49 protein-coding genes and 1 pseudogene (2 of these 50 only partly in view) are annotated in these 56,451 nt (G+C 67.4%); 26 read left to right on the top strand and 24 right to left on the bottom strand.

Features of this window, described 5'->3' with window-relative positions:
• On the bottom strand, window positions 1-2,428 hold the 5' portion of the coding sequence (locus ACUXVE_RS01560) for a triple tyrosine motif-containing protein (RefSeq protein WP_445513674.1). Its footprint begins 596 nt before the window's first position; 2,428 of the gene's 3,024 nt are visible here — the first part of the coding sequence; its start codon is at window positions 2,426-2,428; its stop codon lies off the left edge, out of view.
• Window positions 2,429-2,532: 104 nt separating this feature from the next.
• Between ACUXVE_RS01560 and ACUXVE_RS01555 the strand changes: the two genes are divergently transcribed.
• The 7 genes from ACUXVE_RS01555 to ACUXVE_RS01525 all read left to right on the top strand — a co-directional run bounded on the left by ACUXVE_RS01555 (window position 2,533) and on the right by ACUXVE_RS01525 (window position 9,313).
• The gene (locus tag ACUXVE_RS01555) at window positions 2,533-2,865 is read left to right on the top strand and encodes a hypothetical protein (RefSeq protein ID WP_445513673.1); all 333 of its coding nucleotides are present in this window, start codon (window positions 2,533-2,535) and stop codon (window positions 2,863-2,865) included.
• 78 nt (window positions 2,866-2,943) lie between these two features.
• On the top strand, window positions 2,944-3,360 hold the full coding sequence (locus ACUXVE_RS01550; RefSeq protein WP_025878527.1) for a helix-turn-helix domain-containing protein: 417 nt from the start codon (window positions 2,944-2,946) through the stop codon (window positions 3,358-3,360).
• The gene (locus ACUXVE_RS01545) at window positions 3,357-4,013 is read left to right on the top strand and encodes a hydrolase (protein ID WP_445513672.1); all 657 of its coding nucleotides are present in this window, start codon (window positions 3,357-3,359) and stop codon (window positions 4,011-4,013) included. The genes ACUXVE_RS01550 and ACUXVE_RS01545 overlap by 4 nt, the downstream gene beginning before the upstream one ends.
• Before the next feature lie 2 nt (window positions 4,014-4,015).
• Window positions 4,016-4,441, top strand: coding sequence for a DoxX family protein (locus ACUXVE_RS01540; RefSeq protein ID WP_093818562.1), 426 nt, complete (start codon window positions 4,016-4,018; stop codon window positions 4,439-4,441).
• 119 nt (window positions 4,442-4,560) lie between these two features.
• On the top strand, window positions 4,561-6,411 hold the full coding sequence (locus tag ACUXVE_RS01535; protein ID WP_177177013.1) for an amidohydrolase: 1,851 nt from the start codon (window positions 4,561-4,563) through the stop codon (window positions 6,409-6,411).
• On the top strand, window positions 6,390-7,673 hold the full coding sequence (locus ACUXVE_RS01530) for an alginate export family protein (RefSeq protein ID WP_222389170.1): 1,284 nt from the start codon (window positions 6,390-6,392) through the stop codon (window positions 7,671-7,673). Before ACUXVE_RS01535 ends, ACUXVE_RS01530 begins: the two co-directional genes overlap by 22 nt.
• Complete coding sequence (locus ACUXVE_RS01525) at window positions 7,667-9,313, top strand: MFS transporter (protein ID WP_059064418.1); 1,647 nt, start codon at window positions 7,667-7,669, stop codon at window positions 9,311-9,313. Before ACUXVE_RS01530 ends, ACUXVE_RS01525 begins: the two co-directional genes overlap by 7 nt.
• A gap of 74 nt (window positions 9,314-9,387) precedes the next feature.
• On the opposite strand, the gene ACUXVE_RS01520 is transcribed toward ACUXVE_RS01525, so the two are convergent.
• Window positions 9,388-10,212: an alpha/beta fold hydrolase gene (locus ACUXVE_RS01520; protein ID WP_093818558.1), complete on the bottom strand. Its 825-nt coding sequence runs from the start codon at window positions 10,210-10,212 to the stop codon at window positions 9,388-9,390.
• 192 nt (window positions 10,213-10,404) lie between these two features.
• Between ACUXVE_RS01520 and ACUXVE_RS01515 the strand changes: the two genes are divergently transcribed.
• On the top strand, window positions 10,405-10,794 hold the full coding sequence (locus ACUXVE_RS01515) for a hypothetical protein (protein ID WP_425513217.1): 390 nt from the start codon (window positions 10,405-10,407) through the stop codon (window positions 10,792-10,794).
• A gap of 56 nt (window positions 10,795-10,850) precedes the next feature.
• Here ACUXVE_RS01515 and ACUXVE_RS01510 read toward each other — a convergent pair whose 3' ends face one another.
• The 13 genes from ACUXVE_RS01510 to ACUXVE_RS01450 form a co-directional block, all read right to left on the bottom strand.
• Window positions 10,851-11,555 (bottom strand): DUF2968 domain-containing protein, encoded by a 705-nt coding sequence (locus ACUXVE_RS01510; RefSeq protein WP_025878535.1) that lies wholly within the window; start codon window positions 11,553-11,555, stop codon window positions 10,851-10,853.
• A gap of 100 nt (window positions 11,556-11,655) precedes the next feature.
• The gene (locus ACUXVE_RS01505) at window positions 11,656-13,806 is read right to left on the bottom strand and encodes a TadG family pilus assembly protein (protein WP_222389172.1); all 2,151 of its coding nucleotides are present in this window, start codon (window positions 13,804-13,806) and stop codon (window positions 11,656-11,658) included.
• 8 nt (window positions 13,807-13,814) lie between these two features.
• The gene (locus ACUXVE_RS01500) at window positions 13,815-14,279 is read right to left on the bottom strand and encodes a DUF3613 domain-containing protein (RefSeq protein ID WP_445513671.1); all 465 of its coding nucleotides are present in this window, start codon (window positions 14,277-14,279) and stop codon (window positions 13,815-13,817) included.
• Window positions 14,276-15,160: a tetratricopeptide repeat protein gene (locus ACUXVE_RS01495; RefSeq protein ID WP_445513670.1), complete on the bottom strand. Its 885-nt coding sequence runs from the start codon at window positions 15,158-15,160 to the stop codon at window positions 14,276-14,278. Before ACUXVE_RS01495 ends, ACUXVE_RS01500 begins: the two co-directional genes overlap by 4 nt.
• Before the next feature lie 5 nt (window positions 15,161-15,165).
• Entirely contained in the window at window positions 15,166-16,095 is a 930-nt protein-coding gene (locus ACUXVE_RS01490; protein WP_445513669.1) for a type II secretion system F family protein, read from the bottom strand.
• Window positions 16,096-16,123: 28 nt separating this feature from the next.
• The gene (locus ACUXVE_RS01485; protein ID WP_059064414.1) at window positions 16,124-17,065 is read right to left on the bottom strand and encodes a type II secretion system F family protein; all 942 of its coding nucleotides are present in this window, start codon (window positions 17,063-17,065) and stop codon (window positions 16,124-16,126) included.
• A 2-nt stretch (window positions 17,066-17,067) separates the two neighbouring features.
• Complete coding sequence (locus tag ACUXVE_RS01480; RefSeq protein ID WP_093818554.1) at window positions 17,068-18,417, bottom strand: CpaF family protein; 1,350 nt, start codon at window positions 18,415-18,417, stop codon at window positions 17,068-17,070.
• The gene (locus ACUXVE_RS01475; RefSeq protein WP_093818553.1) at window positions 18,402-19,658 is read right to left on the bottom strand and encodes an AAA family ATPase; all 1,257 of its coding nucleotides are present in this window, start codon (window positions 19,656-19,658) and stop codon (window positions 18,402-18,404) included. The genes ACUXVE_RS01480 and ACUXVE_RS01475 overlap by 16 nt, the downstream gene beginning before the upstream one ends.
• 28 nt (window positions 19,659-19,686) lie before the next feature.
• Entirely contained in the window at window positions 19,687-21,045 is a 1,359-nt protein-coding gene (locus ACUXVE_RS01470; protein WP_025878543.1) for a type II and III secretion system protein family protein, read from the bottom strand.
• A gap of 18 nt (window positions 21,046-21,063) precedes the next feature.
• Window positions 21,064-22,113, bottom strand: a complete 1,050-nt coding sequence (gene cpaB / locus ACUXVE_RS01465; protein ID WP_222389180.1) for a Flp pilus assembly protein CpaB — start codon at window positions 22,111-22,113, stop codon at window positions 21,064-21,066.
• Between the two features lie 24 nt (window positions 22,114-22,137).
• Window positions 22,138-22,617: a TadE/TadG family type IV pilus assembly protein gene (locus tag ACUXVE_RS01460; RefSeq protein WP_093818550.1), complete on the bottom strand. Its 480-nt coding sequence runs from the start codon at window positions 22,615-22,617 to the stop codon at window positions 22,138-22,140.
• Window positions 22,614-23,159, bottom strand: coding sequence for an A24 family peptidase (locus tag ACUXVE_RS01455; RefSeq protein ID WP_093818549.1), 546 nt, complete (start codon window positions 23,157-23,159; stop codon window positions 22,614-22,616). The genes ACUXVE_RS01460 and ACUXVE_RS01455 overlap by 4 nt, the downstream gene beginning before the upstream one ends.
• 100 nt (window positions 23,160-23,259) lie before the next feature.
• Window positions 23,260-23,442, bottom strand: coding sequence for a Flp family type IVb pilin (locus tag ACUXVE_RS01450; protein ID WP_025878547.1), 183 nt, complete (start codon window positions 23,440-23,442; stop codon window positions 23,260-23,262).
• A gap of 689 nt (window positions 23,443-24,131) precedes the next feature.
• Here ACUXVE_RS01450 and ACUXVE_RS01445 point away from each other — a divergent pair.
• From ACUXVE_RS01445 to ACUXVE_RS01430, 4 genes are all read left to right on the top strand, one after another.
• A complete protein-coding gene (locus tag ACUXVE_RS01445) occupies window positions 24,132-25,112 on the top strand; it encodes an AraC family transcriptional regulator (RefSeq protein WP_025878548.1) in 981 nt (326 codons plus the stop codon).
• An 805-nt stretch (window positions 25,113-25,917) separates the two neighbouring features.
• A complete protein-coding gene (locus ACUXVE_RS01440; protein WP_445513668.1) occupies window positions 25,918-30,489 on the top strand; it encodes a YadA-like family protein in 4,572 nt (1,523 codons plus the stop codon).
• 62 nt (window positions 30,490-30,551) lie between these two features.
• A complete protein-coding gene (locus tag ACUXVE_RS01435) occupies window positions 30,552-31,388 on the top strand; it encodes an OmpA family protein (RefSeq protein WP_025878550.1) in 837 nt (278 codons plus the stop codon).
• A gap of 121 nt (window positions 31,389-31,509) precedes the next feature.
• Window positions 31,510-31,800 (top strand): DUF6959 family protein, encoded by a 291-nt coding sequence (locus ACUXVE_RS01430; RefSeq protein WP_177177008.1) that lies wholly within the window; start codon window positions 31,510-31,512, stop codon window positions 31,798-31,800.
• A gap of 85 nt (window positions 31,801-31,885) precedes the next feature.
• On the opposite strand, the gene ACUXVE_RS01425 is transcribed toward ACUXVE_RS01430, so the two are convergent.
• The gene (locus tag ACUXVE_RS01425) at window positions 31,886-32,713 is read right to left on the bottom strand and encodes a class I SAM-dependent methyltransferase (protein WP_445513667.1); all 828 of its coding nucleotides are present in this window, start codon (window positions 32,711-32,713) and stop codon (window positions 31,886-31,888) included.
• Window positions 32,714-32,777: 64 nt separating this feature from the next.
• Between ACUXVE_RS01425 and ACUXVE_RS01420 the strand changes: the two genes are divergently transcribed.
• The gene (locus ACUXVE_RS01420; protein WP_049469186.1) at window positions 32,778-33,182 is read left to right on the top strand and encodes a MerR family transcriptional regulator; all 405 of its coding nucleotides are present in this window, start codon (window positions 32,778-32,780) and stop codon (window positions 33,180-33,182) included.
• A gap of 15 nt (window positions 33,183-33,197) precedes the next feature.
• Here ACUXVE_RS01420 and ACUXVE_RS01415 read toward each other — a convergent pair whose 3' ends face one another.
• The 3 genes from ACUXVE_RS01415 to ACUXVE_RS01405 form a co-directional block, all read right to left on the bottom strand.
• Window positions 33,198-33,914, bottom strand: coding sequence for an MgtC/SapB family protein (locus tag ACUXVE_RS01415; protein WP_025878554.1), 717 nt, complete (start codon window positions 33,912-33,914; stop codon window positions 33,198-33,200).
• An 84-nt stretch (window positions 33,915-33,998) separates the two neighbouring features.
• Window positions 33,999-35,765, bottom strand: coding sequence for a chloride channel protein (locus ACUXVE_RS01410; RefSeq protein WP_261311895.1), 1,767 nt, complete (start codon window positions 35,763-35,765; stop codon window positions 33,999-34,001).
• A 63-nt stretch (window positions 35,766-35,828) separates the two neighbouring features.
• Window positions 35,829-37,910 (bottom strand): TonB-dependent receptor family protein, encoded by a 2,082-nt coding sequence (locus ACUXVE_RS01405; RefSeq protein ID WP_445513666.1) that lies wholly within the window; start codon window positions 37,908-37,910, stop codon window positions 35,829-35,831.
• A gap of 131 nt (window positions 37,911-38,041) precedes the next feature.
• On the opposite strand from ACUXVE_RS01405, the gene ACUXVE_RS01400 reads away from it, so the two are divergent.
• Window positions 38,042-38,962 (top strand): M14 family metallopeptidase, encoded by a 921-nt coding sequence (locus tag ACUXVE_RS01400; protein ID WP_025878557.1) that lies wholly within the window; start codon window positions 38,042-38,044, stop codon window positions 38,960-38,962.
• A 67-nt stretch (window positions 38,963-39,029) separates the two neighbouring features.
• Here the strand turns inward: ACUXVE_RS01400 and ACUXVE_RS01395 are convergent, their stop codons facing one another.
• Entirely contained in the window at window positions 39,030-39,881 is an 852-nt protein-coding gene (locus ACUXVE_RS01395; protein WP_445513665.1) for a LysR family transcriptional regulator, read from the bottom strand.
• 161 nt (window positions 39,882-40,042) lie between these two features.
• Here ACUXVE_RS01395 and ACUXVE_RS01390 point away from each other — a divergent pair, with 161 nt between their 5' ends.
• From ACUXVE_RS01390 to betT, 4 genes are all read left to right on the top strand, one after another.
• Window positions 40,043-40,396 carry an SMR family transporter gene (locus ACUXVE_RS01390; protein WP_088100152.1) on the top strand — a complete coding sequence of 118 codons (354 nt, stop codon included), beginning with the start codon at window positions 40,043-40,045 and terminating at the stop codon, window positions 40,394-40,396.
• A complete protein-coding gene (locus ACUXVE_RS01385) occupies window positions 40,396-40,716 on the top strand; it encodes a DMT family transporter (protein ID WP_222389192.1) in 321 nt (106 codons plus the stop codon). The genes ACUXVE_RS01390 and ACUXVE_RS01385 overlap by 1 nt, the downstream gene beginning before the upstream one ends.
• A 67-nt stretch (window positions 40,717-40,783) precedes the next feature.
• Window positions 40,784-41,164 (top strand): VOC family protein, encoded by a 381-nt coding sequence (locus ACUXVE_RS01380; RefSeq protein WP_093818540.1) that lies wholly within the window; start codon window positions 40,784-40,786, stop codon window positions 41,162-41,164.
• A 201-nt stretch (window positions 41,165-41,365) separates the two neighbouring features.
• Window positions 41,366-43,345, top strand: a complete 1,980-nt coding sequence (gene betT / locus ACUXVE_RS01375) for a choline BCCT transporter BetT (protein ID WP_445513664.1) — start codon at window positions 41,366-41,368, stop codon at window positions 43,343-43,345.
• 69 nt (window positions 43,346-43,414) lie between these two features.
• On the opposite strand, the gene ACUXVE_RS01370 is transcribed toward betT, so the two are convergent.
• Both ACUXVE_RS01370 and ACUXVE_RS01365 read right to left on the bottom strand, forming a co-directional pair.
• Window positions 43,415-46,036, bottom strand: coding sequence for a TonB-dependent receptor (locus tag ACUXVE_RS01370; protein ID WP_445513663.1), 2,622 nt, complete (start codon window positions 46,034-46,036; stop codon window positions 43,415-43,417).
• Between the two features lie 220 nt (window positions 46,037-46,256).
• Window positions 46,257-47,234 (bottom strand): zinc-binding dehydrogenase, encoded by a 978-nt coding sequence (locus tag ACUXVE_RS01365; protein WP_445513662.1) that lies wholly within the window; start codon window positions 47,232-47,234, stop codon window positions 46,257-46,259.
• 482 nt (window positions 47,235-47,716) lie between these two features.
• On the opposite strand from ACUXVE_RS01365, the gene ACUXVE_RS01360 reads away from it, so the two are divergent.
• The 4 genes from ACUXVE_RS01360 (at window position 47,717) to ACUXVE_RS01345 (ending at window position 51,989) form a co-directional block, all read left to right on the top strand.
• A complete protein-coding gene (locus tag ACUXVE_RS01360; RefSeq protein ID WP_445513684.1) occupies window positions 47,717-50,044 on the top strand; it encodes a ribonucleoside-diphosphate reductase subunit alpha in 2,328 nt (775 codons plus the stop codon).
• Between the two features lie 113 nt (window positions 50,045-50,157).
• Window positions 50,158-51,198, top strand: a complete 1,041-nt coding sequence (locus ACUXVE_RS01355; RefSeq protein WP_222389207.1) for a ribonucleotide-diphosphate reductase subunit beta — start codon at window positions 50,158-50,160, stop codon at window positions 51,196-51,198.
• A gap of 13 nt (window positions 51,199-51,211) precedes the next feature.
• The gene (locus ACUXVE_RS01350; protein WP_046987068.1) at window positions 51,212-51,691 is read left to right on the top strand and encodes a flavodoxin; all 480 of its coding nucleotides are present in this window, start codon (window positions 51,212-51,214) and stop codon (window positions 51,689-51,691) included.
• Window positions 51,663-51,989 carry a thioredoxin family protein gene (locus ACUXVE_RS01345; RefSeq protein ID WP_032975313.1) on the top strand — a complete coding sequence of 109 codons (327 nt, stop codon included), beginning with the start codon at window positions 51,663-51,665 and terminating at the stop codon, window positions 51,987-51,989. The genes ACUXVE_RS01350 and ACUXVE_RS01345 overlap by 29 nt, the downstream gene beginning before the upstream one ends.
• Before the next feature lie 93 nt (window positions 51,990-52,082).
• Here ACUXVE_RS01345 and ACUXVE_RS01340 read toward each other — a convergent pair whose 3' ends face one another.
• Window positions 52,083-53,414 carry an Nramp family divalent metal transporter gene (locus ACUXVE_RS01340; protein WP_025878570.1) on the bottom strand — a complete coding sequence of 444 codons (1,332 nt, stop codon included), beginning with the start codon at window positions 53,412-53,414 and terminating at the stop codon, window positions 52,083-52,085.
• Between the two features lie 117 nt (window positions 53,415-53,531).
• Between ACUXVE_RS01340 and mntR the strand changes: the two genes are divergently transcribed.
• Both mntR and ACUXVE_RS01330 read left to right on the top strand, forming a co-directional pair.
• On the top strand, window positions 53,532-54,008 hold the full coding sequence (mntR, locus tag ACUXVE_RS01335; protein ID WP_025878571.1) for a manganese-binding transcriptional regulator MntR: 477 nt from the start codon (window positions 53,532-53,534) through the stop codon (window positions 54,006-54,008).
• A gap of 70 nt (window positions 54,009-54,078) precedes the next feature.
• Window positions 54,079-54,201, top strand: a pseudogene (locus tag ACUXVE_RS01330) (manganese-binding transcriptional regulator MntR); the annotation flags it as partial.
• A 118-nt stretch (window positions 54,202-54,319) separates the two neighbouring features.
• Here the strand turns inward: ACUXVE_RS01330 and fabR are convergent.
• Window positions 54,320-54,976 (bottom strand): HTH-type transcriptional repressor FabR, encoded by a 657-nt coding sequence (fabR, locus tag ACUXVE_RS01325; RefSeq protein WP_025878574.1) that lies wholly within the window; start codon window positions 54,974-54,976, stop codon window positions 54,320-54,322.
• A gap of 92 nt (window positions 54,977-55,068) precedes the next feature.
• On the opposite strand from fabR, the gene ACUXVE_RS01320 reads away from it, so the two are divergent.
• Together ACUXVE_RS01320 and ACUXVE_RS01315 are read left to right on the top strand one after the other, a co-directional pair.
• Window positions 55,069-56,139, top strand: coding sequence for a ferredoxin reductase (locus tag ACUXVE_RS01320; RefSeq protein ID WP_445513661.1), 1,071 nt, complete (start codon window positions 55,069-55,071; stop codon window positions 56,137-56,139).
• A gap of 13 nt (window positions 56,140-56,152) precedes the next feature.
• Window positions 56,153-56,451 carry the 5' end (the start) of a fatty acid desaturase family protein gene (locus ACUXVE_RS01315; RefSeq protein ID WP_100465628.1) on the top strand. 850 nt of this gene lie beyond the right edge of the window, so only the first 299 of its 1,149 coding nucleotides appear in the window; the start codon lies at window positions 56,153-56,155; its stop codon lies off the right edge, out of view.

Below are 56,451 nucleotides of genomic sequence, written 5' to 3'. Positions count from 1 at the left end.
GTCCCTGGCTGCCCTGCAGCAGGGTGTCGTGCAGATCGCGCGCAATGCGCTCGCGCTCGCCGTTGCGTTCCTGCAGGCGGGCGCGGAACAATGCCGCCAGCTGCCGGCTGCGGACCCGCACGGCCAGCGCCAGCGCAGCCATCACCACGCAGACGCACAACAGTTTGAACCAGGCGGTCTGCAGGAATGTCGGTGCGATGTGGAAGCTGCGGCTGGCTGGCGTGCTGCTCCAGATGCCATCTTCGTTGGCTGCTTCCACCTCGAAGCGGTAATGACCCGGTGCGAGGTTGGTGTAATAGGCGCGCGTGCTCGCGCCGGCCTCCTGCCAAGCGTCGTCCACGCCGGACAGTCGGTAGCGGTAGCGGTTGCGCTCCGGCCGCGCCAGCGACAGCGCGACATAGTCGATCTGCAGCTGGGTAGTGCCGGCCGGAAGGCGCAGTCCCTCCTGCAACGGGGCCTGGGTACTGCCATACAGCACGTCACCGATGCGCACGCCAGGCGCCATGGTGTTGATGTGCGACTGCCGCGTGTCCAGCCACGCCAGGCCTTGATTGGTGGCAAGCCACAGCAGGCCATCAGCAGCCAGTACCGCAGTGGGGATGGGGCCGCTCTGCAGGGCGATGCCCGGCATGCCGTCAACCGCGTCGAACAAGCGGGGGGCTATCGCCTGGTCGTTGCGCAGCGCGCTGCGCAGGGTGGCAACCTGCAGCCGCACCAGGCCGCGGCTGCCGTTGAGCCAGAGCAGCCCATTCGCATCGGCGACCATGCCGGTGATGCCTTCCAGTACGCCGGCCATGTCGGTGCGCACCGGCAGGAAGCGGCCGTTGCCGAAACGCGCGGCCAGGCCGGCCTCGCCGGCGACCAGCAGCAGATCCTTGTGCTGCAGCAACGCGGTTACCGGGCCTACCGACAGTCCTTCGGCGGCGCCGAAGGTGTTGACCGTGCCGCCGTGCAGGCGGCGCAGGGTGCCATCGGCGTAGCCCAGCAGCAGCGCACCGCCATCGGGACGCGCCAGCGACGAACAGGCCTGCTCGGGAAGCCGGGTTTCGCGTCGCCAGCGGTCGTCCGTGTAGTGCAGCACCGCGCGCTCGCCGGCGCAGGCCCAGGCCTGGTCCGCATCGGCAAACAGCAGGGCGTGCAGTGGCTGCCCGGTGAACGGTGCCGGCAGCGGTATGAGGGTGGTGTGGCCGCTGACGGTACGCGCCAGATTGATCCAGTCGAACTGCCACACCGGAGTGGGTGCCTGCCGTGCCGCGGCCTGCAGCTGCGCAGCGCTGCCGCCCAGCAGCGGACGCCGCAGATCGAACAGTTTCAGGTCTTCGCCATAGCCATACACCCGGCCATCACTGGCGCGTACCAATGACCGGTACGGATCGGTAGGGCCCACGGACAAGGTCTGCACGCTGTGCGCACGGAAGCGGTTGAGGCCGAGGTTGGTGCCTACCCAGATGTTGCCTTCGCGATCGGCAAGGACCGGCACTGCCGACGTCGCGGTAAGGCCCTGCGCGGCATCGAAGCGCTCCATGCGCACAGCCTGTTGGCCGTCGAAGGTGACCCGGGCCACGCCACGGTGCGGGCTGAGCGTGGCCCACAGGGCCCCGTCGGCCGTGAACTGCAGGCGCGAGGCGACCAGTCCGGGCAGCCGCCGTGCTTCACGTTCCTCGGCGGGCAACAGGCCATGCGCGTTGGCCAGCGGCGACGTGCCGCGCACGCGGTCGGCCAGCCAGATTTCGCCGCGCGGGCTCTCGACCAGCGAGGCCATCTGCGAGACCGCGATGCCGGTGGCTTCGAAGCGGGCCGCGCCAGGAGGGCGACGCCATATCTGCAGGTCCGCCAGCACCCAGAATGTGCCGTGGCGGTCCTGCAGCACCCATTGCACGCGTCTCTGCGGCAGGCCGAAGGAAGCCGGCGGCTCCTGCCAGCGATGTCCATCGAACCAGCGCAGGCCGCCATTGACGGCAGCCCACAGGCGGCCGTTGCGGTCATGCGCGAAGCGGGGGACCACACCCACCGGCACGCCCTGCGGGCGGCCGAAGCTGCGCAGGCGTTCCTGCGTGAACTGGCTGATGCCTGCCTGGAAGTAGCCGATCCACAGGCCACCATCGCCGCCATCAAGGCCGAGGGTAACCATGTTGGTGGAGGGAAAACGGGTGCCTGCCGGTGCGGCCTGCCGCTCGAAACGCCGGCCGTCGAAGCGGTACAGGCCCGAACCCGTCGCCAGCCACAACATGCCCTGGCGGTCCTGGACGATATCCCAGATATCCCCCGGGGCGCCCTGGCCGACGCGCCAGGCGGTGTGCTGATAGCCGGGCATTCCATCGCTCACTGCGGGTTGCTGCACGGCGAAGACGGGCAGGGCAGTCAGCAACAGCAGGCACGACAGCAGCGCCGGCAGGCGACGCAGGAAGGGGAAGGGGCGGCCACGCATGCGGTCATTCTGGCAGGTGCGGGGCAGGCCGGGGTGACCCGTTCGGGGTAGGCGTACCGCTTCGGTGTCCGCTATCACGCCGTGATGGATGACGGAGCCCGGCGATGCAGCGCTTGTATGTGATGTTCCCTGACCGCGGCCCCGGACTGGGATTGCTGTGGCTGCGCCTGTGCGTGGCAGGGGGGCTGTTGGCGGGCGGAAGCCCGGCCGCTGCACCGGGACTGATGTGCCTGGCGGCGATCGGCCTGCTGCTGCCCGGGCTGCTGACCCCGCTGGCGGTACTGCTGGCGGTGCCGGGGTTGTACGGGCTGGGCGCGGCGCTGCCCTGGCTGCTGCTGCCGTTGGCCCTGCTCATGCTGGGGCCGGGCGCGTATTCGCTGGATGCGCGGTTGTTCGGCCGCCGCCTGCTGCAGCGCCGGCCTCCCCCGAATGGGTGAGCGCCGGCCTCGACCGACGGGGGTAGGGCGATCGCAGCCGGCGGCACACCATGGGTGCTCCCGTCGCGGCGCTCCTTCATGGCTACCGTCCAGCCTCCTGCCCTGTCCGCAACCACGTTGGCACCGCACCAGTCGGCTGCCCTGCAACGTGCGCTGCGCTACATCGACGAGCACCTGTCGCAGCCGCTGCGGGTGACCGAGCTGGCTGCCGTTGCCTGCGTAAGCCGGTTCCATCTGGTGCGGTTGTTCCGCATGGGTACCGGCGCCAGCCCGCTGCGCTACGTGCGCCGTCGGCGCATCGAACGCGCCACGCAGCTGCTGCCGACGGCCGCGCAGTCGATGACCTGCCTGGCCCAGCATCTTGGCTTCTTCGACCAGAGCCACTTCGTCCGCAGCTTCCGCGCCGAGACCGGCTGCAGTCCCGGCCAGTACCTGGCCGATGGCGCGGCACGTTCCCAGCCCCCTGTTGTTTCCTCCACCGGAGTCCACCCATGAGCCTCGCCACCGCCACCCCCGCCAAAGCACTGCTGTCACCGGCCGACCACGCCTTGATACTGATCGACTACCAGTCGCAGATGGCATTTGCCACCCACACCATCGACATCTCCGCGCTGCGCAACAACGTGTCGTTGATCAGCAAGGGTGCCAAGGGTTTCAAGGTGCCGGTGCTGCTGACCACGGTGGCCGAGAAGTCGTTTTCCGGCCCGATGTTCCCGGAGCTGCCGGCGATCTTCCCCGGCCAGGCGGTGTTCGATCGCACGTCGATGAACACCTGGGAAGACCAGCCGGTGATCGATGAGGTGAACCGCATCGGCAAGCGTCGGCTGGTGCTCGCCGGCTTGTGGACCAGTGTGTGCATCGTCGGCCCGGCGCTGTCGGCGCTGGAGCAGGGGTTTGAGGTCTACGTGATCACCGATGCCTGCGGCGATGTGAGCGAAGAGGCGCACGAACGTGCGATCGCCCGCATGGTGCAGGCCGGTGCCGTGCCGATCACCAGCGTGCAGTACCTGCTGGAACTGCAGCGCGACTGGGCGCGTGCTGAAACCTACGACCTGACCACCGGCATCGCCCGTGACCATGCGGGTGGCTATGGCGTCGGCATCCAGTACGCCAAGACCATGTTCGGCGCGCAGGAAGGCGGGCGCTGAGCGTGCGCGATGGCCATGGTCTCGACCTGGCCTTGTTGATCCTGCGTGTGGCGGCGGGAGGATTCCTGCTGCCGCATGCGCTGGGCAAGTTGTTCGGCTGGTTCAACGGACCGGGCCTGGCAGGTTTTGCCGGCGAACTGCGCAGCTTCGGTCTGCCGTCGTCGGCGCCGCTGCCACTGCTGCTGGCGCTGCTGCAGGTGGTGGCTGGTAGCGCTGTGATGCTGGGCTGGCAGGCCCGGATCGCCGCGCTTGTCGCTGCCGCCTTCATCGCCTTCACCGCCCTGCTGGCGCTGCGCAACGGGTGGTTCTGGATGCGCGGTGGTGCCGAGTATCCGTTGTTGTGGACGCTGGCACTGCTGGCCATCGCCCTGGCCGGGCCGGGTGCATGGGCGGTGGATGGTCTGCTTCTTTCTGGAGACGTCGCGTGAACAACGAACCTCTCGATCCTGGCCGCCGCAATGTGGTGCTGGCCACCAGTGCCGCACTGGCGCTGGGCCTGGCTGGCGGTACCGCCGCGGCCATCCAATCCCCTTCCAAGGAGCGTCGCATGAGCACACTGGTCATCCGCAACGCACGCATCACCACGCTTGATCCGCAACAGCCGCATGCGCAGGCACTGGCCGTGCAGAACGGCCGCATCGTTGCCGTGGGAAGCGACGAGGACATCATGCGCGGTTGGGGCAGCGAAGCCACGATCGTCGATGCGCAGGGGCGGCGCATCGTGCCCGGCCTCAATGACAGCCACACCCACCTGATCCGCGGTGGCCTGAACTACAACCTGGAACTGCGCTGGGATGGCCTGCGTTCACTGGCCGATGCGATGGCCATGCTGAAGGCGCAGGTTGACCGCACGCCCGCGCCGCAGTGGGTGCGCGTGGTCGGTGGATTCACCGCGACCCAGTTCACCGAGAAGCGCCTGCCGAGCCTGCAGGAGCTGAACGACATCGCTCCGGATACGCCGGTGTTCCTGCTGCACCTGTACGACCGCGCGCTGCTCAATCGCGCCGCGCTGCGTGCCTGTGGCTATACCAAGGAGACGCCGGACCCGCCCGGCGGACAGATCGTGCGCGATTCGCTGGGCAACCCGACCGGCCTGCTGCTGGCCAAGCCGAATGCATTGATCCTGTATGCGACCCTGGCCAAGGGGCCGAAGCTGCCGGTCGAGTACCAGGCCAATTCAACCCGCCATTTCATGCGCGAGCTGAACCGCCTGGGCATCACCTCGGTGATCGACGCTGGAGGCGGTTTCCAGAACTACCCCGAGGACTACCAGGTCATCGAGCAGCTGCATCGCGATGATCAGCTGACCGTGCGCATCGCCTACAACCTGTTCACCCAGAACAAGGGCAGCGAGGTCAGCGATTTCCGCGGCTGGAGCGAGATGCTGCAACCGCGCCAGGGCGATGACCTGCTGCGCCACAATGGCGCCGGCGAGATGCTGGTGTTCTCTGCAGCCGACTTTGAACTGTTCAACGAGCCGCGCCCGGAACTGCCACCGGAACTCGAGCCGGAGCTGCACGATGTGGTGAAGCTGCTGGTGGAGAAGCGCTGGCCGTTCCGCATCCACGCGACCTACGACGAAAGCATCAGCCGCATCCTCGACGTCTACGAGCAGGTCAACCGTGAGGTGCCGTTCGATGGCCTGCACTGGTTCATCGACCATGCCGAGACGATCACCCCTCGCAACATCGAGCGTATCCGCGCACTAAACGGCGGCATCGCCGTGCAGCACCGCATGGCCTACCAGGGCGAGGCATTCGTGCAGCGCTATGGCGTGCAGGCGGCGCGGCACACGCCACCGGTGAAGCGGATGCTGGCCGAGGGCGTGCCGGTCGGCGCCGGCACCGATGCTACCCGCGTGGCCAGCTACAACCCGTGGGTGGCGCTGTCGTGGCTGGTGACGGGACGCACCGTCGGCGGCCTGGCCCTGTACGGTGATGAAAACCTGCTGGAGCGCGAGCAGGCCCTGCGCCTGTGGACACAGGGCAGTGCCTGGTTCTCCGGCGACGAAGCGGTGAAGGGCACGCTGAAGGTGGGCCAGCTGGCCGACTTCATCCTGCTGTCGGCCGACTTCTTCCGCGTCGATGAGCAGCAGATCGCCGACATCACCAGCCTGCTGACCGTGGTGGGTGGCCGCATCGTGCATGGCGACGGCGACTACGCCGGGTTGGCGCCGCAGCTGCCTCCGGCGATGCCGGACTGGTCGCCGGTGAACCGCTTCGGGGGTTACCACGTCGGTGGCGGGGCGACCGGGTTGGCTGCGGCGCACCGTCATCACCACCATGGTGTGGCCTGCAGCACCCACGGTGCGCATGGCCACGCGGTCCGTCATCCCGCACCAACCGACGACCTGACCGCGTTCTGGGGCGCGATGGGGTGTTCGTGCTTCGCGTTCTGACCCTGGCATCGCTGGTGTTGCCGTCGTTGGCGCTGGCCTGCGACGGTGGCGCCTGTACCACGGTGGGCGACGGCCAGTTGCAGTGGGATGCATCACTGCGCCTGCGTGGCATGTACTACGCCCCGACCCGGTTTGGCGTCGGTGGTGGCGACGATGGCTACGGTCTGCTGCGTGCGCTGGCTTCTGCCTCCTTCGCGCAGGGTGACTGGCAGGCGAAGCTGCAGCTGGGTACGCATGCCGAGCGCGGCAAGGCCGGTGGCCCAGGTCGTACCGATCGCGGCGCGCTGGACGTGCAGCAGGCGTACTGGCGCTGGTCCGACGCTGGCATGCACGTGCAGCTGGGCCGGCAGGAAGCGGGCTATGGCAGCTCGCGCCTGTTGTCGGTGCGCGACGGGCCGAACATCCGCCTGGCCTTCGATGGTGCGCGGGTGGGGTGGCAGGGCAGGCGGGGCGCACTGGACCTGATGGCGCTGCGCCCGGTCGAGAATCGCCCGGGCGCTTTCGATGACCGCGGTGAGCGCGGTGCACACCTGCTCGGCGCGTATGCGACCACGGCCAAGGGCGCCGGCATCAGCCAGTGGGACCTTTACCTGCTCGACTATCGTCGCGAGGGCGCGCGCTTCGCCGCGGGCAGCGGCACCGAGCGGCGGCAGACCCTGGGCGCGCGCTGGTTCGGCCAGTCGGGTGCGCTGGACTGGAATACCGAACTGGTGGCGCAGGGCGGTGAACTGCGGACGGTGACCGGCGATCTGGACATCCGCGCCTGGACCCTCGCCACCGATACCGGTTGGCGCTGGAGTGCGCTGCCGCTGCAACCGCGGCTTGGCCTGAAGGCCGACATTGCCAGCGGCGACGCAGACCCGGGTGATGGTCGTCTGGGTACGTTCAATGCGTTGTTTCCCAAGTCCGCCTATTTCAGCGAAGCCAGCCTGTTGGCACCGGCCAACCTGATGGATCTGCAACCGACACTGGCACTGCGCGTGCAAGAGGCGGTGACCACCGAGCTGGGTGTGCAGCTTGCGTGGAAGCATCGGCGCGCCGATGCGGTCTATACCACGCCGGCACCGTTGGCAGCGTTGCCCGGCAGTGCCGGAGGCGCACGCCGCATCGGTACCCAGTACAAATCCGAAACCCGCTGGCAGGTCAATGACCACTGGCAATGGCAGCTGCAGCTGGCCTGGGTCGACGCGGGTCCTGCACTGACGCAGGCCGGCGGCCGGGACACGCTGTTCGCCTCAATCGTTGGAGCTTGGCAATGGTGAACGCATCGGCGTCACAACACTCCCCGCAGGTCGATGGCGCATGGTCGCCGTTGAAGATCCGCATGTTCCGCTCGATCTGGCTGGCGATCCTGGCCAGCAACATCGGCACCTGGGTCAACGACGTGGCTGCGGCCTGGGTGATGGCCGAACGCACCGGTTCGGCGCTGATGGTCGCGCTGGTGCAGTCGGCCACCACCGTGCCGATCGTGCTGTTGGCGCTGGCGGCCGGGACCCTGGCCGACATCGTCGACCGCCGCAAGTACCTGCTGTTCACCCAGGGCTGGATGCTGCTGGTGGCGGCAGCGACCGCCGTGCTCACGGCATTGGACCTGCTGACGCCGCAGCTGCTGGTGCTGCTGACCTTCTGCATGGGCTGCGGTGCGGCAATGGCGATGCCGGCACAGGCCGCGATCGTCTCCGAGCTGGTTCCGCAGCCGATGCTGGCCTCGGCCGTGGCACTCAACTCCATCGGCATCAACATTGCCCGTTCCATCGGGCCGGCCATCGGCGGGGTGATCGTGGCCCAGCTGGGTGCGGTGTGGGCCTTCGGGTTCAACGCCATCACCTTTGCCGCCATGCTGTTCGTGGTGTGGGGCTGGAAGCGTGATCCGAAGGCGTCCAGCCTGCCGCCCGAAGGGTTCGGCGCTGGCCTCAAGGCGGGCCTGCGCTACGCCAGCCGTGCCGGTCGCCTGCAGGCGGTACTGATCAAATCGGCCGGCTTCTTCTTCTTTGCCGCGGCGATGAACGCGATGCTGCCGGTGGTGGTGCGCGGGCAGATGCAGGGCGGAGCGGGTCAGTACGGCGTGCTGCTGGGTTGCATCGGCATCGGTGCGGTGGGCGGTGCGCTGCTGCTGCCGAAGCTGCGGGCCAGGCTTGACCGCGACCTGCTGGTGCTGCTGGCCACCTTGTCGCTGGCAGCAAGCCTGGCCGGCCTGGCGCTGACCCGCAGCTGGTACGTGTTGCCGCTGGTGATGCTGGTCAATGGCTTTGCCTGGATCACCGTACTGTCTTCGTTGCAGATCGCAGCACAGACGGCGGTGCCGGCCTGGGTGAGGGCGCGTGCGCTTGCCCTGTACATCATGGTGTTCTCGGCCGGCATGGCGGCCGGTGGCCTGAGCTGGGGTGCACTGGCGCAGCGCACATCGCCCGAGTTGGCACTGCTGGTGGCTGCAGCCGGCGCGGTCATCGGCGGCCTGCTGGTGTGGCGGGTACGGATTGCAGGCGCCGAAGATCTGAACCTGAGTCCGGCCGGGCACTGGCCCGCACCGGAACTGTCGGTGCCGGTGTCGAATGATCGCGGACCGGTGCTGGTGACCATCGAATATCGCATCGATGCCGCCGACCGCGCCGCGTTCCAGGCGCAGATGCGCACGCTGGGAACGATCCGTCGGCGCGATGGCGCCGTGGTCTGGGGCGTGGTCGAGGATGTGGCGACCCCGGGCATCCATCTGGAGTATTTCGTCGCAGCATCGTGGCTGGAGCACCTGCGCCAGCATGAACGCATCACCGCTGACGACAAGGCGATCCAGGAGGCGCTGCGCGCGCTGCATCGCGGCGAGCGCGCGCCGGTGGTGCGTCACTTCGTTGGCGGCCATGATCCATTGCCGGCGGCGGCGCCGCATCACCACAGCGACATCTGATGGTCCCTTGATGAAGCCGGCCGCTGGCCGGCTCCAGGGCAGGAGCGGCGGCGCACGGGCGCCGCCGCGATACGTCATCTGCGTGCGAATGCCAGCAGGTCGGCGTTGAACTGATCGGCATGGGTCAGGGTGAGGCCGTGCGGTGCACCGGCGTAGACCTTCAGTTCTGCGTTGCGGATGATCTGCGAGGACAGCTTGGCCGAAGCATCGAAGGGCACGATCTGGTCGTCATCGCCATGCACCACCAGAGCCGGCACGTCGATCTTCTTCAGGTCGTCGGTGTAGTCCACCTCCGAGAATTCGTGGATGCAGTCGTACTGGCCTTTCACGCCGCCCAGCATGCCCTGCAGCCAGAACGAATCACGCATGCCTTCGGTGACGCTGTTGCCATCACGATTGGCGCCGAAGAACGGCGTGGCCAGATCCTTGAAGAACTGCGAACGATCGCCACCGGTGCCCTTGCGGATGCCGTCGAACACTTCCAGCGGGGTACCGGCCGGATTGCCTTCGGTCTTCAGCATCAGCGGCGGCACCGCGCCGACCAGCACCACCTTGGCCACGCGCTTGCTGCCATGGCGGCCGACGTAGTGCGCCACTTCGCCACCGCCGGTGGAATGGCCGACCAGGATCGCGTCCTTCACGTCCAGCGCATCCAGAACGGCAGCCAGGTCATCGGCGTAGGTGTCCATGTTGTTGCCGTCCCAGGTCTGGCTGGAGCGGCCATGGCTGCGGCGATCATGCGCGATCACGCGATAGCCGTTCTGGCCCATGAACAGCATCTGCGGGTCCCAGGCATCGGACGACAGCGGCCAGCCATGGGCGAATACGACAGGCTGGCCGGTGCCCCAGTCCTTGTAGAAGATGCGGGCGCCATCATTGACGGTCACGAAATTGCTCATTGCAGGTTCCTTGGCGAAAGGGAGGGAAGACGCCTGCGGGTTGGCCGGCGCCTGCGGCAGTACAGCGCACGATGGGCGATGTGCATTGCACGGCTGTGCCGGATTGGCGTGGTCGTCACGCTGACGCGACTCGCTCTGGCGGCAGGCCGGTGCTGATGGCAACCATGGCCATCGGACGCGTGAGGGCCAGTCATGAAGATGCCGGGATGGGCAGTGCTGCCTGCACTGCTGTTGGCTGCTGTCGCGACGGCGCAGACCAACGTCTACAAGTGCACCGGGGGGGAGCATCCGGTCTACCAGCAGACGCCCTGCCAGGGGCGCGCGGAGTGGCGCTGGGAAGTGCCCGGTGCCGAGTCGAAGGCACGCGGACCCACACCTGCAGTCGTGCAGCCTGCCCGCAGCGGTAGCAGGCGGACGCCACGGCGCGGGCGCGCACAGGGCGCGCTGATATCGATCACGGCTGACCCGCGTGGCTGCGAGCGGGCGCGACGGCGGCAGGTGGCAACGCTGGCCAAGCCGCGCAGGCTCGATTACCTGCAGCGCAGGCAGCTGGATGACGCCGTACGCGAGGCCTGTCGTTGAGCACAACGAAAAACGGCACCCGAAGGTGCCGTTCTGGTCTACAGGCCCGGAAGACCTCAGCGGCCGTCGCTGGCGGCGGCCGGTGCCGTCGCCGCATCCGGCTTGGGCAGGCTCAGCTCCGGGTTGCCCTGTTCGGCCTGCAGGATCTGGATCCGTCGCTGCAGCGCATCGAGCTGGCTGTTGGTGCTCTGCACGTCGGTGCTCAGGCTGACCGCCTGCTGCTGCGCCTGCTGCAGCGCTGCGCTGACCTGCGCCGACTGCGCCTGCTGCTGTTCCATTTCCTGCTGCAGGGTGCGCAGGCGTTCTTCGTTGTAGGCCACCAGGCGCTCGGTGTAGCGCTTGCCGGCTTCCAGCCGGGTGGTGTCGATGTAGACCTGCGCCAGCTGTTCGGACTGCTGCGCGAAGGTGCGGTAGACACGCTCGGCGTTGTCGACGGCATCGGTCTTGATCACCCGCCAGAAGTTCTTCTCCTGGAACAGGGCCACGTAGTAGGTCAGGGTATTGGCGTTGAACAGCAGGCTGGCGCCGTAGTTGCCGTTGTAGGTGGTACGCAGCTCGGTGAGCTGCTGCGCATCCATCAACTGCTTGAGTTCGTCGACGGTATTGCGTACCACCGGTGCGGCCTTGGCCGGCTCCACCGTGGCAGTGCGATCGCCACGTGCGGCCAGCGCCGACGGCGCCACCACCATCATGGCCACGGCCAGCAGTGCTGCGCCGCGCCGATACCGGGCGAAGACGGTGCCCCCTGAAGTTTCTCGCATGTCTAGACCATCCACGGATGTAGTGTGGGTTGAGTTGAATGTGGTTCCCCGCCGCGAGTCTAGCATGGGCGCGGACGCCGCCAACCGGTGCCCGCGCGGGTCAGAAGACCAGCTGCGCCGAGCTGCACTGGATCGACTGCATGCTGACATCGGTGCGGCCCAGTTCCAGCCCGAGCAGGCTGGCCAGGGTGTTGGTCAGCAGCGTGCCGACGCTGTTGAGTACGGGCTTGAGCGCCGCCAGCACCGGGTTCAGCAGCGCACACAGCAGGCCACTGCAGGTGACGTTGTTGCCGGGGGTGGTCACGCCGCCGCCGTTCTGCCCATCCAGGAATCCGGCCGGGGCGGTCTGGATGTAGGACGCCAGGTTGGTGCGCACGCAGCCGTTGTAGTCGATCAGGTTGCCCAGCAGGCTGTCGCAGCGGTTGATCAGCAGGCCGCCGACCAGCGAGCCCAGCAGGCCGTCGAGCAGGCCCAGGCCCTGGCCGGTCACGGTGGCGCGGTAACCGGCCCAGACCGATCCATCTTCCCAGCAGGTGCTCAGGCCAATCAGGCAGGGCTTGGGTACGCCTTTGGTAACGGTCCAGTTGCCCAGCGGTGCGAGGTTGCGTGACGGATCGCCATCGCGCAGCAATGGAATCACCTGGTCCACGTTGTAACGCCCGCCGCTGGGGAAGGCCGCCTGCAGGTAACGGTCGGCCAGTGCCTTGGCGGTGTCATTGGCGCTCATGCCCTGCTTGGGTGAACTGAGCATGCCCGACAGCACGCGCAGCAGTTCGTTGACCAGGTCTGACACGGCGGTGCCGACGGCCAACGGGTTGATCCGGGTCGAGCCGGTCTGGCCTGCGGCCAGGGTCAGGCTCTGCGTGCTGGTCAGCGCCGGCAGGGTGACCTTGTCGTTGATCAGGGGCTGCCCCAGCAGCTTCAACAGCTGCTCGTTCTGCAGGGTCGCGTCGCAGACGTTGCTCTTGGAGAAGCGATCGGCCGCGTTGACCTTGCCGACACAGGCGCGCAGTACCGAGGAATCGACCTGGACGGTGGCCGTCGGCGGCGCCGCACCGCACTGGATGCTGGTCAGTGTCCCCATCGCATTGGCCACATCCACGTGCACTGGCAGATGCAAGCGGGTGCCGAGCAGGTTCAGCAGCGGACCAATCGCGAACAAGCGGTCGCTGTCGACGTCCACCATCAGCCGCACCTGCGCGTTGTACGCGCGCGCGCCGACGCCACCGATGGCGATCGACGGTGGCTCCACCACGCCGGCCTTGACGTCGATGCCCAGCAGGTTCAGGCCCTGCACCTGCACGCCATTGCCATCGTTGGCGATGGAGATCGCGGCGGTGACAAGATCCAGCACGTTGACCCTCGATTCCAGTGCGCTGCCGATGGTGCCGTCCGGTGAGATCACCTGCGCGAACAGGCCGCCGCCGCCGTTCTGGCTGCCCAGCAGAATGTTCAGCTGGTTGATGTCCAACCGCGTGCCGACCAGGTTGGACAACGCCTGCAGTTGTACGCCGACGGCAGTCTCGCGGCCCACCACCGTGGCAGTGGCATTGACCAGCTGTGCCAGTGATATGCGGTTGACCGACAGCAGCCGGTTGAAGTCGGCCACGCTGAGGTCGGCGGTCACCGGGATGCCCAGTGCCGCCAGCAGCCCCGACGGGGTGACGGTGGCCTGGGCCAGGCCGTCGTAGGACAGAATTGTTGCGTTGGTGACGTCCAGGCCGACAAGCCGAAGGGTCGCCATCAAGGGGGAGTTGCCATTGGTGCGCAGCAGCTGCGAACCCACTGCAAACACGGCGGTGGGTTCCGAACGCTTGGCCACCGCCTGCACGCGCAACGTGGGCAGCGTGCTGTTCTGGCCGAAGAACGGCAGCACGCCGCGTTCGGCAATGACCCGCACCGCGTTGCGTGGATTGCCTGCGTCCACGCTTGGGCTGAAGTGGTCAGCCGTTCCGCGGGTGGCATTCCAGTTGCCACACTGGATCTGCACCTGCCCAGGGAAGGTGTTCTGTGCGAGCGCATTCTGCCGGGCCGCGCTGTTGTCGGCGTTGTCGGGCCGGCACAGGTCCAGCCGTTGTGCGCCTGCCAGCGCAGCCAGATCGACCACCTTCTGCGCATCGCGCTTGGCCCAGAACAGGAAGCCGATCTCGATCAGGCCGAGCATGGCCAGCAGCGCGATCATCACCAGCATCATGGTGACCGACATACCGCCGCGCGGGCGACTGAAGCTGATGTGGCGTGCTCGGTTCATGGCGGGCCTCAGCGTCCGGATCGGGAGGATCCTGCGGACTTGGCGACGTCGGTTTCGAAGAATTGCGGAATGTCGTACTGGAAGCTCTTCAGGTAACGCGCGTAGCTGGATGTGGCCTGGTCGCCGAGGATCGGCAGGCGGGCACCGGCCACCTCGCCGGACGCTTGCAGGCGGAACAGGCTGCGGGTGGTGTCACCGATCTGCGAGGTGTTGGGCTGCAACTGCGTGCCGCCGAAATCAGGCTTGGTTTCAGGGGCTGCGGGGGCTGCGATGGGCGCTGCGGCTGGTGGCGGCGATACGTCCACGGTAGCCAGCGGCCCGCTGTGCAGGGGAGCGGCTGCCGGCGCGGGCGCGGCACCACCCAGCATCTGCCCGGTCAACGGTTGCTGCGGCGTCTGCGCCTGCACAACCGCAGCGAAAGACAAGCCGGCAAGCACCGGCAGCAGGCAGCGGATCAGCGGCGTCGAGGTCATGGCGTGTTCCCGGTGGGATGGTCGGTGGAGCCGAAGCGTTCCAGCATCGAGGGCGGCAGTCGTGGCGGGTCGCGTTGGTCGCGGCCATCGCGGCGCGGTTCGGCGGCCAGGCGTGGGCCTGCGTTGGCGGGGGTGGCAGCTACCGAAGCAACTGGCCGTGCCGCTGCCGCCGCTGCAGCAGTGGCAGCGGCCTGGCGTTGCTGCAGCCGCGCGCGGATCTGCTGCGCCTGCTGTTCCACGCTGCGGCGGGTCTCCTCGCTGAAGCTGGCCTGTTGGGCCAGCCGTTCGACGGTGGCCGTGTCGCCACGCAGTAGCGCCCACAGGGCAAGATTGGCGGTGGCCTTGGCATTGCCTGGCGACAGTTCCAGCGCCTTGGCCAGTGGCTCGCGTGCCTGTTCGAAGCGGCCGGCACGAAGCCGTGCATAGCCCAGGTCGCCGAGGTAATCGGTGTTCAGCGGGCTCAGCTGGGTGGCACGTGCCAGCGCCTGTTCGCCACCCTGGTCGTCGTCGCGGAGGGCAGCGATCAGGCCCATGCCGTGTGCAGCGGCGGCGGCCTGCGGGCCATTGCCGAGTTCGCGGTACAGCGCCAGCGCCGCATCGATCTGGCCGGTCTGGCGCAGTGCGTCGGCCTGCAGCAGTCGCAGTGCAGGGGTATCGCCGTAGCGCTGGCGGAACGCATCCACGTGCGCCAGCGACGCATACCACGCGCCCTGCTGCTGCATCCGCTGGATCAGTTCCAGATAGGCGTTGCGGCTGTCCTGCGGGGCCGGCGTCGGCTCGGCCAGGCTCGGCGCACGCAGATACTTCGGCGTGGTGGAGCTGCAGCCGGTAGCGGCGGCAACCAGGGCAAGCAACAGGCAGGCGGGGCGCAGGACAGGCATGAAGGTCATCCCATTTTCGACAAGGTAGTGGCCAGCGCGACCAGCGCCGGTCCGGCCAGCACCAGCATCAGTGCCGGCAGCAGGGTCAGCATCATCACCACGGTCATCTTCACCGAGAGCTTGCCGACCTTTTCCTTCAGCGCGTTGCGGCGCTGCTCGCGCAGGCGGACGCTGAACTGGCGCAGCGGTTCCTGCACGGCACCGCCGTGGGCGTGCACCTGCAGGATCAACTGCACAAGGCTGGACAGATCGTCATCGCCGTACACATCGCTCAGCCGGCGCAGCGACTGCGCGCGCGTGCGCCCATGGGTGTAGGACACATTCGCTTCCTGGATTTCCCCACCCAGCACCGGCAGTGCGTCGCGCAGCTTGTCGCCCAGTGTCTGCAGGCTCTGATCCATGCTGTAGCCCACGCCCTGCAGCAGGCGCAGCAGGTCGATCAACAGCGGCAGCTCATTGTTCACCGCGCGTCGCCGCCGCTTGACCCACGTACTGAGCGCGAACTTCGGCAGCAGCAGGCCGGCAGCCAGCGCGCCGATCACCACCATGATCCTCGACAACCCCGTTGCGTCACTCAGCGTCAGCGCAATACCCAGTACCAGCACCGCCAGCAGCAGCCGCAGGCCGAGGTAGATGGCGGTGCCGCGGCGGGTGTTCCAGCCGGCCAGGTCCAGCAGCAGGCGATCCTCACCGGCCAGCAGCGCCGCTTCCAGGCGTCCGCCGCTCAGTCCGCGGCCGAACTGCTCCAGCCAGCCGAGTGAGTCCTTGCGTGCGTCGGCCGCTGTGTCTTCGCTTTCGCGCGGACGCAGCGCTGTTTTCAACGTGGCCTCGCTGCGATCCTCGCGATGGCTGCGCACCCAGCTGCCAAGCCCCAGCAGGGCCACGCCGGCGGCCAACACCAGCAGGGCAGCCACGAACCAGATGCTGGCGCTCATTGGATGCCTCCTGCGTGGTCGGGGATGTTCATAGCGATTTGGCCAGGCGGTACAGCAGGAAGGCGCCGGTCAACTCCAGCGCCAGCGCGATCAGCAGGATCTTGTGGCCCAGTGGGTCATGCAGCACCGGCTGGAAAAATTCGGGGCTGGAGATCGCCATCAGCACCGCGCTGGCCGGTGGCAGGAGGCCCAGTACCCACGCCGACATGCGGGTTTCAGAAGTGGTTGCGGCCAGTTCCTGCTGCGCCTGTTCCAGGTCACGCATGAAGTCGCCCATGCGCTGCAGGATCTGGTCGGCACGGCCACCGATGCGCACGCTGACGCCCATCACCACCGCCAGCACCTTCAGCACGTCCATGCGGTAGGGCTGTGCGGCCAGGTTGAGCGCACGGTCAAGGTCCATGCCGCCACGTGCATAGCGCACCGTGGTGTCGAGCAGGCCGCGCAGCGGCGCGTTGGTCTGCATCGACGCGACCTGGAAGGCAGCCTGCAGGCTGTTGCCGAGCGCGGTAAGGCGCACCAGGTTGTCGAGGAAGTCCGGCAGCTGGTGCAGCAGCTGCGCCTGCAGCTTGCCGATACGGCGCATCAGCCACAGCCAGCAGCCCAGCAGGTACAGCAGCAGGGTCAGCGGGAACATCCAGAAGGTGCCCAGGCGCAACACTGCGAACGCGGACAGGGCGATGCCCGGCAGCAGCATCAGCAGCGGCAGCTTCCAGCCCGGTGCCAGGCCGGCACGCTGCAGCAGCCCGTTCCAGGGCAGGGCGCGGCGACCCGGCGCTGGCAGCGGCGCCTGCCGTGCTGCATCGGCCGGCGCGGCGGCAGCGCCGGTGCCGCGCGCCAGCTGCTGCTCGGCATGCTGCAGCGAGGCCTGGCGCTGTTCGCGGCTGCTGGCCGTCCCCCACAGCCACACCGCCAGCGCCAGCAGCACCGACACGATGCTCAGCACACCCAGCAGCAGGCCGGTACCCATGCTCAGAAGTCTCCGTACAGGGATTCGCGCAGCAACTGCCGGAACGGCTCCAGCTTGTACGAATGTGGCTGGAAGCCGAGGCCGATCCAACGGTCGATCTCCTTGCCGCTGCCGTCGATCTGCACTTCGTGGCGGAACATCTCCTGGGTGGTGATCAGGTTGTCGCTGACGCCGGTGATTTCAGTGATGGATACCAGCACCCGGCGGCCGCTGCCCAGGCGCGAGATCTGCACGATGAAGTCGATGGCACTGGCGATCTGCCGGCGCAGGCTGTCTTCGCTGCCCTGGAAGCCGGCGAAGCCGGCCAGCATCTCGATGCGGTACAGGCAGTCGCGCGGTGAATTTGCGTGGATGGTGGCCATCGATCCGTCATGGCCGGTGTTCATCGCCTGCAGCATCTCCAGCACCTCGGCGCCACGCACTTCGCCGACCACGATGCGGTCCGGGCGCATGCGCAGGCTGTTGCGCACCAGGTCGCGGATGCTGACCGCGCCCTGGCCTTCGGCGCCACCGATGCGGCTCTCCAGGCGCACCACATGCGGGTGGTTGAGCGAGAGCTCGGCGGTGTCTTCCACGGTGATGACGCGTTCGTTGGCCGGCACATAGCTGGCCAGCGCATTGAGCAGCGAGGTCTTGCCCGAGCTGGTGCCACCTGACACCAGGATGTTGCAGCGGCCCAGCACCATCGCCTTCAGCAGCGCCTGCATCGGCGCATCGAAGGTGCCCTTGGCCAGCAGTTCGTCGGGGGTGAACGGATCCTTGCGGAACTTGCGGATGGACACCATCGGCCCGTCCACCGCCAGTGGCGAGATGATCGCGTTGAGGCGGCCACCATTGGGCAGGCGTGCATCGACCATCGGATTGGAATCATCCAGGCGGCGGCCGAGCGGGGCGATGATGCGGCGCAGGATGCGCAGCAGGTGGGTGTCATCGGTGAAGCGCTGTGGCGCGCGTTTGAGCTGCCCGCCCTGGGAGACATGCACATCCTTGAAGCCATTGATCAGGATGTCTTCGATGGTGGGGTCATGCAGCAGGTCATCGAGCGGGCCGAACCCGGTCAGCTCCTTGACCAGGCCTTCGGCCACCACCTGCATTTCTTCTTCGTTGATGGGGATGCGCCATTCCTGGATGAAACTGACCGTCTGCACTTCCACCCAGCGGGCGATGGTGTCGGGGGCCCAGGAATCGATGTCGATGCGCTCGTCTTCGATGCTGTTGAGCAGATGCTCGTGCGCGGCCGACAGCACCTTCTGGTACTGCTCGGTCTGTGCGAACGGCAGGCTGCCCGGTGCATGCTCCGGCACCGTGCTGCGGGCGACAACGTGCGGGAACGGGGTCACTTTGTCTTCCATTGCGATCCACCCAGGGCAAGGGCAAGTCTTTCCCGCAGGCCGTGCGCCTGGACCGGGCAGGCAGCCGGATCCAGGTGTTGCACCAGCGGGGCGAGGGCACGCAGGTACGGGTCGCGCGGCGCATCCTGCAGCAGCAGATGGCCATGGCTGGCGGAGGCGCGTACCCGCGACCGCTCGGGCAGGGTGGCCAGCAGCGGCAGCTCGAAGCGGCGCGCGATCTGTTCGGGGCTCATGCCACTGTTGTCGTCGTGGCGGTTGATCACCAGCTGCAGTCGCTTCTCGCGGTCGCGCTGGCCGGAAAGGTGCTTCAGGGCGTGGTCCAGCGACACCAGGGTGGCGATCGATGCGTCGGCCACCAGCCAGATTTCATCGGCCTGGTCCAGCAGCAGCGGTGGCAGCTGCCGCAGCGGGCAGCCACCGGCATCGCACAGTACGCTGGAAAACACGCCGCGCAGTCGTTGCAGCAGCGCACCAGGATCGGAGGGCGGCAGTGCGTCGCTGCCGCTGGCACGGTCGAGCAGGACCAGCCCGCTGGTGTGCCGGGCCATCGCCGTGCGGGCCAGGGTGGCATCGATGCGGCTGGCATTGCGCAGCGCGTCTTCGTAGTGGAAGCGGCTGTCCAGGTTGAGGTACAGGGCGAGGTCGCCGGCCGGCTGCGCCAGCTCCATCAGCAGCCCGTCCTGCACGGCGGCATCGCCCTGGGCCAGGGTGCGGGTCTGCTGTGCGAGCACCGACAGGTGTGCGGCCAACGTGCTGGTGCCGACGCCGGCGCGCACGCCCAGCAGCACGATCAGGCGCGCCTTGTGCGCCTGCTGTGCGCTTGCGGCGGGGCGCGGTGACAAAGCGCGACGCAGGGCGGCTTCGATGCCGGTGTTGTCACTGTCCAGGTCCAGTACATCGCGCAGGCCGGCGCGCAGCGCCATCACCACGCCTTCCACCTGGCCGGCGCTGGTGGCGCCCACGGCCACCAGAGTCAATTCGGGTTGGGTCTGCTGCAGTTGCTGCGCCAGTACCGTCGATGCCGAGGCATGCTCCGGGCGGAAGTCCAGCAGCACCAGGTTCTGCGGGCCACGCTGCAGGTCCTGGGCCGAGGTCGGCTCGCTGCTGTCCTGCCAGTGCAGTGCCGTGGCCGGCGGCAGCTTGGCAGCCAGGCGCGGAAGCAGTTCACGGTCGATCCCGTACAGGACCAGGTTCATCGGTGGTCCTTGCGGGTGCAGCGGCAGGGCAGTGGCGTAGGGCATGGGCGTAGTACCGGAGACGTCATGCAGGTCAGCGCGAGAAACCGGGAACCGGATCGCGGCTGATCGGGCCAAGCAGCCACGCGCCCCATTCGGGCATGTTCGGCTTGGCTTCGCGATCGCCGGGCAGCGGCAGTTCGGTATTGCGGGCAATCGGCTGTACCAACCGCGGGGTGACGATGATCACCAGTTCCTTGTCCTGGCGCTTGTAGTCGAAGTTGCGGAAGAACGTACCGATGATCGGCAGGTCGCCGAGCAGCGGAATCTTGTTGACCGTCGAGGCCACGGTGGAGCTGACCAGGCCGCCGATGACGAAACTCTCACCATCGCCAAGCTCGACGGTGGTGTCGGCGCGGCGGGTGGTGATCGAAGGGATCTGCACGCCGTTGAGCGCGATCGCATTGGTGTAGTCCAGGTCGCTGGCTTCCGGGGCAACCTTCAACGCAATGCGGTTCGGTGAGAGCACCGTGGGAGTAACGGTGAGGCCGATGCCGAAGGGCTTGTAGGTGACCGTGGTCGTGCCGAGCCCCTGTGGCTCCAGGATTGGCAGTTCGCCACCGGCCAGGAAGCTGGCGCTCTGCCCGGACAGCGCGACGAGGGTGGGCTCGGCCAGCACGCGCGCCATGCCGTTGGCCTGCAGCAGGTCGACATCGGCGTTCCACAAACCCTTGGTCGAACCGAACACCAGCCTGAACGCCGAGGAGATCGGGGACTCGCTTTCGTTGCTGGACTCACCTTCCTTCATGCCAGGCAGGATGCCGGTGTTGCCTGGCAGCTGCCCGCCCGGTCGGGCGAATCCATAGGCGAAACCACCGTTGCGGTTCTGGAAGTTGATGCCGATCTGCTTCAGCGCGGTCTTGTTGAACTCGACCACCTTCACCTCGACCTGCACTACGCCGCCGCTGCTGATGGTGGAGGCATCGGCCAGGCTGCCGTCCTTGCCGAGCGCCATCACCGCGGTCTTCTGCTCCTGCATGTGCGCCAGCACGCTGTCGCTGCTTCCCTGCAGCAGCCCCTGCTGGTCCTGCTGGGTGAACACCAGCCCGCTGGAGCCGGCATCGGCGGCGCCCTGCACGGCACTCTGCACCCGCACCTGCACGCGCTGCGGTTCGCTTTGCTTGCGGTGCCACAGCAGCAGGGTGGTGGTGCCCGGTGCCTTGCCTACCAGCAGCGCCTGGCGTGCGCCGCGCAGCATCACGATGTCAGCCACGCCGGGGTCGGCGATGGCAACCCGTTCCAGATCGGCCGGCAGCGTCCATGGCCGCTGTTCGCGGGTCTGCAGCAGCAGATCGTCGGCAGCCACGCTCGCACCCGGTGCCAGCAGCACCAGCAGCAGGGCCAGCCAGCGCTGGCGGACAGTGGGGCGTAGGCGGTGGCGACGTTCAGTCATGTGCGCTCTCGGCAAGGGTCAAAGGGAGCCACGGGGGGCAGCAGTGTCACCGCGGATGATTTCGATGCCCGCCGGTCGCGGCGTCGAGCGACGCTGCACCGGTGCACGCGCCGGCGTTTCGTGGACGCTGCGCTGCACGCTGCTGCCGCGGCCAGCCAGCGCATCGCCATCCAGGCCGGCGTAGGCGTTGTTCTCCGGTCGCTGCAGGGCCTGCTGTTGCTCGTTGTCCAGGCCGCGCACCGGGTCCAGCACGCCGCGCGCCTGTGGGAACAGCGCCACATCCGGCAGGCCGGTATCGGCGGGATTGCGCAGGGCGAGGAACAGCTTGCCCTGCTGTGCGCCGAGCAGCAGGCGGTTGGCGTCGGCCACCGGCACCGCCAGCACCGCGGTGCGTGCGGGCTGCGTGGCGTCGCTGCCGTTTCCGTTGCTGTGGGCGCTGCTGGAACCGCTGGTGATATCGGCTGCACGTGAGTCGTTGCCTGCCGTGGCCGGGGCCTCGCCCTGGCTGCCCGTCGGGGCTGCCGCGATATCCTGCTGTCCGTAGCTGAGCACGCGCAGGCGTGACAGCAGCAACCGCGTCTGTGCGATGTCCTGCTGGCCGTTGTAGCTGGTAGCGGCGCTGCGCAGGTTGAGGAAGACGTCGACGAAATCACCGGGCAGGATGCGGTTGCCGGCCGCGACCAGCTCATCGACCGGCACCGCCAATGCCCGTTCACCCGGCCGCAGCTGCAGCGAGAATCCCTGTGCGAGCAGGCTGGCAGCAATCGCGCTGCCTTCGCTGATGTCCTGCACCGGCACCTTGCCAACCACCGCCGCCAGGTCGTTCACCGCTCCCGGCACTTCCGCGGTGCGTTGGGTCAGCCGCACGCCATTGGCGCTGATCGGCTCGCCGGCGGGTAGCCGCGCGGTGGCTTCAACGACACTGAAGGTCTGCGCATCGGCCTTCACGATCGTGCTCGGGTTGTCCGCCGAGGCCGCAGGCTTGCGCCCGATCACGAAGGCCACCACGGCCAGCAGCACGGCGAGCGCGATCAGTGCGATGGCGGCGATGCGGGTCAACTTGAGCATGAAGAACGTCTCCTGTACCGATCGTCAGTTGCTGCCAAGGTCCAGCTGGGCGACCGCGACGCTGCGGATGGGGGCCTGCATCACCCAGCCATAGAGCGTGGCGGTGCCGGGCAGGAAGGGATGGGATGCATAGTCGTAGCTCACCGTCACGGTCATGCATTGCACCGTCGCCAAGCCGGCGCAGGGCGCCTGCGGCGAGACCACGATGGCGCCGGTGCCGCCGCCGCTGCAGTCCGGGTTCTGCCCGGAAAACTGCAACAGCCATTGCATGGAGCGGCGGGCCGCCAGGCAGGCGGCGGTGCGCCGCTCGCCGGCGTTGCCAAAGCGCAGCGAAGCACGCGCGCCCTCGGCCGAGGCTGTCGCCAGCGTCTGCTGCGCGGCCATGATCAGCACGCCGGAAAAGGTGAGCAGCAGCAGCGGCACCAGGCCGAGCAGCAGCATCAACGCGAATTCGATGCTGGCCACGCCGCGTTGGCGTTGGCGTTGGCGTGCGAACGCTTTCATGCGACGCCTCCATAGGTGGTTGCCAACACCCAGCCAATCGCCGCGAAGGCCAGGTAGGCTGCGTAGGGAATGCCCTGTCGCCCCTCGCGCGCGGCATGCAGTTCGCGCAGGGCAGGGTGGCCAGTCAAGTGCGTGCTGGCGCGGTTTACCTGCATCTGCAGGCGCAGCGGCAGGTGACCGGCCAACTGCCGGCCGGCCAGCACCAGCACGGCGTGGGCGCCTGCGGCCAGGCTGGCCAGCACCCACACCGGCAGCAATGCCTTCCAGCCCAGCAGCAGGCCGAGCACGGCGAAGAACTTCACGTCGCCGGCGCCCATCCAGCGCACCGCATAGAACGGCAGCAATGCCAGCAGGCCAACGACGGCGCCCAGCAGGTGTGGCGCCCAGGCCGTGGGCGTGGCATTGAACTGGCCGGCGATGATCAGGGGCACGGCGATCGCGCACGCGGCCAGCAGCCAGGTGTTGGGCACGCGGCGGGCGTACAGATCGCTGATCGCGATCCGCAGGCACACTCCCATGGCCAGCAATCCCAGCAGTGTCATCGCACACCCTCGTTGTCCGTCGCTGGACAGTTGCAGAACCCCTCATAGGCCACCGCGGCCGCCATCGAAGCGACCGCAGGTGCTGCACCCTGCGCGCTGGCTAGGTGGTGGTGGCGTCGGTGGCAATGGCCTGCAGGCGGGTGAACAACGTGGTGAAGAACGCGGTGATCTGGGTTCTGCCCACCACGATCAGGATGCCGGCGATCACGGCGGCCAGCAGCCCGTATTCGAGCGCGGTCACGCCATCTTCTTCTTTCAGGAACTTGCGGATCGATGCGTTCATGACGGTTGTCTCCCTCTACCTGTCAGTTGCTGCAGGACACCTGCATGGGCGGTGGCCCGGCTCCGCCGGGACCGTCCGTAGGCCCCCGCCATCCTGGCGGAGGAGGCACGGCGGGCAATCCCGCTGTGCTCAAGCAGGGTGATCATTCCCGGGCAGGGCAGCGGCCGCGCAACCACGACCACCCAGCTCCAGGCCGGTGGTCGAGACGGTATCTCGTACGTGCATGGTCATGCTGTCCCCCTGGGTGTGGCCGCTGTCCGCGTGCCCGATCACCGTGTATTCGACTTTGCCTGAATGGCGGTTCCCTGCAACCGGAACCTATATGCAAATTCGGCAGATTCGCTGGATGCCTGAATATTCCGGCGCGGATCTGTGACGTAAATCCGTTCCTGCGCAAAACCATTCATGGTCGTGCAGATAATGTGATGCCCGCCCGCGCATGCGAAAACCATGCCATCGACGCGCACATTTTCTTCACGCAATCGATAATTCCGCAGCGTCGAAACATCCTGTTTACGGCTGTCGATTATCGGGCATACTCGCATTCAAGGTTTTGCATTTTCAGGGAGGGACGCGCGCGCATCGCAGCGTCCATCTCGGCAACGGACGATGCTCTTGGAAACGGCGTGCGCCCTGTCAGGCAGTGGGGGCGGGGTCGTGCGGCAGGCCAAACGGGGGACGACACTGTCATGGTCGATGGTGGGGTGGAAGACAACGACGACGGCGATCTCAGGTCGATCGACCTGGCCACGCTGAGCGGCGTGCTCCGCGTGTGCGATGTGGAACTGTTGCTGCTGGATGGCAATGGTCCGCGCGCGGCATTCGCTTCGCGCGTACACGAGGAAGCCCTGTTCTGCAGCATTACCTGTGGCTTCCACTGCCGCGGCCGCTTCATGCTGCCGCCGGACTGGGCAATGCTCGGCTACCTGCACACCACCGATGATGCATTGAGCTGGTGCCATGGCGTGCCGCTGACGCCGGGCATGGCCTTGACCGTGATGCCTGAAGGCATCAGTGAATTCACTCTCAGCCCTGGTACCCAGATGACGCTGATGCTGGTGCCGGTCGCGCGCGTGCAGCGCAAGTTGACCGAGCTGAGCCTGCGCAGCACGCCACCGGCGGGGCAGGCGCTTTCATTGTTCAACCTTGGCGATGATGCGATGCCGTTGGTACGCCATTACCAGCAACTGCACGCGCAGCTGGGGCAGGGCGGTGGGCTGCAGCCGGAAGAAACCGAGCGCCTGCTGCACGAGCATGTCCAGGCGCTGCTCGGTGCCGGCCCAGCCGATCGGCCCAGTTGCAGCCGCGCCCGCCGCACGCATTACCTGATCGCGCAGCGGGCGGAGAATTTCATGCGCCTCAATCTTCGCCGCAATATCTACATGAATGAAATCTGCGATGCCGCCGGCGTCAGCGAGCGTGGCCTGCGCTATGCGTTCGAGGATCTGTTCGGCACCTCGCCCAATCGCTACCTGTCGATGCTGCGGCTGTGCGCGGCCTGCCGCAGCCTGTCGATGGCCGATTCCAACCGGCGCTCGGTCAAGGCCATCGCCCTCAGTTGCGGGCTGTGGGATCTTTCCCGCTTTGCCGACAACTACCGGAAAGTGTTCGGCGAACTGCCACGTGACACGTTGATGCGCGCGCCGGCACAGCTCGGCCAGCCAGCCTGAGGGGTATCGGCCGGGCTGCCGCCCGGCACCCGCAGAGGCAAGGGCAACGGCAACTGCCGAAAGCAAAAGCAGGTTTCCTGTGGAATGGCGGGGTGGGTCCGGTTGCGGGGGGCGCCGTAAACCCCCATACCGGCCCAGCCGCTGGCGGCTGTGCGTTCGGGCGCTTGCGAAGCAGTGCTTCGCAAGCAAAGCGCCCTCACCCTTGGGGGCTTGGCCGCGGCATCCATGCCGCGGACACCCCCGCAACCGGACCCACCCCGCCTTCGACAGTTTCCCGCGCGCTTTGGATGTAGCGCCGGGCCATGCCCGGCCGAGGGAAAGTCGGATCATCAATTTCGATTTAGATCGAAATAATCACTGAAAATCAAAGATCGATCATGTCGACAGTGAATGCACGACGGCAGATCCAACCGTCGTGGGGAAACTGTCACAGGTGGGGCGGTGTGGGCTTGCAGGACCGTTGGCGCCATGGATGGCGCCATCGAGCCCCCATGGACGGGTTTACGGCGTGTCCTGCAAGCCCACACCGCCCCGCCAACCCGCAGAAAACCCAGAGCCGGCTGTTGCTTTGGCTTTGGCTTTGGCTTTGGTTTTCGCCTCTGCGGGTGCCGGGCGGCAGCCCGGCCAGCCCTCCCTGCCGGATTTGCATATGTGGCTGCCGAATCCGGCCGTGGATTTGCCGGAATGCGCAATTGCCCTGCCGGAATGAAGTGCGCAGCCCTCGCTGAAAGGCGCGAAATGTCAGTCACCTGCCTAACGGCAAGTCCACTGACATTCAAGTTGTCCGCCTACGGGGGAAATGCTCATGAACCGCATCTACCGGCGTGTATGGAACCGCCAGCTCAATGCTCTGGTTGTGGCCTCGGAACTGGCCACCGGCGATAGCGGTGGTACCGCACCGCGCGACCGTCGTGCCAGCCTTCTGGTGCCCAGCACCCTGGCCATGGCACTGCTGTGCGTGCTGGCCAGCGGACCTGCGGCGGCGACAGAGGCCAATCAATCGCTGCGCGACCTGCAGGCGCTGGCGGCCAAGTACACCCAGCCGATGCCGGTGAAGGTGGATGCCGAAGTGGCGCTGGCCGCGGCTGCACGACAGGCCCAGGCGAACCCGGCGATCAGTGCCAACGCACGCGTCGGCCTGCAGCTGAGCACATCGTCATTGCCGGTCGTGCGCGACGTGCTGCCGGCCACCGTGCAGGTCAAGCTGGCGGCCGGCGCCGCGCCGCGCCAGGTGCCTGCACCGGCGCTGGGCGCAGAAATTCGCGCCAACATCGGCGTTGCCACTGCAGCCGCTACCCGTGTTGATGCCGCGCTTGCCGCGAACGTCGCACCGGCTGCACAGGCGCCGTTGGATCTGGCTGCCAACGCGGCAGCAAAGGCCGATGTCGGTGTCGCCGGCAAGCCGGTTGCCAGTGTTCACGCCGGCACCCAGGTTGCCGCCGCAGCGGGTGCAACGCCGTCCGGCTTGAAGGCGGCCGTTGATGGCAAGGTCGATGCGCAGCTGGTCGTGGCCGGCAATCACATCGAAGGCCAAGGCCAGGCCGGGGCCACCGCAGCGGTCACATTGCCGGCCAAGGAAGAGCTGCCGGGTGACACCGATGACCGCGCGATCACCGCAGCGTTCGATACCGGCGTGGCAGGCAAGGTGCGGGTGCAGGGCAAGGACGGCGAGGAAATCGTCGCCGATCGCAATCTCAAGCTGGCCGGCACCGCAACCGTCGCCGCGCAGAACAGCGCGCTTGGCCTGGGCGGCCTGCTCAACGGCGTCGGCACTGCGCTCAACGGCGTTGGCAGCGCGGTCGGCAGCCTGCTCAATGGTGACCTCAATGGCACCGTCGGCAACCTGACCGGCGCCGTCGGTGGCCTGGTCGGCAATACCCTGGGCAGCCTCGGCCTGACCTCGCCGTCGGCCATTCCGCCGACCAGCCCGAAGGCGCCCGCCGCTGCCGACCCGAACGCGGGCCTGGTGATCGGTACCGGTGGCCTGGTGGGCGGTGTCACCGAACTGGTCGGACCGACCACCGCCAGCCTGTTCGGCGGCACCGGATACCTGTCCAACGGCAACCTGAAGCTCAGCACCGCCAACGTCATGCAGACCTATTCCACGGTCAACGTGCTCGGCCTGCCGGTGGTCAATGCAACGCCGGTTGGCACCACGCTCAACGGACTGGGCGGCGCGGTCACCGGTGGCAGCTCGCACCTGACCCTGATCGGTGGCGTCACCTCCGACAGCTACATCTACAACATCAACAACGGCAATCCCGGTGGCCTGCTCGGCCTGCTGCTGCCGACGGACTCGCCGGCCTGGGCGGCCAAGTGCCTGGACATCGCGCTGGCGGACATCTCCTGCTGGGCGGTCAACGCAGCTCAGGACTACCAGGTGCTGATGGGCGATGGCGCCTATGCCAACGGCTCCAAGGAAGTGGTGATCGGTGCCAACGCCCGCCATGAGCTGCCGAAGGTCGATGCCAACGTCGCCTTCCCCGGCGCGGGTGCGAATGATCCGAGCGATCCGACCGGTGTTCCCACCGCCGACTATGCAGCACGCATGGGGCACTCGGTTGTGGTCGGCGACAGTGCCAGCGGCACTGCCAACGGGCAGACCCTGCTCGGCGCAGAGAGTACCTCCAACCAGGCCAACTCGGTGGCGCTGGGCTACCGCTCGGCCGCACTGCGCGGCGCGCAGGCCAGCTACAGCGCCTATGGCCTGACCACGGCACAGGTGTCGGCGGGCGAAGTGTCGGTGGGCACCGCAGGCGGTGGCGAGCGGCAGATCACCAACCTGGCGGCCGGCAGCGCCAACACCGATGCCGTCAACGTGGCCCAGCTGAAGGGCGCGATCAGCCAGATCGATGCGGTCGGCGCGGCGGCGGTCACCTATGACCTGGATGGTGCAGGCGACCCCGACTACCGCCGTGTCACCCTCGGCAATGGCACCGGCACCACCACCATCGGCAACCTGGCCGCCGGCGCGGTCAACGCCACCAGCAGCGAGGCGGTCAATGGTGCGCAGCTGTTCGCCAGCAACGACACGATGGCAAAGTTCTTCGGCGGACGCGCAGCGTTCGATCCGCTCACCAGCACTTTCACTGCACCGCTGTTTGAGATCAGCACCATCTCCACCGGTGGCGCCGTGGCCCCGGGGCTGTATGACAACGTCACCGACGCCTTCGATGCGGTGGATGGTTCGCTGGTCAACCTCAACACCCAGATCAACGACATCCGCAACACCGGCACCCGGTACCTGCGGGTGAATTCGACCGGTGCCGACGCCGTGGCCAGCGGCGCCGAAGCGATCGCCGTCGGTGCCGGTGCCAGCGCAACCGCCGCCAACAGCATCGCGGTCGGTGCCGGCAGCCTGGCCGACCGGGCCAACAGCGTGTCGATCGGTGCCGCGGGCGCCGAACGCCAGGTCACCAACGTCGCCGCCGGCACCGCCAGCACCGATGCGGTCAACCTGGGTCAGCTGCAGGCTTCCGAAGAGGGCGCGCTGCGCTACGACCTCAACGGCGACGGCAGCGTCAACTACGCAAGTGCGACGCTCGGCCAGGCCGGCACCGCCACCACGCTGCGCAACCTCGGCCCGGGCCAGATCAGCGCGGCCAGCAGCGAAGCGATCAACGGTGCGCAGTTGTTCGCGGCCAACCAGACGGTGGCCACCCACCTCGGCGGCGGCGCTGCAGTGGATGCCAATGGCGTGGTCACCGCACCGACCTACACGCTCAACAACGTCGCCGCCAATGGCACGGTCAGCCAGGGCAGCTACAACGACGTCGGCACGGCCTTCGATGCGGTCAGCAATTCGCTGGCCAACGTGGCCGAGCAGACCGATGACCTGGACGCACGCGCCGTGAAGTACGACGTGGACGGGAGTGGCAACGTGGTCGATACCGTGACCCTCAGCGGTACCGGCGGTGCTCCGGTGAAAGTCACCAACGTGGCCGCCGGCAGCATCCTGGCGGGCAGCAGCGATGCCATCACCGGCGACCAGTTGTTCAGCACGCACCAGACGGTGGCCAGCTACTTCGGTGGCAGCACCGTGTACAACGGCAGCACCGGGCTGTGGACCGCGCCGACCTTCAACATCTCCACCATCGCCACCGATGGCACCATCACCGGCAACGACTACAGCAACGTCACCGCTGCGTTCTCTGCAGTGGACGGTTCGCTGCGGGTGCTCAACCAGCGCATCAGCAGCGGCGGCGGCAGCCCGTACCTGGCGGTCAACTCCACGGCTGCCGCAGCCACGGCCACCGGTGCCGAAGCACTGGCGGTCGGCCCGCAGGCCAGCGCAGCCGGTGCGGGCAGCGTAGCGGTCGGCAACGGTGCCAATGCCAGCGCGGGCAACAGTGTTGCTCTTGGTGCCGGTTCGGTGGCCAGCGTCGGTGCGCAGACCGGCTATACCGGTGCCTATGGCCAGGCCGGCGCCAGCAACTCGTCCGGTGAGGTGGCGGTGGGCAGCAGTGGCAGCGAGCGCAAGATCACCCACGTGGCCGATGGCTCCGACGACCACGATGCGACCAACGTCGGCCAGCTGAAGAACGGCGTGAACTACGCCATCGACCAGTCCAAGGCCTACACCGACCAGAAGATCCAGAACATCACCAACGTTGCCGGCAGCTTCCGCGCCAACAACAGCAACAACCTGGCCGACCCGGCCGCCACCGGCGCCAACTCCGCCGCAGGCGGTGCCGGCTCCACTGCGGCCGGGGCCAACTCGACCGCATTGGGCAACGGCTCGCAGGCGCAGGCAGACAACTCGGTGGCGCTGGGAGCGGGCTCGGTCGCCAACCGCGCCAATACGGTGTCGGTGGGTGCAGCCGGTGCCGAACGCCAGGTGGTCAACGTGGCCGATGGTTCGCAGGCGACCGATGCGGTCAACGTGCGCCAGCTGCAGGCTTCGCAGCAGGGCACGATCCGCTATGACACCACCACCAACGGCACCACCAACTACAACAGCGTGACCCTGGGCAGCACCAGCAGCGGCCCGACCACGGTGCGCAACGTCGCTGCCGGCACCGCCGGTACCGACGCGGTCAACGTCGACCAGCTGAAGTCGGGCATGGCGCAGACCCTGGACTGGTCCAAGGCCTACACCGATGAGCGCATGGGCGGCTTCGAACGCGACCTGCGCAAGACCGACAACCGCGCCTCGGCCGGTATCGCCTCGGCGATGGCAACCGCATCGCTGCCGCAGCCCAGCGAAGCCGGCCGCAACATGGCCTCGATCGCCGCCGGCAGCTACAACGGCGAATCCGGCGTGGCCCTGGGCATCTCCGGTGTCTCCGAGGGCGGTCGCTGGATCTACAAGTTCAGTGGTTCCACCAACAGCCGCGGCGAGGCCGGTGTGGCCGTCGGTGCCGGCATCCAGTGGTGATCGCCTGCGCCGGGTCGCATTCGCGGCCCGGCGCAGCGGGCAACGTCTACAGGGGGAATGACATGAAACCGCATCGCATCGCTCGCAGTGGCCGCGTCGCCGCCACGCTGGGCCTGATCCTGGCCGCGGGGCTGCTGGTTGCCTGCCGCAGCCACGCACCGGCCGCCGACGGCCCCGCCGACAGCACCGCCGTCACCTTCCCGGAGGCCAGCAAGGCATCGCTGAAGGAAGGCATCTATCCGGATATCGCCGACCTGCGCCGGTTCGCACCGGGCATGAGCAAGCGCCAGCTGTACACGCTGCTCGGCACCCCGCACTTCAACGAAGGCATGTGGGGCGTGCGCGAGTGGAACTACCTGTTCAACTTCCGCACCGCACAGGGCGCGGAGTACTTCACCTGCCAGTTCCAGGTGCGCTTCGACAACAAGGGCATCGCCCAGGGCGGCTACTGGAAGCCTGAATCGTGCGCAGCGGTCCTCGACCCGCCGCGTCCGCCGCCACCGCCGGCGCCGGCGCCCTTGCCGGAGCAGCCGCTGCGGCTGGCCGCCGATGCACTGTTCGGCTTCGACAGTGCCGTGCTCAGTGCCAGCGGCCAGCAGGCCGTGCAGGGTGTACTGGCGCAGGTGCGTGAGGCCAGCCAGGTGCAGTCGATCCAGGTGGTCGGCTACACCGACCGCATCGGCAGCGCTGCCTACAACCAGACGCTGTCGCAGCGACGTGCCGAGGCGGTGCGCATGGCGCTGGTACAGGGCGGCGTATCCGCGGCGAGCATCAGCGCTGAAGGACGGGGTGCTGCCGAACCGCTGGTGCAGTGCGACCAGCGCAACCGGCGCGAGCTGATCGCCTGCCTGGCGCCCAATCGCCGGGTGCAGATCGCAGGCGTGGCCCGATCGCACTGAATCCCCGCGCCGGGGCGTGCCCCGGCATCCCGAGTCCCCCCTGTTCCGCCGGCAGGACGTGGAAACGTCTCCCCCGTTTTCCACGCCTGCCGGTGGGCAGGTTTCTTCCCTGGTGCACCTGATGAATGCCCAATTCCTGCCCTTGTCCATGAAGACGGAAGCCACTCTCAGCGTGTACGGCCAGCTCGGCAACCATGCGGTCGTGCGCATTCCCGGGCGCCGGCTGCCGGGCCTCATCCTGCAGGCCGACACCGTTGCCGGCTTCCTCACCCAGCTGCAGGAAGCACAGGCGTGCCTGCGCAGCGGCCGCGCGCAGCGTGCCGACGCCGAGCTGGACATGCTGGTCGACATGCTCGAGCAGTGGTGCGCGCTGATCGAATCGCGCCTGGCCGATGCCGGCGAGGCCTTGTAGAGAAACAGGGGACGGCGGGGATCAAGTCGTTTCCCGCACAACCGGGGCATGAACGACTTGATCCCCTCCGTCCCCTGTTCTGTTGCTATGCGCGGGCGCGGATCATCCAGCAGGCGGTGTCCACCCGCACACGGTCACCTTCGATGAACGGTGCGAACGCGGTCAGCGCCTGCTGCAGCAGCGCTTCGGCGCGTGCGGCCGGCAACGCACGCAGGGCCAGACCCACAGGTCCGAGCTGGCCGACGTAGCTGGCCAGCGCATCACGGCTGAGGAAACAGGTCAGGTCCAGCGGCGCGATGTCCACGTCCTGCCATCCGGCACGCCGCAGCAGCCGGCGCACCCGTTCGCCATCGGCGAAAGCGAACTGCCCCGGTGCACCGGGTACCCGCGCCGGCAGCACCAGCTGGTCTGCAAGGGCGCGCTCGGCGGTGGTCATGAACGGATTCTCCTGCGCGCTGCGCCAGGCGATGCAGCGCAGGCCCGCGCCCGTTCGGGCAGCACGGTGCAGGTTGGCGAAGGCGGCCTGCGTGTCCTCGAAGAACATCACCCCGAAGCGCGACTGGATCCAATCGTAGTGCGCCGTTGCGAAGGGATGGCGCTGGGCATCGGCAACGATGAAGTCGATCCCGCGCCCGATCGCGGCGGCGCGCTGGCGGGCCAGGCCAAGCATCGGTGCGGAGATGTCCACGCCCGTGCAATGGGCGTCAGGGCGTGCTGCGGCGGCGCTCAGCGTACTGGCGCCGGTGCCGCAGCCCACGTCCAGCAGTTCCGTGACGGTAACCGGCAGCTCGTCGCGCAGGGCATCGGCCATCGGTTGGAACAGGCCGTCCAGCAGGGTCTGCTGCGCGACCCAGTTCTCGCCGGCGGCGCCGTTCCAGAGCGTGTTCTGATCGAGCGGGAGTGAATCGTCCATGGGCTTGCCTTGCGCGGGGAGTGCGACCATGGTGGCGCTTGAAGCCCACTTGAGGTCAAGCACGATGCAGGAACTGGATATCGGTGAGGTGGTCCGCCGCAGTGGCGTACCGGCCTCGACGCTGCGCTACTACGAGCAGCTCGGCCTGTTGCAGGTGCTGGGGCGTCGCGGCCTGCGTCGGCAGTACCACGAGCAGGTGCTGGATCGGCTGGCACTGATCGGCCTGGGGCAATCGGCAGGCCTGTCGCTGCAGCAGATCGGCGCAGCGATGCCGCAGGGGGCAGGGCTTGCACTGGATCGCACGGCATTGCTGGCCCGGGCCGATGCGCTGCAGCAGCAGATCCGCAGATTGCAGCGGGCGCAGGATCGGCTGCGGCGGGCTGCCGCCTGTCCACACGCCGAGGATGCTCGGCGCTGCGCCTCGTTCCGCAGGTTGCTGCGAGCGCAGCAGCGCGTAGCGCGCGGATGAACTGCCGACACCCGCTCAATCGCGGGTGCTGACTTCCCAGGTGGCATGCAGCACGCCCGGCACCTGTTCCATCCGTGCCAGCACCACGTCCAGTTCGTCGGCGCTGACCGCGGTGCTGACCAGCACTGCGATCACATCAGTGGGCGCATCGGCGTGCTCCACCAGTTGCACGTCGCCAACGGGGTACTGCGCGGCTTCCAGCGCATCGACCAGGCGCTCGCGCACGCGCGGCACCGCGTCGGCATCCACGCTCAGGCGCACTTCGTAGGTCGCTTCGCTGGCGGCTTCGTTGATCGGGATGCGGTTGATCGCGTTCACCAGTGGCCGCAGCAGGGTGTTGCCGGCGATGATCAGTACGGTCAGCAGCACGCCTTCGGCCAGCATGTCCGCGCCGGTGCAGCTGCCCACGGCAGCCGAGCACCACAGCGTCGCGGCGGTGTTCAGGCCGCGCACGTTCATGCCTTCCTTCATGATCACGCCGGCGCCGAGGAAGCCGACGCCCGAGACGACGTAGGAGATGACCCGCACGGCCTCGGCGCTGCCGGCGATGCGCATGCCCAGGTCAACGAAGGCGGCAGCGCCGACAGCCACCAGCACGTTGGTGCGCAGGCCAGCGGTGCGTTGCCGGTACTGGCGTTCGGCGCCGATCAGGGTGCCGAGCACGAACGCCGCCAGCAGGCTGACCACGGTGTCGGCGAAGGGGCCGGGCTGGAAGGTTTCAATGAAGCGCATGGCCGCAGTCTACCTCCCGCAGGTGACAGTAGAACCACGCCACGCGTGGAGGGGCAGGGGGCATCATCCACGCATGGCGTGGATCTACTCGTCGACGCGCTCGCCCATCATTTCGCGCTGGCGCTTGTCCAGCTCCTCCGCATAGCGCTTGCGCACGAATGCTTCAGACACCACGCCCAGCACCTGGCCATCGTCGGCCACCACCGCCAGCTCGTCGGCCTGGGTCTGGTCGAACCGCTGCATCACGCTCACCACGTCGGCGCTGGCGGCAAGGGCCACGTCGCGGTTCTCGGCGAACGTACCCACGACGTCCTCGGGCTTCACGCCGTCGCCGAACAGGCGCGGAATCTGCACGATGCCGGCATAGTGGCCTTCACTGTCGATCAGGATCACCCGGCTGCCCGAGCCCAGCGGGAAGCGCTGGCGGAAGGCGGCGGCATCGAGGTCGGCCGGGGCGGTGGCCACACCCTTGCGCATCATCCGCCCGGCGTTGAGGTTGTGCACCCAGCCGATGTCACGCGCGCTCTTGATGGTTTCCCCGCGCAGGTGCATGCGCCAGGTCGAGAAGGAATAGCCGAACCACTGCCGCACCAGGGTGCTGGACACCAGCACGGCGCTCATCACCACGCTGGTCAGCAGGAAGTCGTGGGTGCCTTCCAGCACCAGCATGGCCATGGTCATCGGCGCGCCAACCACCGCCGCGGCCAGTGCAGCCATGCCTGCCAGCGCGGCCGAGGTGGCGTCGACCACCGGGACGCCGGTGGCCATCGCCAGCAGCCCGGCAAACAGCGTGCCGACCAGGGTGCCCATGAACAGCGAAGCGAAGAACAGGCCGCCGCGGAAACCGAAGCCCAGCGAAATGCCCGAGGCCAGGCATTTCAGCGTCAGCAGCCCGCCGATCCAGATCAGCGGCAGATGGGTGGTCAGGTCCAGGTGCAGCGCTCCGTGGCCGGACGACAGTACCTGCGGGCTGGCCAGCGCCAGCGGGATCAGCAGCAGGCCGCCCACCACCGGGCGCCCCCACAACGGCAGCGGGCTGCGCTTGACCGTGCCTTCGATGGAGGCGATCAGGCGCATCACCACGATGCCGACCATCGCACAGCAGCAGCCGAGCAGGCCGTAGATCGCATAGTCGGCGGCGCGCACGTCGATGGTCGATGCCGCCGGCAACAGATAGGCCTCCACGCCGGCCTGGTCGGCAACGAAGGCGCCGGCCAGCGCGGCCACCGCAACCGGCGCCAGTGCCGCCGGCGTATAGGCACCGATGACGATCTCGAAGGCGTAGAACGCCCCGGCCAGCGGTGCACCGAAGGCCGCGGCGATCGCACCGGCGGCACCAGCACCGACCAGGATGCGCACGTCGTTGCGGCGCAGGCGCATCACCCGCCCCAGCTGCGAACCGCTGCCGGCGCCCATCTGCGTATACGACGCCTCCAGTCCGACCGAAGCACCGCAGCCATTGGAGACCAGGGTCTGGGTCAACACGATCAGGTTGTCGCGCATCGACATGCGGCCGCCATGCAGTGCATTGGCTTCCACGGCATCCAGCAAGGGGCGTTTCAGGCGCGTGGCAGCCAGGCTGACCAGGCCCACCACCAGGCCACCCAGCGGCAGCACCAGCAGGGCAGTCCAGGTCAAAGCGGGCAGCGAGCTCAGGCGCATGCCCTCGTCCAGCCCATACAACGCCGTCTGCAGGGTACGTGCCAGCCCAGCCTGCAACAGGGTCAGGCCGCCAGCGATCAGCCCGACCACCAGCGCCAGGGCGATGAACCACAGGTCGCTGCCGCGCAGGCGCAGGCGCAGGCCCTGGAAGGCCAGATGCAGGCGCGATGGCGAAGCGGTGGAGGACATGGTGGCGGCATGATACGCCGCCACCGTGAGCGCTACCGTCACCGCATCAGGCGGTTGCCATGCTCAGAAGCGGTAGCGGCCCTGCACGTAGAACGTGCGCGGCGCGGCCACCATGCGCCCGGCGTTGCCATCCACGTTGCGGGTGTACCAGCGCTTGTCGGCCAGGTTGTTCACGCCCACCGCGACCTCGCTGTCGGCCAGCCAGGGCAGCTGCCAGGCGGCCTGCGCGTTCCACAGGCGTACGCCGGGTACACGGCCTACGCGCGCATCGGCGGTCTCGTTCCATGTGTTGGCGGCGTCGGAGAACTGGCCGCTCTGGTGGGTGCTGGACACGTTGAAGGTCCAGCCGGCCAGCGCATAACGGGCGCCGACGCTGTCGGTATCGCGCGCGTAGAACGGCACATCGAGGCCGCGGTTGTTGCCTGACTGCTGGATGGCCTTGGTCCAGGTGTAGTTCGCGTACAGTTCCAGCCCGGCCAGCGCGCTGCTTTCGGCAAAGCGGTACTCGATCGCGCTTTCCACGCCCTTGTGGTCGGTGGCGCCGATGTTCTGGAAGGTGGGCGGGGTGATGCCCGGCACCTGCAGGATCTGGTTGTCGAAGCGCATCTTGAACACGGTCACTTCCGCACGCAGCGCGGCATCCTGCCAACGCGCGCCCAGCTCGGTGGTCCTGGCGATTTCCGGGTGCAGCGGGTTGGTCGCGCTCTGCGAGTTCAGCTGGATGTTCTGCACCGGTCCGAACGAAGTGGTGTAGTTGCCGAACACGGTGAGCTGCGGGGTCAGCAGGTAGGCGACGTTGAGCGAGGGCAGGGACTTGTCGTTGCGGCTGCTGAAGGTCGCGCCACCGCCGGCCTGGCGGCGGTCCATGTCGATCCACTCCATGCGCACGCCGGGCGTGATCCGCCACTGGCCGATGGCGATGCGGTCATCAACGTAGAACGCGTGCGCATCGGTGGCGTTGTCGAAGCGGGTGGTCGCGCCGGTCGCACCGGTACGGCGGGTAACGGTGTAGCTGCGGTCGTTGCCGCGCTCGCGCAGGAAGCGGTAGCCGGCGGTGATGTCGTGCACGCTGCTGCCCCAGTGCAGGCGCTGGGTGTAGCGTGGCTCGATGCCGAGCACACGGTAGTCGCGCGGCTGCACCGTGATCTGTGTGTTGGCCGCGTTGATCAGCGAACTGGCCCGGTTGCTTTCGTTGTAATACGCCAGCACCTCGAACTCGCTGTTCTCCGACAGCGTGTTGGTGTAGCCCAGGTCGATGCCGGTGCGATGGCCCTTCCAGAAGTCGGACGGGCGGGTGTTCTGGAACGGATCGGCCTGGTACTGGGCGCGGGTCAGGCCGCCCGGAGTCAGAGAGCGCACGTCGTAGTACGACAGCTTGGCGCGCAGTTCCTGCTGTGCGTCGATGGCATAGGCGAACTTCAGCGCCAGATCATCGAAGCGGTCATCGCTGCCCTGGCGCCAGCCGCGGCCGTCCTGCCCCGAATACAGCAGGGCCATGCCCAGGCCGTTGTCGGCGGTGCCGCCGAGGAACGCGTTGTACTGGGTGCTGTCGCCGCCGCCGTGGTCGTAAGCGCTGTAGCGCACGCCGGCCTCGCCGTGCAGGCCGGCCGCAGTCGGAATCGCACGGGTGCTGAAGTTGATGATGCCGCCGACATTCTGCGGCCCGTAACGCACCGCGCCGCCGCCACGCACCACGTCGATCGATTCGATGTTGGCCAGGCTGGCCGGGGCGAAGGAGAGCTGTGGCTGGCCGTACGGCGCAACCGCCAGTGGCACGCCGTCCAGCAGGACGGTCGAGCGCGGCGAGTAACGGCCGGTCAGGCCGCGCACGCCGATGTTGAGCGAGACCGAGCTGCCAGCGGTGCCGGAGTTGTCGGTGACCTGCACGCCGGGAATGCGGCGCATGGCATCGCCCAAGCTGGCGGCGCCGCTGGCCTCGATGCGCTGGCGATCGACCACGGTACGCGCGCCAGCGAAGCTCTTGACGCTGTCGTGCAGGCCGGTGCCCAACCAACTGCCCGAAACCTGGATGCTGTCGAGCGTGGTGGCGCTGTCCTGCGCGAGCGCGCTGGCGACCGGAAACACGCACAGGGCGAGGGCGGCAGCCAGGGGCAGGCGGGCCGATTGCGGGGCAGGAATAGGCATCGGTGCGGGGCGTGGAAGGTCGTAAATGAGAATTATTGCTGATTCCATTCGCCATTGGAATCGGTCCGCCGTTCAGCGCTTTGGCCCGGTGGTAAAGTGGCCGATTGCCTCCTGACCCGCTGAGAACTGCCATGTCCACTGCTGCTTTCTACCCCGTCGGTACCCCTGGCCAGCCGTGGGGCGTTGCGGAAAGGGAGCAGTGGCGTGCGCGCCAGCAGCGCCTGCGCCGTTACGACGAGGAGGTGCTGCCGCGCATCGATGCTCTGGCCGGGCATTTCGACAAGGTGGCCTACGGCCAGCTCGACTATGCAGGCGAGACCTACACCCTGTTCGCCCTGCGCAGCCGCGACTGGAACCCGGCGTTGCCGGCCGCGCTGGTGACCGGTGGCGTGCATGGCTACGAGACCAGTGGCGTGATGGGCGCGCTGGAGTTCCTCGAAAAACATGCCGCCCACTACGCCGGCAAGGCCAACCTGCTGGTCGCGCCGTGCGTGAATCCGTGGGGCTTCGAGCGCATCAACCGTTGGAACTTCGATGCGATCGACCCGAACCGCAATTTCCGCGCGGACGGCCCGGCCCGTGAATCGACGGCGCTGATCGAACTGATCGCACCGTTGAAGGGCCAGTTCGTGCTGCACATCGACCTGCACGAAACCACCGACAGCGACGAGAGCGAGTTCCGTCCCGCACTCGCCGCGCGCGATGGCAAGCCGTTCGAACCGGGCCTGATTCCCGATGGCTTCTACCTGGTGGACGACAGCGGGAATCCGCAGCCGGCCTTCCAGCAGGCCGTGGTCGCCGAAGTGGAGAAGGTGACCCATATCGCACCGGCTGACGACAAGGGCGAGATCATCGGTTCGCCGGTGGTCGCGCATGGTGTGATCGAGTACGCGCTGGTGCCGCTGGGCCTGTGTGCGGGCATCACCGGGGCGAAGTACACCACCACCACCGAGGTCTACCCGGACAGCCCCCGCGCGACGCCGCAGCAGTGCAACGACGCGCAGGTGGCGGCGGTGTGCTCGGCGCTGGATTACGCGCTCGCCCATCGTTGATCGGTAGCGCCGGCCGCTGGCCGGCAACCATGGGGCAAGGGGATGCCGGCCAGCGGCCGGCAGTAGCTCACCCCAACGCCTCGGCCCACCACAACGCTGCCGGCCCCGGTGGCGTATCGCGGCGCCACACCAAGTCGCTGTGGATGCGCCTCGGCCAGCCCGGCACGCGCAGTTCCAGCAGGCGGCCCCGGTCGTAGCGCTGCACCAGCGCACGCGGCAGCTCGGCCCAGCCGATGCCGTCCTCGGCCATCTCCATCACCATCAGGTAGTCCGACGCGGTCCATGCCGGCCCACTGATCGGCGGTGCATGGTCGACCTGCGCACTCAGCCGCACCTGCCGATGCCGGGCCAGTTGCGCCGCCGCGCGCACGCCCGCCTGCGCAAGCGGATGGTCGCTGGCCACGTACACCGCCAGTTCGCTGTGGTGGGCCAGGGGCTGGGCCACCAGCGCATCGGGGTACTGCGCCTGTCGCGGCAGCAGTCCCAGCCCGGCGCGGCCAGCATCAACCAGTTCCAGCACGTCGCGCCCCTCGGCATCCAGCCATTCCAGCTCGATCTCGGGAAATGCCTCGGCAAACCGCTGCAGCACACGTTGCGCCGGATCGAGCTGGTAGACATCGGAGAACACCACGGTCAGGCGTGGCTCCACGGGTGCGGCCAGGCGCACGCTCAGTTGCTGCAGGCGCGCGTCGGCGGCAAGGATTTCCTGCGCGTGGCCCAGCACCTGCCGGCCGGCGTCGGTCAGCTGCGGATAGCGGCCGCTGCGGTCGAACAGAGCCATGCCCAGATCCGCTTCCAGATGGGCAATGGCAGTGCTGACCGTGGACTGGGTCTTGCGTAGCCGGCGGGCGGCCGCCGAGAACGAGCCCAGCGCGGCGGCCTCGACGAAGGCCTGCAGGGATTCGGGAGAATAGGGCATTGATCCATCGCTCCTGTCGATGGAATCCATTTTGATACCACCGTAAAAGACGATGATACTGACCGCCGTCGCCCCTGTCTGCGGGGGCGTTCCGGATCATCCACGCACGGCGTGGATCTACTGATGACGGGGCGCGGTCCCCGTCGCGCAAGGAGCTTCACATGTCCCGACCTGTTCCCGCCCGTGGCGCCTTCGTCGCCTGGGCCTGCCTGACCGTGGCGATCGTCGCCGAAGTGGTCGGCACGTCCTTCATGGCCCATGCCGCCCGCGATGGCGGCTGGACCGGCTATGTGGTGATGGCCGCCGCGCTGGCGCTTTCCTATTACTTCCTGGCGCTGTCGGTGCGCCGCATCGCCGTCGGCGTGGCCTACGCGGTGTGGGAAGGCCTGGGCCTGACCCTGCTGACCGTGGTCGGCATCAGCGTGTTCGGTGAGAGCCTGTCGCTGCAGCAGCTGGCCGGCCTGGTGCTGGCGGTGGTCGGCATCGTCTGTGTCACCCTCGGGGAGGCGCACTGATGAACTTGATGGCCTTGTTTTTCGTGATCTGCTCGGCGCTGATCGATGTGGCCGCCAACATGATGGTGGCCAGATCCGATGGCTTCCGTCGCTGGCGTTGGGGTGTCGGCGCCATCGTGCTGGTCTGGATCGCCTTCGCCCTGCTGGGCCAGGCCGTGCGCTACATGGACCTGGCGACCGCCTATGCGATGTGGGGCGCGATCGGCGTGATCGGTACGGCCACCTGTGGTCGCCTGCTGTTCGGCAACCGCCTGCGCCCGATCGGTTGGATCGGCATCGGCCTGGTCACGGCGGCGGTGCTGCTGCTCAGTACGGCGTGAACCCGGCTTGATTGCGGCGATCAGTGAGGTGGCCGACACTTGGGCTTTCCCGCAACGGAGTGCCCGCATGTTCAGTCACGTCACCGTCGGAACCAACGACATGGCGGCTTCCCGCCGCTTCTACGATGCCTTGTTCACTGCCATCGGCGGTCGCGCAGGCGTGTTCGATGACGAGGGCAAGCTGGTCTACGTCAAGGATGGACGGATGTTCATGGTCATCCCGCCCATCGATGGCCAGGCGGCGTGCCACGCCAACGGCGGCACCATCGGCTTTGCGCTGGCAGACCCGCAGGCGGTGCATGCCTGGCAGGAAGCGGGGGTCGCCCACGGCGGTACCGCGGTGGAAGACCCGGCCGGCGTGCGGCACAAGGCCGGGCGCCAGTTGTACCTGGCCTACCTGCGTGATCCCGACGGCAACAAGCTGTGCGCCGTGCATGTGATGGGGTGAATCGTCGGTGCCGGACGCGGCGTGTCGTAATCGGACCAAAGTGACAACGCCGCCCAGCACGCCCGCCGGTCTGCAGGCGCGCGCGTAGCACGGAAATCCAGCCGATCGTGCCTGCGCGATGCCACGACTTCATCCTGCGTCCACTGCGATTCAGCCAGAATCGGTCGGCTTACTCTTTGATCGATCCGGAGATGGCTGCCCATGGAAGCACTGGAGCCTCAACATCAGCCGGTGCGAACCCTGCGGCCCGTCTTCGCCTTCGCGGCGATCGTTGTCGTTGCCTTCGCACTGTTCGTCAGCCTGTATCCGATCGGCGCCGGTCGCCTGCTGGTCAAGGCGCAGGACTGGGCCGCGCTCAACGTCGGCTGGTACTACCTGCTGGCGATGACCCTGTACCTGGTGTTCGTGGTCGGCGTGGCGCTGTCCAAGTACGGCGGCATCAAGCTCGGTGCCGACCATGACGAACCGGAGTTCAGCTACCTCTCCTGGGCCGGCATGCTGTTCGCAGCAGGCATCAGCATCACCCTGTTCTTCTTCTGCGTTTCCGAGCCGCTGACCCACTACCTGCAGCCGCCGCAGGGTGATCCGGCCGCGGGCGAGGCCGGTGCGCGCCAGGCCATGCAGCTGCTGTTCCTGCACTGGGGCCTGCATGGCTGGGGCGTGTTCGCGCTGGCGGCGATGGCGATGGCCTATTTCGCCTACCGGCACAACCTGCCACTGGCGCTGCGCTCGGCGCTGTATCCATTGATCGGCAAGCGCATCAACGGCCCCATCGGCTACACCGTCGATGCCCTGGGCATTGTTGCCACCGTGTTCGGCATCGGTGCGGACATGGGCTTCGGCGTGCTGCACCTCAACGCTGGGCTGTCGCACCTGTTCAACGTGCCGCACTCGAACATGGTGCAGATCCTGCTGGTGGTGGCGATGATGGGGGCGGCGGTCGCGGTGGCCGTGTCCGGCGTGGAAAAGGGCGTGCGCTGGATGGCCAACATCAACATGCTGCTGGCGATTGCGCTGGTGCTGTTCATGCTGTGCGCCGGCCCCACCCAGTACCTGCTCAGCACGCTGATGCAGAACCTGGGCGACTACCTGGGCAGCGTCGTGGGCAAGAGTTTCGACGTGTACGCCTATGGTGGCCGGCCGGAATGGCTGGGCGGCTGGACGGTGTTCTACTGGGCCTGGTGGATCGGCTGGGCGCCGTTCGTCGGCCTGTTCATCGCGCGCATCTCGCGCGGCCGCACCATCCGCGAGTTCGTGTTCGGCGTATTGCTGATCCCGCTCGGCTTCACCCTGGCGTGGCTGTCGATCTTCGGCAACAGCGCGCTGGACCAGGTGCTGCACCACGGCCAGCAGCAGTTGGCGCAGCTGGCGGTGGATGACCCACCGACGGTGCTGTACGCGTTGCTGGACAGCTACCCGTGGAGCAAGGCGGTGATCGGGGTGACCGTGCTGGTCAGCTTCATCTTCTTCGTGACGTCGGCCGATTCCGGGGCGGTGGTGCTGTCCACGCTGTCCTCGCATGGCGGTGCGCCGGAGGACGATGGCCCGCGCTGGCTGCGCGTGTTCTGGGGCACGGTGATCGCGGTGCTGACCGCCGGCCTGCTGCTGGCGGGCAGCATCGATGCGCTGAAATCCGCAGTGGTGCTGGCCTCGTTGCCGTTCTCGGCGGTGCTGCTGTTGATGATGTGGGGCCTGACCCGCGCCTTCAGTGACGAGTCGCATCGCAAGCGCGCGCAGCAGTTCAGGCCATCGCCGCTGATCGGCGATGACCGCCACCACCAGGGCTGGCGCCAGCGCCTGACCCAGGCCATGCACTTCCCGGTACGCGACCAGGTGTACCGCTTCATGGATGACACGGTGAAGCCGGCGATGGAGGCGGTGGCCGAGCAGCTGCGCGAGCAGGGCTGGGACGTGCAGACGCGGTTCGAAGCGGGCGACATGGAGCTGTCGGTCAACCACGGCGAGCAGCAGGACTTCCAGTACCGGGTGATCCTCAGTGGCTACCTGACCCCGTCCTTCGCCGCGCAGCAATTGCGCAACCAGCGCTACTACCGCGCCGAAGTGCATCTGTACGAGGGTAGCCAGGACTACGACCTGGTCGGCTACAGCCGCAAGCAGATCATCAACGACATCATCAGCCAGTACGAACGGCACCTGCAGTTCCTGCACCTGAGCCGTTGATGCAGCCACGCCGGGCATGGCCCTTGCCTTTGGAGGGTGCGGACCGTTGGTCCGCACCCTCCTGTTCAATCAGAACCGGTAGCGCGCGCCCAGCGAAACGAACTGCCCGCGCAGGTTGTACTGGCTGATGTCGAAGCCGTTGGAACCGCCGGCGGGGTCGAACGGCGGGTCCTTGTCGGTCAGGTTCAGCACCGACAGCGACAGCGTGGTCTTCGGAATGCCTTCATAGGCCACGTACAGGTCCAGCTGGTGGTACGGCTTGACCCGGTCGCGCAGGCCCGGATTGCTGGTGGCCGTGACTACGCGCTGGTCATAGCCGCTCACGTACTGCAGGCTCAGCGTGCTGCTCCAGTCGCCCACCGCCCAGTTCAACGAAGTGGTGCCGCGGGTGCGTGGCAGCGCGCCATGGCGGTTGTTGCCGGCGCCGTCATAGGGCGCCTGGCCGGCCACCAGCGGCTGCTTGAAGCTGAGCAGGTGGGTCCAGCTGCCGGCCACGGTGAAGTTGCCCCAGCCGTCGGTGCGGAAGGTACGGTTGGCTTCCAGGTCGATGCCCGAGGTGGTCAGCTCGCCCTGGTTGGCGTACTGGTTGGTGATGATCTGGATGCGGCCCTGCCCATCGCGCTGCACGCGACCGGGGAACAGGCCCGGGTTGTCGACGATGAACTGCGCGCTGTCCGGCTTGACCAGGTTGTCCTGTTCGATGCGGTACCAGTCCAGGCCGATGCTGGAATCGGCATCGGGTGACCACACGGCGCCGACGTTGAGGTTGCGCGAGCGTTCGGCCTTCAGGTCCGGATTGCCGGTGCGCAGGTTGGTCACGCCGCGGCTGCCGCCCGGCTGCAGCGGATCGAACGGATCGACCACCGAGCCGTAGCTGATGGTCTGCCCCGGTGCGATCTCCGGCAGCGACGGTGCACGGAAACCACGCGAGAACGAGCCACGCAGCAGCAGGCTGTCCAGCGGTTGCCAGCGCAGCGCGAACTTCGGCGAGAATGCCTTGCCGAAGTCATCGTAGTGGTCACCGCGGCCGGCAACCTGCAGCTCCAGGGTGCGATGCAGCGGCACGCTGAACTCGGCATAGGCGGCACTGACCTGGCGCTCGCCGTCGACGATGTTGATCGCCGGGCGCAGTTCGGTACCGGACAGCACCTGCGCACTGGTGCGCGCGTCCAGCGATTCCTTGCGGAATTCCGCGCCCCAAGCGAAGCCGATTGCGCCGGCCGGCAGTTCCCACAACGAGGTCGATGCCTTGACGTTGAGCGAGTGCAGCTTGTACCAGCCTGGACGCTTGGTCTGCAGGCGCAGATCGTCCAGTGCGCCCGGCGTGCTGGATGGATCGAGGAAGTTGTAGCTGCCATCGCGCAAGATCTGCTGGAAGGCGTAGCGGTCCACGAAGTTGTCCACGTACTCGCGCTGCGCACTCTGCGAGGTCAGTGCGGCCACTTCCCAGTCCCAGCGTTCGCCGTTGCCACGTACGCCGGCCAGGGCGCGGTAGAACACCTGGGTGTTGTCCTTCAGGCGCGGGCCGAGATCGAAGAAGGTGTACTCGAACGGCAGTGGCGTGCTGCCCGGATTGTTCGGATGGCCGACCGGCAGGACAGCGGCGATATCGGTCAGCGTACCGGTGGCGGGATTGTAGGCACGCAGGCCCGGGCCGACCGTCAGCGGGGCGCTGAAGATCTGGTCGGCCTTGTTGTGGCTGTACAGCACGTCGGCGAAGGCTTCGACGCTGTCACTGAAGCGATAGGTCGCGCTCAACGATGCCTGCAGGCGCTCGGCGCCGGGCTGCAGGGTCTTGAACGGCTGCGCGTTGAAGGCGCAGGCCTGGCCGGGCAGGGTGCTGCCGAAGTCGCTGTAGGGACGCGGTTCGCTGCCGTCGGGGCAGGGCGAGAACGGCTGCGGTGCGCGCGGATTGGACAGCCAGTTGCCACCGGCGGTGGACCAGCCGGCCAGGCGGCCACCGGGCTTGTCGCGGAAATCGCCGTCGCGGGTGTACGCACGCTGGTCGGCGTCGAGGCGGTCGCGCTTGAGCAGGTCCAGCCCGAACAGCACGTTCCAGCCCTGCTGCTCGAGGTCACCGAAGCCGGCCAGCAGGTTGGCCTTGCGCTCGTTCAGGCCGCCCTGGGTGGCGGTGCCGAAACCAGCGCCGACTTCCACGCCCTGGAAGTCGCGACGCAGGATGATGTTGATGACGCCGGCGATGGCGTCCGAGCCGTACACCGCCGAGGCGCCATCCTTCAGCACTTCGATGCGCTCGACCGCGCTGATCGGCAGCGCATTGAGGTCGACGAAGGTGTCCTGGGTGTTGAGCGCGAAACCGAAGTTGGCCACGCGGTAGCCGTTGACCAGTACCAGCGTGTTCTTCGGTGACAGCCCGCGCAGGCCGATCGAGGCCGATCCCGCAGCGAAGCTGCCGGTGTACTGCTCGTCGAAACTGTTGCCGGCGTTGGCTGACAGGTTGCGCAGCACGTCGGTAAGGGTGGAGCGGCCGGTCTGCAGGATCTGCTCGCGGGTGACGACCTGCACCGGATTGGGACCGGCGGTGTCGCTGCGCTTGATGTTCGAGCCGGTCACCAACACGGTGCCGAGGGTGGTGCTGTCCTTGCCGGTGTCGGCGGTTTCAGCGGCGCCGGCGGTGCCAGCGACGAGGGCCAGCGCGACCGCGCTGGAAAGCAGGGTGGTGCGGTACATGGAAGCGACTACGCCAAACGGTGGAGGAGCCGTCAGTACCGCACGCGGGTGAGTGCACCTTCCAATGACGAAAGCGCATTCAGTTATACATCACAGGTTCTTAACGAAAGTCGGCGGCCTTGGTGGGGCAGACCATCCCGGTGGGTGCGGACCGTTGGTCCGCACCCTCCTGCACGGTCAGAGCCCTTCCCCTTCGGAAAGGGATCCGACCCCGTGGGCATCACGCGCGCAGCAGCACCTTGCCATTGCGGCCCGAGCCGGCGCCGGCTTTCGCCGCCTGGGCGATGTCGTCCAATGCGAAGATCTGCTCCACCGGCAGGGTCAGTTCACCCCCGGCCGCACGCTTCAGCAGTTCACCCACCAACCGCCGCTTGTCTTCCACCGCCATTGCCTGGCTGACCTTGCTGCCCCAGAAGCCCTTCACCGTGGCTTCCTTGTAGATCAGGCCGCCGGCGGGAATGCGCATCGGTTCGCCGCTCATCACACCGAAAGAGACCAGGGTGCCGTGGTGGCCGAGCAGGTCGACCAGGTCGCCGCTGGCATCGCCACCGATGGAATCGACTGCAGCAGCGGCCTGCGCTTGCCCGGTGGCTTCGCGCACGCGGTCCTTCCAGCCGTCCACCGAGGTATCGAACACGTAATCGATGCCCAGTGCCTGCAGTTGCGCCACGGCCTCGGCATTGCGCACCAGGTTGGCCACGTGCACGCCGCGCGCCTTTGCGAGCATCGCCAGCGATTTGCCGACGGCACCGTTGGCGGTGTTCTGCACGATCCACTGGCCCTGCTCGACGTGCAGGAATTCCAGCAGCATCAACGCGCTCAGGGGCATGGCGATCAGCTGTGCGGCCGTTTCATCGGCGATCGCGTCCGGCATCGGGATCACCATCCGCGCCGGTGCGATGAACGCCTCGGCCCAGGTGCCGTGCACCGAGGCGGCGGCAACCCGCTGGCCGATCTGCAGGCCGTCGACGCCTTCGCCGAGCGCATCGACCACGCCCAGTGCTTCGCTGCCGCCGATCGCCGGCAGCGTCGGCTTGAAGCCATACAGGCCACGCACGGTCAGCAGATCGTGGTTGTGGATCGAGGCCAGCACGGTGCGGATGCGTACTTCGCCGGGACCGGGTTCGGGCAGGGGGGCATCGGCAACGGCAAGGACCTGGGCTGGATCGCCGAAGGAGGAGTACAGGGCAGCGCGCATGGGCGGTGTTCCAATGAAAGTTGACGTTGTACCGAACTGGGGATGCGCCCGGCGTCGACAAGGCCGCGCACGTGCAACACGGCATCCTGCGACCGATGGTCGCGTTGGCGCACGATCACCGCATCTTGTGTTGACGGCTCGGGATATCCCCACTATGTTGGGGCTGTCACTCCCGGTCAGCCGCCGCCGCCGGACATGCAGCAAACGTCCCGCGGCCCGCCCCTGAAGGCTTGCCGTGTCGACGCGGCCGCCACCGTGCGGACGCAGGTCGCCCCCACGGCCCGGATACCGGCCGCAGGCGCAGGCAGATGCCGACGACCTGTGTTCCCGCCCCTTGGCACTTCACCCGTTCGCCCCGTGCGCCGGTATCGCGTGCAGGGCCGCCATGGCATCGGGCGCCGACGCGCGCACGAGCCTGGAGTTCCACCACCATGACCGACAGTACCTTCCGCGTGGCCGACCTGGCCGGCGCCGGCGACGCCATGCGCGCCAGCGGCGAGCGCGTGCCGACCTGGATCACCAAGGAAGCCGGCAATCGTCGCCTGCCGTTCGATGCGGCGCGCCTGCTGCGCAGCATCGATACCATCCACGCCGAGCTGCCGCAGCTGGATGCGGCCGACTATCGCCGCGTGGTGCTGGCGATGGTCGAACGCAAGCCCAGCATCAGCGCCGATGATCTGGTGGATCTGCTGATCCGCGAAGCGGAATCGCGCGTCGACCTTGTCGCGCCGCAGTGGGAACAGTTCGCTGCACGCCTGTACCTGCGCCGGCTGTACAAGCGCGCCAGCCGCAACCGCTTCTACGATGTCAGCCTGAAGTACGGTTCCTACGTGGGCCTGCAGGAAAGCCTGGCCGACCGCGGCATCTACAGCAATGACATCCTGCGCTGCTATTCGAAGGAAGAGCTGCAGCAGGCCGGCGAGATGATCGACCCCGAGCGCGATCGTCTGTTTGCCTACAACGGGCTGTACCTGCTGGCCACGCGCTACCTGGCTACCGATCGCAGCCGCGAGGTGTATGAGCTGCCGCAGGAACGTTGGTTGACCATTGCCCTGTACCTGATGCAGAACGAGGGCGGGGCTGGTGAGAGCGGCCGTGTGCGCCGCATGCAGCTGGTGGGCGAGGCGTACTGGGCGTTGTCCAACCTGTACATGACCGTGGCCACGCCGACCCTGGCCAATGCCGGCAAGGTCGGCGGCCAGCTGTCGAGCTGCTTCATCGACACGGTGGACGACAGCCTGCAGGGCATCTACGACTCCAACACCGATATCGCCCGCGTGTCCAAGCACGGTGGTGGTGTGGGTGCGTACCTGGGATACGTGCGCAGCAGTGGCGCGCCGATCCGCGGCGTGCCCAACTCGTCCGGCGGCGTGGTGCCGTGGATCAAGCAGCTCAACAACACGGCGGTGTCGGTCGACCAGCTCGGCCAGCGCAAGGGTGCAGTGGCGGTGTACCTGGACATCTGGCACCGCGACATCGAGGCGTTCATGGACCTGCGCCTGAACAACGGCGACCAGCGCCTGCGTGCGCATGATGTGTTCACCGCCATCTGCGTGCCGGACCTGTTCATGGAGGCCGTCGAGCGCCGTGCCGACTGGTACCTGTTCGATCCGCACGAGGTGAAGCAGGCCAAGGGCTGGTACCTGCAGGATTTCTACGACGAGAAGCGAGGGCAGGGCAGCTTCCGCGACCGCTACGCCGAGCTGGTGGCCGACGAACGCATCAGCCGTCGCACGGTGAAGGCGATCGACCTGTTCAAGCGGATCATGCTCAGCCAGCTGGAAACCGGCAATCCGTTCCTGTTCTACCGCGACGAAGTGAACCGGAAGAACCCGAACAAGCATGCGGGCATGGTCCATTCCAGCAACCTGTGCACCGAGATCCTGCAGAACATGAGCCCGACGCGGATGATCCAGGAGATCGTCAGCGGCGACCAGATCGTCACCACCCGCCGCGCGGGCGACTTCGTGGTCTGCAACCTGTCGTCGATCAACCTCGGCCGTGCCATCGCCGCCCCCGAGGATCTGCTGGCCAAGGATGTGCTGGAACGGTTGATTCCGATCCAGGTACGCATGCTCGACAACGTGATCGACCTCAACGCGCTGCCGGTGCCGCAGGCCACCATCACCAACCGCAAGTACCGCGCCATCGGCCTGGGCACGTTCGGCTGGCACCACCTGCTGGCACAGCAGGCGATCCATTGGGAATCGCCCGAGGCCGAGGAACTGTCCGATCGCCTGTTCGAGCGCATCAACTTCCTGACCATCCAGGCCAGCGCGCAGCTGGCCAAGGAGAAGGGCAGCTATCCGATGTTCGCTGGCAGCGACTGGCACAACGGCAACTATTTCCGTGACCGCGATTACAGTGGCGCGGCCTGGGACAGTCTTGCGCGCGAGGTGGCCACCAACGGCCTGCGCAATGGCTGGCTGCTGGCGGTGGCGCCGAACATGAGCACCGCGCAGATCGCCGGCTCCACCGCGTCGATCGATCCGATCTACAGCGCGTTCTACTACGAGGAAAAGAAGGACTTCCGGCGGCCGGTGGCCGCGCCTGGCCTGTCGCTGGAAACCTGGCCGTACTACGAGAGGGGTGCCTACAAGGTCGACCAGTTCGCCAGCGTGCGGCAGAACGCGCGCCGCCAGCGCCATGTCGATCAGTCGATCAGCTTCAACCTGTACGTGCCCAGCACGATCCGCGCCAGCACCCTGCTGGAGCTGCACCTGAGCGCCTGGCGGGAAGGGTTGAAGACCACCTACTACGTGCGCTCCAACGACATCGACATCAGCGAATGCGAGTGGTGCTCGAGCTGATCGCTGCGCTCCAGCCGCGGTAGCGCCGGGCCATGCCCGGCCAGCGCACTGCGCGGCCACCGCACCTCACCTTCCGCCGGGCATGGCCCGGCGCTACCTCTGCAGGAAAGACCATGGCAACACCCCTGGACCGCATCAAGATCCTCGAACCGCGCCACCCCAACCGCAGCACCGGCATCATCAACGGCCGCACCAGCGGCATCCTGAACTGGAACGACATTCCGTACCCGTCGTTCTATCGCGCCTACAAGGAACTGTCGACCAACTTCTGGATCCCCGACGAAGTGGACATGAAGGTGGACGCACGCCAGTACGGCGAGCTCAACGCGCGCGAGAAGAACGCCTACGATTCCATCATCGGCCTGCTGGCCACGCTGGATTCGCCGCAGACGCGCTTCATCTACAACGTCGCCGAGTACATCACCGATCCGGCCGCGCACGCCAACGCGGCGATCATCGGCCAGCAGGAGGTGATCCACAACGAGAGCTACAGCTACGTGCTTGCCTCGATCACCGACCTGCCCAACCAGAACCGCATCTTCGAGATCGCCCGCACCCATCCCACCATCATCAAGCGCAACGCACCGATCATGGGGGCCTATGACGATTTCATGCGCGAGAAGACCGCCGAAACCCTGCTGAAGTCGCTGATCCAGTCCTCGATCCTGGAAGGCATCAACTTCTATTCCGGCTTCGCGTACTTCTACAACATGGTGCGGCAGAACCGCATGAACGGCACCGGCAAGATCATCAGCTTCATCAATCGTGACGAACTGGCCCACACCAAGTTCATCAGCGAGCTGATCCGCGCCATCATCGGCGAGAACCCGGAACTGCAGACCAACGAGCTGACCGCCTACGTGCACCAGTCGTTCGAACACGCCATCGATCTGGAAACCCAGTGGTCGGCGGAGGTGCTCGATGGCATCGATGGCATCGACGTGGACGAGATGGTGCGCTACGTGAAGTACCGCGCCAACAAGATGGCCGGCATGCTCGGCATCGAGCGCCTGTACAGCGACACCACCGACAACGTGATGCCGTGGATCAAGGCCTACGCCGACAACTTCACCGAGACCAAGACCGACTTCTTCGAGATGCGCAATGCAAGCTACAAGAAGACCAACGTCGACAACGGCTTCGACGACCTCTGAGCGCGGCCCGGCGCTGCGCATCCTGATCGTGGTGGCGTCGCTCAGCGGCAACACCCGTGAGCTCGGCCGCCACATCGCCGCGCGTTGCCGGGCCGCAGGCCACGCCGTGCACTGGCAGGAGGCCGACGACCTGCGCCAGGGCCCGCCGTTGCCGGTGGATGAGGCCGACCTGGTGCTGCTGGGCTGCTGGACCGACAACGCCGGGCGCACGCCATCGGAGATGAAGGCCTGGGTGGCAGGCATCGCCGAGCGCGGCCAGCGGCCGCGGCAGGTGGCGGTGTTCGGCACCGGTGAAACGCAGTGGGGGCAGGAGTACTACTGCGGTGCGGTGCACCGGCTGATCCGCTATTTCCACAGTGGCTACCCGCCGCTGGAGATCGAACAGATGCCACATGGTCGGCGGCATGCCGCGGCCATCGATACCTGGACCGATGCGGTCCTGGATCACTACTGGAGTACCACCGATGCAGATCATCGACGCCACCACGCCTGAGCAGTTCCAGCAGTTGCTGGCCGACCATCCACGCGTGCTGGTGGACTTCCACAAGGACCAGTGCCCGGGCTGCCGGATGCTGGACATGTCGCTGCAGCGGGTGGCCAGCGGCACTGCAGGCCAGGGCACGACCCTGCTGCGGGTGCAGCTGGAGGTGGTGGGCGAGGCGTTCTTCCGCGAGCTGGGCCTGCGGCAGACCCCTACGTTGTCGCTGTTCCTGGACGGTGACGAGCGCATGCGCATGCCGGGTTTCCAGTCGCCGCAGCAGATCGAAGCGGCCATCGCGGAGTTCCTGTAGCGCCGGTAATGCCACATCCACGCGTGGCGTGGATCTACTGCAGGTCGCCAGCGGTAGCGCCGGGCCATGCCCGGCGGATTCCCACCGCGCGGATCAACCGGCTGCGAACGTATCCACCAGCAGCTTCACGTTCAGCACCACGATCACCAGCGCGATCACCCACGCAATGCCGCCCAGCCAGCGCGGTGCCACCAGCGCGCCCATCGTCACTTTGTCGGTCACGATGCGTACCAGCGGGATGATCGCGAAGGGCAGCTGCATGGACAGCACCACCTGGCTCAGCACCAGCAGCTTCACCGCGCCCTGGTCGCCGAACAGCATGATGACCACCACCACCGGAATGATCGCCAGCGCGCGGGTGATCAGCCGCCGCAGCCACGGTGGCAGGCGCAGGCGCAGGAACCCTTCCATCACGATCTGCCCGGCCAGTGTCGCGGTCACCGTGGAGTTCAGGCCGGAGGCGAGCAGTGCCACCGCGAACAATGTCGAGGCCAGGCCGACGCCCAGCATCGGTGCCAGCAACTGGTGCGCCTGCTCGATGTCTTCCACGTCGAAGCGGCCGTTGGCATGGAATACCGCCGCCGCCAGGATCAGGATGCTGGCGTTGATGAACAGCGCCAGGGTCAAGGCAAAGGTGCTGTCGGTCACCGCCCAGCGCAGCGCGCTGCGACGGCCTTCATCGGTGCGTGGATAGGCACGGGTCTGCACGATGGAAGAATGCAGGTACAGGTTGTGCGGCATCACCGTGGCACCGATGATGCCGATGGCGATGTACAGCGCGTGCGGATCGGTGACCACCTGCGCGCGCGGAATGAAACCGCCCAGCACCTGCATCACCGGCGGCGCGGCCAGCGCGATCTGCACCATGAAGCAGCCGAAGATCACCAGCAGCAGCGCAATCACGAAGGCTTCCAGCGCGCGGAAACCGCGGTTCATCAACAGCAGCACCAGCAGCGTGTCCAGCGCGGTGATCACCGCGCCCCACAGCAGCGGCAGATCGAACAACAGTTTCAGCGCGATGGCCGTGCCGATCACTTCGGCCAGGTCGCAGGCGATGATCGCCGCTTCGCACAACGCCCACAGCGCCAGGTTCACCGGCTTGGGGTAGCGCGCACGGCAGGCCTGCGCCAGGTCCATGCCGGTGGCGATGCCCAGCCGTGCCGACAGCGCCTGCAGGATCACCGCCATCAGGTTGGAGATCAGGATGACCGACAGCAGCAGATAGCCGAAGCGTGAGCCACCTGCGAGATCGGTCGCCCAGTTGCCCGGATCCATGTAACCCACCGACACCATGTAGCCGGGGCCCAGGAAGGCCAGCAGCCGGAACCACCAGTGGCCCTTTTCGGGCACGGCGATCGACGCGTTGAGCGCACCCAGGCTGGCCGCGGTGGAGGCCGGAGAGTCGGTGGGCGCGACAGTGTTCATGGCTGCCAATATAGCCACTGCTATATCGCATAGCAATGTGAAACAATCGTCTTTACTGCGTCACTGGTCCAGAATTCAGGTTCGCACCCGGATGACAACTGCAGGACAGGCACACGCGTGGGCAAGACGGACGATTCGACATCGCTGAAGAGCACCCCCTTGATCGAGGCCGAGCGCCAGGTCGAGAGCTTCCGGCAAGTGCGCGAAGCACACCGGATGGAGCTGGTGGAGGATTATGTCGAGCTGATCTCCGACCTGCTGGCCGACGGCGGCGAGGCCCGCCAGGTCGACATCGCCACCCGCCTCGGTGTGGCCCAGCCGACCGTGGCGAAGATGCTGCGCCGGCTGGCCCGCGATGGCTGGGTGGTGCAGCGCCCGTACCGCGGCGTGTTCCTGACCCCGGAGGGCGAGGCGCTGGCCCATGCCAGCCGCCAGCGCCACCAGACCGTGGAGCGCTTCCTGCTGGCGCTGGGCGTGGACCCGGATACCGCGCGACGTGATGCCGAGGGCATTGAGCACCACGTCAGCGAACAGACGCTGGCACTGTTCGACGCATTCGTGCGCAAGGCCGAGGGCGGTTCCGCCGAACGGTAGCGCCGGGCCATGCCCGGCGGAGGCGTTGCCGTCTCACGCATTTCGCCGGGCATGGCCCGGCGCTACCAGGGTTGAACGCCTGGCGCTGGGCTTGGACCCGGATACCGCGCGACGTGATGCCGAGGGCATCGAGCACCACGTCAGCGAACAGACACTGGCACTGTTCGGCGCATTCGTGCGCAAGTGCCGAGGGCGGCTGAACCAGGTTTGCTGGGGAGACCAGCCAGGCGCGGCCTGGCTCTACGTTACAGCTGACTCGACATTACACGGTGCGCACACAGGTGTGCCGGTGGTCATGCACCGGAACGGGATCAGCCGCGGCGGAAGGCGGCGGGAGTGCGCGCGCCGACGATGATCATGCGGATCATCGTGGAGATCTGTTCGACCAGTTCCGGGTCGTTCTCAGGGGGCTGGTCCATGGCCGAAGCGCCCATCGCAAACACCAGCCGGGTGATCGCCATCGACACCAGTTCCGGCTTGTACAGCACCGCGCCATCCAGTGCGGCCAGGCGAACCAGGTCATGCTGCAGTTCTTCTTCGAAGTAGTGCAGTTCGCGTTCGACCGCGTGCTTGAAATCGTCCGAGCCGACCGCGCCTTCGCGCAGCAGTACGTGCAGCAGCTTGTCGTCGGCACGCAGCTGTTCCATGAAGGTTTCCACCGACACGCGCACCACGCTGGTGGCGCTGGACGTAGCGCGCTGGCGGGCTTCGCCGATGATGGTGCGCAGCGATCGCCCAGCCACGTCGATCAAGGCGACGGCCAGTTCGTCCATGTCGCGGAACTGGCGGTAGAAGCTGTTGGGTGCGATGCCCGCCTCGCGCGCGACTTCGCGCAGGCTGAGGGTGGAGAGGCTGCGATGCGGGCCGATCAGTTTCAACGCGGCGGCCAGCAGATCCTCGCGGCTCACCGTACGGCGGGCCGGGCTGCTGGCATCTTCAGGCGGAGACAGAACGGTGGCGGCGGCCATGGTACTTCCGGAGGGGCAAGGCTGAATCATACCCAATCCGGTGCAATATACACATGTATACACAGCTGTGTGTGCGGCCGTATAGTGCGTCCATGAGCGCTGTCGTCCGTCCTTCCCTGTTTTCCCCGTACCGCTGGCTGTCGCCGTCGCTGTTCGACTTCTGGGCGGGCCAGCTGAATCCGTTGTGGACCCTGCGTGAGCCGATGGCCCGCCTGGTACGGCGCGAGCCGGCCGGCGAGGGCGCCACCACCCTGGTCCTGCGCTGCAACCGGCACTGGGCCGGGATGCGCGCCGGCCAGCACGTCACCCTGGGCGTCGAGCTTGAGGGGCGTGTCTTGCGCCGCAGCTACAGCCCGACCCGCCTGGGCCGTCGTGAGCTGGCCATTACCGTCAAGGCGGTGGAAGGCGGCAAGGTCAGCCAGCATCTGGTCGCGCATGCCAAGCCGGGCGACCTGTTCCGACTGGATGCGGCCTTCGGTGATTTCCACATGCCCGCCGCAGCGCCGGTACTTCTGCTGGCCGCCGGCAGCGGCATCACGCCCATGCGCAGCCTGCTGCGCGACGCCTGCCAGCGCCCGCTGGCGGCGCCGGTAGACCTGTTCTACTGGGAGCGCAACGCCGCGGCGTTCCAGTTCCGTGATGAGCTGCAGGCGCTGGCCGCAGCGAACCCGAACCTGCGCGTGCATCTGCTGACCACCCGCGAAGGCGAGGTGCCGGCCGCGCGCATCGACAGCCACACGTTGGCCGTTGCCGGTGACGATACCCCGCTGGCGCAGCGCCATGTGCTGGCCTGTGGCCCCGATGGCTTCGTTGCCGCTGCGCGCACGCGGCTGGCGCAGCAGGTGGCCGGTTTCCAGGCTGAAGCCTTTACGCCGCCTGCGGCACTCAGTGATGCCGACAGCCTGGGGGAGGTCGCATTGACCCTGGCCCGCAGCGGCCGGCGGCTGATCGTGCCGCGTGGCCGCTCGCTGCTGGAAAGCCTGGAGGCGCAGGGCATCGCGCCCAAGCACGGCTGCCGCATGGGCATCTGCAACAGCTGTACCTGTGAACGCGTCAGTGGCACCACCCGCCACCTGCGCACCGGCGACACCCAGTCCGAAACGGCCGTGCCGGTGCGGATCTGCGTGAGCGCGCCGACCACCGACCTGACCCTGGATCTCTGAGGACTCCGCTGCCATGACCCGCGCTACCGACCGTGCCCTGAGCCCTGCCGAGATGCAGACGTTTGGTGAGGAACTCGATGCGATCCGCGACCGTGTGATCGGCAGCCTCGGCGCCTCCGACACCCGTTACATCCGCCGCGTCGCAGCGGCTGTGCGCTGGTCCGGCGTGCTCGGCCGCAGCCTGCTGTTCCTGGGCGCGTTCTCTCCGTTGTTCTGGGCGCCGCTGCTGTGGCCGGCCTGCATTGCCGGCACGCTGCTGCTGGCGCTGGCCAAGATCCTGGAAAACATGGAGCTGGGCCACAACGTGATGCA

It is taken from the genome of Stenotrophomonas sp. 3(2025) (assembly GCF_052665395.1).
This window is presented reverse-complemented; position numbering and strand designations above follow the sequence as displayed.

Excerpts from the sequence above, each read along its gene's own strand:
- ACUXVE_RS01345 (WP_032975313.1), top strand. The coding sequence starts at position 51,663 with ATGCAGATCATCGACGCCACCACGCCTGAGCAGTTCCAGCAGTTGCTG.
- ACUXVE_RS01550 (WP_025878527.1), top strand. The coding sequence starts at position 2,944 with ATGGCTACCGTCCAGCCTCCTGCCCTGTCCGCAACCACGTTGGCACCG.
- ACUXVE_RS01525 (WP_059064418.1), top strand. The coding sequence starts at position 7,667 with ATGGTGAACGCATCGGCGTCACAACACTCCCCGCAGGTCGATGGCGCA.
- ACUXVE_RS01470 (WP_025878543.1), bottom strand. The coding sequence starts at position 21,045 with ATGACTGAACGTCGCCACCGCCTACGCCCCACTGTCCGCCAGCGCTGG.
- ACUXVE_RS01405 (WP_445513666.1), bottom strand. The coding sequence starts at position 37,910 with ATGCCTATTCCTGCCCCGCAATCGGCCCGCCTGCCCCTGGCTGCCGCC.
- ACUXVE_RS01510 (WP_025878535.1), bottom strand. The coding sequence starts at position 11,555 with ATGCGAGAAACTTCAGGGGGCACCGTCTTCGCCCGGTATCGGCGCGGC.
- ACUXVE_RS01545 (WP_445513672.1), top strand. The coding sequence starts at position 3,357 with ATGAGCCTCGCCACCGCCACCCCCGCCAAAGCACTGCTGTCACCGGCC.
- ACUXVE_RS01455 (WP_093818549.1), bottom strand. The coding sequence starts at position 23,159 with ATGACACTGCTGGGATTGCTGGCCATGGGAGTGTGCCTGCGGATCGCG.
- ACUXVE_RS01355 (WP_222389207.1), top strand. The coding sequence starts at position 50,158 with ATGGCAACACCCCTGGACCGCATCAAGATCCTCGAACCGCGCCACCCC.
- ACUXVE_RS01415 (WP_025878554.1), bottom strand. The coding sequence starts at position 33,914 with ATGCGCTTCATTGAAACCTTCCAGCCCGGCCCCTTCGCCGACACCGTG.
- ACUXVE_RS01340 (WP_025878570.1), bottom strand. The coding sequence starts at position 53,414 with ATGAACACTGTCGCGCCCACCGACTCTCCGGCCTCCACCGCGGCCAGC.
- fabR (WP_025878574.1), bottom strand. The coding sequence starts at position 54,976 with ATGGCCGCCGCCACCGTTCTGTCTCCGCCTGAAGATGCCAGCAGCCCG.
- ACUXVE_RS01440 (WP_445513668.1), top strand. The coding sequence starts at position 25,918 with ATGAACCGCATCTACCGGCGTGTATGGAACCGCCAGCTCAATGCTCTG.
- ACUXVE_RS01425 (WP_445513667.1), bottom strand. The coding sequence starts at position 32,713 with ATGGACGATTCACTCCCGCTCGATCAGAACACGCTCTGGAACGGCGCC.
- ACUXVE_RS01480 (WP_093818554.1), bottom strand. The coding sequence starts at position 18,417 with ATGGAAGACAAAGTGACCCCGTTCCCGCACGTTGTCGCCCGCAGCACG.
- betT (WP_445513664.1), top strand. The coding sequence starts at position 41,366 with ATGGAAGCACTGGAGCCTCAACATCAGCCGGTGCGAACCCTGCGGCCC.
- ACUXVE_RS01490 (WP_445513669.1), bottom strand. The coding sequence starts at position 16,095 with ATGAGCGCCAGCATCTGGTTCGTGGCTGCCCTGCTGGTGTTGGCCGCC.
- ACUXVE_RS01420 (WP_049469186.1), top strand. The coding sequence starts at position 32,778 with ATGCAGGAACTGGATATCGGTGAGGTGGTCCGCCGCAGTGGCGTACCG.
- ACUXVE_RS01390 (WP_088100152.1), top strand. The coding sequence starts at position 40,043 with ATGTCCCGACCTGTTCCCGCCCGTGGCGCCTTCGTCGCCTGGGCCTGC.
- ACUXVE_RS01500 (WP_445513671.1), bottom strand. The coding sequence starts at position 14,279 with ATGACCTCGACGCCGCTGATCCGCTGCCTGCTGCCGGTGCTTGCCGGC.
- ACUXVE_RS01385 (WP_222389192.1), top strand. The coding sequence starts at position 40,396 with ATGAACTTGATGGCCTTGTTTTTCGTGATCTGCTCGGCGCTGATCGAT.
- ACUXVE_RS01515 (WP_425513217.1), top strand. The coding sequence starts at position 10,405 with ATGAAGATGCCGGGATGGGCAGTGCTGCCTGCACTGCTGTTGGCTGCT.
- ACUXVE_RS01460 (WP_093818550.1), bottom strand. The coding sequence starts at position 22,617 with ATGAAAGCGTTCGCACGCCAACGCCAACGCCAACGCGGCGTGGCCAGC.
- cpaB (WP_222389180.1), bottom strand. The coding sequence starts at position 22,113 with ATGCTCAAGTTGACCCGCATCGCCGCCATCGCACTGATCGCGCTCGCC.
- ACUXVE_RS01495 (WP_445513670.1), bottom strand. The coding sequence starts at position 15,160 with ATGCCTGTCCTGCGCCCCGCCTGCCTGTTGCTTGCCCTGGTTGCCGCC.
- ACUXVE_RS01450 (WP_025878547.1), bottom strand. The coding sequence starts at position 23,442 with ATGAACGCATCGATCCGCAAGTTCCTGAAAGAAGAAGATGGCGTGACC.
- ACUXVE_RS01400 (WP_025878557.1), top strand. The coding sequence starts at position 38,042 with ATGTCCACTGCTGCTTTCTACCCCGTCGGTACCCCTGGCCAGCCGTGG.
- ACUXVE_RS01505 (WP_222389172.1), bottom strand. The coding sequence starts at position 13,806 with ATGAACCGAGCACGCCACATCAGCTTCAGTCGCCCGCGCGGCGGTATG.
- ACUXVE_RS01445 (WP_025878548.1), top strand. The coding sequence starts at position 24,132 with ATGGTCGATGGTGGGGTGGAAGACAACGACGACGGCGATCTCAGGTCG.
- ACUXVE_RS01475 (WP_093818553.1), bottom strand. The coding sequence starts at position 19,658 with ATGCCCTACGCCACTGCCCTGCCGCTGCACCCGCAAGGACCACCGATG.
- ACUXVE_RS01435 (WP_025878550.1), top strand. The coding sequence starts at position 30,552 with ATGAAACCGCATCGCATCGCTCGCAGTGGCCGCGTCGCCGCCACGCTG.
- ACUXVE_RS01485 (WP_059064414.1), bottom strand. The coding sequence starts at position 17,065 with ATGGGTACCGGCCTGCTGCTGGGTGTGCTGAGCATCGTGTCGGTGCTG.
- ACUXVE_RS01535 (WP_177177013.1), top strand. The coding sequence starts at position 4,561 with ATGAGCACACTGGTCATCCGCAACGCACGCATCACCACGCTTGATCCG.
- ACUXVE_RS01410 (WP_261311895.1), bottom strand. The coding sequence starts at position 35,765 with ATGTCCTCCACCGCTTCGCCATCGCGCCTGCATCTGGCCTTCCAGGGC.
- ACUXVE_RS01360 (WP_445513684.1), top strand. The coding sequence starts at position 47,717 with ATGCGCGCCAGCGGCGAGCGCGTGCCGACCTGGATCACCAAGGAAGCC.
- ACUXVE_RS01395 (WP_445513665.1), bottom strand. The coding sequence starts at position 39,881 with ATGCCCTATTCTCCCGAATCCCTGCAGGCCTTCGTCGAGGCCGCCGCG.
- ACUXVE_RS01380 (WP_093818540.1), top strand. The coding sequence starts at position 40,784 with ATGTTCAGTCACGTCACCGTCGGAACCAACGACATGGCGGCTTCCCGC.
- ACUXVE_RS01365 (WP_445513662.1), bottom strand. The coding sequence starts at position 47,234 with ATGCGCGCTGCCCTGTACTCCTCCTTCGGCGATCCAGCCCAGGTCCTT.
- ACUXVE_RS01430 (WP_177177008.1), top strand. The coding sequence starts at position 31,510 with ATGAATGCCCAATTCCTGCCCTTGTCCATGAAGACGGAAGCCACTCTC.
- ACUXVE_RS01320 (WP_445513661.1), top strand. The coding sequence starts at position 55,069 with ATGAGCGCTGTCGTCCGTCCTTCCCTGTTTTCCCCGTACCGCTGGCTG.
- ACUXVE_RS01520 (WP_093818558.1), bottom strand. The coding sequence starts at position 10,212 with ATGAGCAATTTCGTGACCGTCAATGATGGCGCCCGCATCTTCTACAAG.
- ACUXVE_RS01370 (WP_445513663.1), bottom strand. The coding sequence starts at position 46,036 with ATGTACCGCACCACCCTGCTTTCCAGCGCGGTCGCGCTGGCCCTCGTC.
- ACUXVE_RS01555 (WP_445513673.1), top strand. The coding sequence starts at position 2,533 with ATGCAGCGCTTGTATGTGATGTTCCCTGACCGCGGCCCCGGACTGGGA.